The sequence below is a fragment of the Prodigiosinella aquatilis genome (assembly GCA_030388725.1).
GTDB lineage: Bacteria > Pseudomonadota > Gammaproteobacteria > Enterobacterales > Enterobacteriaceae > Prodigiosinella > Prodigiosinella aquatilis.
In genome coordinates this window covers 689,322-746,992 of record CP128857.1, presented here as the reverse complement: position 1 = coordinate 746,992, position 57,671 = coordinate 689,322, and the positions used below count along the sequence as shown (strand labels likewise).

The 57,671-nt window shown below is 50.3% G+C and carries 49 protein-coding genes, 5 tRNA genes and 3 pseudogenes (2 of these 57 cut by a window edge); 18 read left to right on the top strand and 39 right to left on the bottom strand.

Annotated features, from left to right (window positions below):
* The 11 genes from PCO85_03625 to PCO85_03575 form a co-directional block, all read right to left on the bottom strand.
* Positions 1 to 900 carry the 5' portion of a gamma-aminobutyraldehyde dehydrogenase gene (locus PCO85_03625; GenBank protein WJV54553.1) on the bottom strand. Its footprint begins 519 nt before the window's first position, so the window shows 900 of its 1,419 coding nt (coding positions 1–900); it begins with the start codon at positions 898 to 900; its stop codon lies beyond the left edge, outside the window.
* A 13-nt stretch (positions 901 to 913) separates the two neighbouring features.
* Positions 914 to 1,720 carry an ABC transporter permease gene (locus PCO85_03620; protein WJV54552.1) on the bottom strand — a complete coding sequence of 269 codons (807 nt, stop codon included), beginning with the start codon at positions 1,718 to 1,720 and terminating at the stop codon, positions 914 to 916.
* The gene (locus tag PCO85_03615) at positions 1,710 to 2,642 is read right to left on the bottom strand and encodes an ABC transporter permease (GenBank protein WJV54551.1); all 933 of its coding nucleotides are present in this window, start codon (positions 2,640 to 2,642) and stop codon (positions 1,710 to 1,712) included. The genes PCO85_03620 and PCO85_03615 overlap by 11 nt, the downstream gene beginning before the upstream one ends.
* Positions 2,643 to 2,657: 15 nt before the next feature.
* On the bottom strand, positions 2,658 to 3,683 hold the full coding sequence (locus PCO85_03610) for an ABC transporter ATP-binding protein (protein ID WJV54550.1): 1,026 nt from the start codon (positions 3,681 to 3,683) through the stop codon (positions 2,658 to 2,660).
* 157 nt (positions 3,684 to 3,840) lie between these two features.
* Positions 3,841 to 4,998 carry an ABC transporter substrate-binding protein gene (locus PCO85_03605; protein WJV54549.1) on the bottom strand — a complete coding sequence of 386 codons (1,158 nt, stop codon included), beginning with the start codon at positions 4,996 to 4,998 and terminating at the stop codon, positions 3,841 to 3,843.
* 158 nt (positions 4,999 to 5,156) lie between these two features.
* The gene (locus PCO85_03600) at positions 5,157 to 6,620 is read right to left on the bottom strand and encodes a gamma-aminobutyraldehyde dehydrogenase (GenBank protein WJV54548.1); all 1,464 of its coding nucleotides are present in this window, start codon (positions 6,618 to 6,620) and stop codon (positions 5,157 to 5,159) included.
* Between the two features lie 146 nt (positions 6,621 to 6,766).
* Positions 6,767 to 7,675, bottom strand: a complete 909-nt coding sequence (locus PCO85_03595; protein WJV54547.1) for a LysR substrate-binding domain-containing protein — start codon at positions 7,673 to 7,675, stop codon at positions 6,767 to 6,769.
* 215 nt (positions 7,676 to 7,890) lie between these two features.
* A tRNA-Leu gene (locus PCO85_03590) sits at positions 7,891 to 7,977 on the bottom strand.
* A gap of 30 nt (positions 7,978 to 8,007) precedes the next feature.
* Positions 8,008 to 8,094, bottom strand: a tRNA-Leu gene (locus PCO85_03585).
* A 34-nt stretch (positions 8,095 to 8,128) separates the two neighbouring features.
* A tRNA-Leu gene (locus tag PCO85_03580) sits at positions 8,129 to 8,215 on the bottom strand.
* Positions 8,216 to 8,331: 116 nt separating this feature from the next.
* A complete protein-coding gene (locus tag PCO85_03575) occupies positions 8,332 to 9,234 on the bottom strand; it encodes a LysR family transcriptional regulator (GenBank protein WJV54546.1) in 903 nt (300 codons plus the stop codon).
* A 115-nt stretch (positions 9,235 to 9,349) separates the two neighbouring features.
* Between PCO85_03575 and PCO85_03570 the strand changes: the two genes are divergently transcribed.
* On the top strand, positions 9,350 to 10,342 hold the full coding sequence (locus PCO85_03570) for an aldo/keto reductase (protein WJV54545.1): 993 nt from the start codon (positions 9,350 to 9,352) through the stop codon (positions 10,340 to 10,342).
* Between the two features lie 62 nt (positions 10,343 to 10,404).
* Here the strand turns inward: PCO85_03570 and rsmC are convergent, their stop codons facing one another.
* Entirely contained in the window at positions 10,405 to 11,439 is a 1,035-nt protein-coding gene (gene rsmC / locus PCO85_03565; GenBank protein ID WJV54544.1) for a 16S rRNA (guanine(1207)-N(2))-methyltransferase RsmC, read from the bottom strand.
* 111 nt (positions 11,440 to 11,550) lie between these two features.
* Here rsmC and PCO85_03560 point away from each other — a divergent pair, with 111 nt between their 5' ends.
* Together PCO85_03560 and rimI are read left to right on the top strand one after the other, a co-directional pair.
* On the top strand, positions 11,551 to 11,964 hold the full coding sequence (locus tag PCO85_03560; GenBank protein ID WJV54543.1) for a DNA polymerase III subunit psi: 414 nt from the start codon (positions 11,551 to 11,553) through the stop codon (positions 11,962 to 11,964).
* The gene (rimI, locus tag PCO85_03555) at positions 11,933 to 12,376 is read left to right on the top strand and encodes a ribosomal protein S18-alanine N-acetyltransferase (protein WJV54542.1); all 444 of its coding nucleotides are present in this window, start codon (positions 11,933 to 11,935) and stop codon (positions 12,374 to 12,376) included. The genes PCO85_03560 and rimI overlap by 32 nt, the downstream gene beginning before the upstream one ends.
* Positions 12,377 to 12,409: 33 nt before the next feature.
* Here the strand turns inward: rimI and deoD are convergent, their stop codons facing one another.
* From deoD to lsrR, 6 genes are all read right to left on the bottom strand, one after another.
* A complete protein-coding gene (deoD, locus tag PCO85_03550) occupies positions 12,410 to 13,129 on the bottom strand; it encodes a purine-nucleoside phosphorylase (protein ID WJV54541.1) in 720 nt (239 codons plus the stop codon).
* A 56-nt stretch (positions 13,130 to 13,185) separates the two neighbouring features.
* A complete protein-coding gene (gene deoB, locus PCO85_03545) occupies positions 13,186 to 14,409 on the bottom strand; it encodes a phosphopentomutase (GenBank protein ID WJV54540.1) in 1,224 nt (407 codons plus the stop codon).
* A gap of 42 nt (positions 14,410 to 14,451) precedes the next feature.
* On the bottom strand, positions 14,452 to 15,795 hold the full coding sequence (gene deoA, locus PCO85_03540) for a thymidine phosphorylase (protein WJV54539.1): 1,344 nt from the start codon (positions 15,793 to 15,795) through the stop codon (positions 14,452 to 14,454).
* Positions 15,796 to 15,884: 89 nt separating this feature from the next.
* On the bottom strand, positions 15,885 to 16,637 hold the full coding sequence (deoC, locus tag PCO85_03535) for a deoxyribose-phosphate aldolase (GenBank protein ID WJV54538.1): 753 nt from the start codon (positions 16,635 to 16,637) through the stop codon (positions 15,885 to 15,887).
* Between the two features lie 651 nt (positions 16,638 to 17,288).
* Entirely contained in the window at positions 17,289 to 18,884 is a 1,596-nt protein-coding gene (lsrK, locus tag PCO85_03530; protein WJV54537.1) for an autoinducer-2 kinase, read from the bottom strand.
* A gap of 390 nt (positions 18,885 to 19,274) precedes the next feature.
* Positions 19,275 to 20,267, bottom strand: a complete 993-nt coding sequence (gene lsrR / locus PCO85_03525; GenBank protein WJV55982.1) for a transcriptional regulator LsrR — start codon at positions 20,265 to 20,267, stop codon at positions 19,275 to 19,277.
* 250 nt (positions 20,268 to 20,517) lie between these two features.
* On the opposite strand from lsrR, the gene lsrA reads away from it, so the two are divergent.
* The 6 genes and pseudogenes from lsrA (at position 20,518) to lsrG (ending at position 26,604) form a co-directional block, all read left to right on the top strand.
* Positions 20,518 to 22,065, top strand: a complete 1,548-nt coding sequence (gene lsrA / locus PCO85_03520; GenBank protein ID WJV54536.1) for an autoinducer 2 ABC transporter ATP-binding protein LsrA — start codon at positions 20,518 to 20,520, stop codon at positions 22,063 to 22,065.
* A pseudogene (gene lsrC / locus PCO85_03515) lies at positions 22,059 to 23,136 on the top strand (autoinducer 2 ABC transporter permease LsrC). The gene lsrA and the pseudogene lsrC overlap by 7 nt, the downstream one beginning before the upstream one ends.
* A gap of 64 nt (positions 23,137 to 23,200) precedes the next feature.
* Positions 23,201 to 24,202 carry an autoinducer 2 ABC transporter permease LsrD gene (lsrD, locus tag PCO85_03510; GenBank protein ID WJV54535.1) on the top strand — a complete coding sequence of 334 codons (1,002 nt, stop codon included), beginning with the start codon at positions 23,201 to 23,203 and terminating at the stop codon, positions 24,200 to 24,202.
* 67 nt (positions 24,203 to 24,269) lie between these two features.
* Positions 24,270 to 25,289 (top strand): autoinducer 2 ABC transporter substrate-binding protein LsrB, encoded by a 1,020-nt coding sequence (gene lsrB, locus PCO85_03505; protein ID WJV54534.1) that lies wholly within the window; start codon positions 24,270 to 24,272, stop codon positions 25,287 to 25,289.
* A gap of 70 nt (positions 25,290 to 25,359) precedes the next feature.
* Positions 25,360 to 26,235, top strand: coding sequence for a 3-hydroxy-5-phosphonooxypentane-2,4-dione thiolase (lsrF, locus tag PCO85_03500; protein WJV54533.1), 876 nt, complete (start codon positions 25,360 to 25,362; stop codon positions 26,233 to 26,235).
* A gap of 78 nt (positions 26,236 to 26,313) precedes the next feature.
* Entirely contained in the window at positions 26,314 to 26,604 is a 291-nt protein-coding gene (gene lsrG / locus PCO85_03495) for a (4S)-4-hydroxy-5-phosphonooxypentane-2,3-dione isomerase (GenBank protein ID WJV54532.1), read from the top strand.
* Positions 26,605 to 26,920: 316 nt separating this feature from the next.
* Here lsrG and PCO85_03490 read toward each other — a convergent pair whose 3' ends face one another.
* The 3 genes from PCO85_03490 to vapB form a co-directional block, all read right to left on the bottom strand.
* Positions 26,921 to 27,238 carry a hypothetical protein gene (locus PCO85_03490; protein ID WJV54531.1) on the bottom strand — a complete coding sequence of 106 codons (318 nt, stop codon included), beginning with the start codon at positions 27,236 to 27,238 and terminating at the stop codon, positions 26,921 to 26,923.
* A 519-nt stretch (positions 27,239 to 27,757) separates the two neighbouring features.
* Positions 27,758 to 28,174: a type II toxin-antitoxin system VapC family toxin gene (locus PCO85_03485; protein WJV54530.1), complete on the bottom strand. Its 417-nt coding sequence runs from the start codon at positions 28,172 to 28,174 to the stop codon at positions 27,758 to 27,760.
* Entirely contained in the window at positions 28,171 to 28,401 is a 231-nt protein-coding gene (gene vapB / locus PCO85_03480) for a type II toxin-antitoxin system VapB family antitoxin (protein ID WJV54529.1), read from the bottom strand. Before vapB ends, PCO85_03485 begins: the two co-directional genes overlap by 4 nt.
* 345 nt (positions 28,402 to 28,746) lie before the next feature.
* Between vapB and PCO85_03475 the strand changes: the two genes are divergently transcribed.
* Positions 28,747 to 29,043 carry a hypothetical protein gene (locus PCO85_03475; protein ID WJV54528.1) on the top strand — a complete coding sequence of 99 codons (297 nt, stop codon included), beginning with the start codon at positions 28,747 to 28,749 and terminating at the stop codon, positions 29,041 to 29,043.
* A 153-nt stretch (positions 29,044 to 29,196) separates the two neighbouring features.
* Positions 29,197 to 29,517 (top strand): GIY-YIG nuclease family protein, encoded by a 321-nt coding sequence (locus tag PCO85_03470; protein WJV54527.1) that lies wholly within the window; start codon positions 29,197 to 29,199, stop codon positions 29,515 to 29,517.
* On the opposite strand, the gene PCO85_03465 is transcribed toward PCO85_03470, so the two are convergent.
* The gene (locus PCO85_03465; GenBank protein ID WJV54526.1) at positions 29,504 to 30,007 is read right to left on the bottom strand and encodes an N-acetyltransferase; all 504 of its coding nucleotides are present in this window, start codon (positions 30,005 to 30,007) and stop codon (positions 29,504 to 29,506) included. The genes PCO85_03470 and PCO85_03465 overlap by 14 nt on opposite strands.
* Complete coding sequence (locus PCO85_03460; GenBank protein WJV54525.1) at positions 30,001 to 30,525, bottom strand: SCP2 domain-containing protein; 525 nt, start codon at positions 30,523 to 30,525, stop codon at positions 30,001 to 30,003. Before PCO85_03460 ends, PCO85_03465 begins: the two co-directional genes overlap by 7 nt.
* Positions 30,526 to 30,839: 314 nt before the next feature.
* Between PCO85_03460 and PCO85_03455 the strand changes: the two genes are divergently transcribed.
* The 3 genes from PCO85_03455 (at position 30,840) to PCO85_03445 (ending at position 33,883) form a co-directional block, all read left to right on the top strand.
* Positions 30,840 to 31,835 (top strand): peptidase U32 family protein, encoded by a 996-nt coding sequence (locus tag PCO85_03455; protein WJV54524.1) that lies wholly within the window; start codon positions 30,840 to 30,842, stop codon positions 31,833 to 31,835.
* Positions 31,836 to 31,843: 8 nt separating this feature from the next.
* On the top strand, positions 31,844 to 32,722 hold the full coding sequence (locus tag PCO85_03450; protein ID WJV54523.1) for a U32 family peptidase: 879 nt from the start codon (positions 31,844 to 31,846) through the stop codon (positions 32,720 to 32,722).
* 138 nt (positions 32,723 to 32,860) lie between these two features.
* Positions 32,861 to 33,883, top strand: coding sequence for a luciferase-like monooxygenase (locus PCO85_03445; protein ID WJV54522.1), 1,023 nt, complete (start codon positions 32,861 to 32,863; stop codon positions 33,881 to 33,883).
* Between the two features lie 49 nt (positions 33,884 to 33,932).
* Here the strand turns inward: PCO85_03445 and PCO85_03440 are convergent, their stop codons facing one another.
* From PCO85_03440 to PCO85_03395, 10 genes are all read right to left on the bottom strand, one after another.
* On the bottom strand, positions 33,933 to 35,807 hold the full coding sequence (locus tag PCO85_03440; GenBank protein WJV54521.1) for a DEAD/DEAH family ATP-dependent RNA helicase: 1,875 nt from the start codon (positions 35,805 to 35,807) through the stop codon (positions 33,933 to 33,935).
* A gap of 177 nt (positions 35,808 to 35,984) precedes the next feature.
* On the bottom strand, positions 35,985 to 36,869 hold the full coding sequence (nlpI, locus tag PCO85_03435; protein ID WJV54520.1) for a lipoprotein NlpI: 885 nt from the start codon (positions 36,867 to 36,869) through the stop codon (positions 35,985 to 35,987).
* 124 nt (positions 36,870 to 36,993) lie between these two features.
* The gene (gene pnp / locus PCO85_03430) at positions 36,994 to 39,117 is read right to left on the bottom strand and encodes a polyribonucleotide nucleotidyltransferase (protein ID WJV54519.1); all 2,124 of its coding nucleotides are present in this window, start codon (positions 39,115 to 39,117) and stop codon (positions 36,994 to 36,996) included.
* A 254-nt stretch (positions 39,118 to 39,371) separates the two neighbouring features.
* A complete protein-coding gene (gene rpsO / locus PCO85_03425; protein ID WJV54518.1) occupies positions 39,372 to 39,641 on the bottom strand; it encodes a 30S ribosomal protein S15 in 270 nt (89 codons plus the stop codon).
* A 110-nt stretch (positions 39,642 to 39,751) separates the two neighbouring features.
* Positions 39,752 to 40,708 carry a tRNA pseudouridine(55) synthase TruB gene (gene truB / locus PCO85_03420; protein ID WJV54517.1) on the bottom strand — a complete coding sequence of 319 codons (957 nt, stop codon included), beginning with the start codon at positions 40,706 to 40,708 and terminating at the stop codon, positions 39,752 to 39,754.
* Complete coding sequence (gene rbfA, locus PCO85_03415; protein ID WJV54516.1) at positions 40,708 to 41,106, bottom strand: 30S ribosome-binding factor RbfA; 399 nt, start codon at positions 41,104 to 41,106, stop codon at positions 40,708 to 40,710. The genes truB and rbfA overlap by 1 nt, the downstream gene beginning before the upstream one ends.
* A gap of 74 nt (positions 41,107 to 41,180) precedes the next feature.
* Complete coding sequence (infB, locus tag PCO85_03410; GenBank protein ID WJV54515.1) at positions 41,181 to 43,883, bottom strand: translation initiation factor IF-2; 2,703 nt, start codon at positions 43,881 to 43,883, stop codon at positions 41,181 to 41,183.
* Positions 43,884 to 43,908: 25 nt separating this feature from the next.
* Positions 43,909 to 45,399, bottom strand: coding sequence for a transcription termination factor NusA (gene nusA / locus PCO85_03405; protein ID WJV54514.1), 1,491 nt, complete (start codon positions 45,397 to 45,399; stop codon positions 43,909 to 43,911).
* A gap of 21 nt (positions 45,400 to 45,420) precedes the next feature.
* A complete protein-coding gene (gene rimP, locus PCO85_03400; protein ID WJV54513.1) occupies positions 45,421 to 45,873 on the bottom strand; it encodes a ribosome maturation factor RimP in 453 nt (150 codons plus the stop codon).
* A gap of 227 nt (positions 45,874 to 46,100) precedes the next feature.
* Positions 46,101 to 46,177: transfer RNA gene (locus PCO85_03395), tRNA-Met, on the bottom strand.
* Positions 46,178 to 46,912: 735 nt separating this feature from the next.
* Here PCO85_03395 and PCO85_03390 point away from each other — a divergent pair.
* The 4 genes and pseudogenes from PCO85_03390 to PCO85_03375 all read left to right on the top strand — a co-directional run bounded on the left by PCO85_03390 (position 46,913) and on the right by PCO85_03375 (position 51,758).
* A pseudogene (locus PCO85_03390) lies at positions 46,913 to 48,067 on the top strand (aminotransferase class III-fold pyridoxal phosphate-dependent enzyme).
* A gap of 12 nt (positions 48,068 to 48,079) precedes the next feature.
* Positions 48,080 to 49,555 (top strand): aldehyde dehydrogenase family protein, encoded by a 1,476-nt coding sequence (locus tag PCO85_03385; protein WJV54512.1) that lies wholly within the window; start codon positions 48,080 to 48,082, stop codon positions 49,553 to 49,555.
* 49 nt (positions 49,556 to 49,604) lie between these two features.
* Positions 49,605 to 50,528, top strand: a complete 924-nt coding sequence (locus PCO85_03380; protein ID WJV54511.1) for a hypothetical protein — start codon at positions 49,605 to 49,607, stop codon at positions 50,526 to 50,528.
* A 24-nt stretch (positions 50,529 to 50,552) separates the two neighbouring features.
* Positions 50,553 to 51,758: an MFS transporter gene (locus PCO85_03375; GenBank protein WJV54510.1), complete on the top strand. Its 1,206-nt coding sequence runs from the start codon at positions 50,553 to 50,555 to the stop codon at positions 51,756 to 51,758.
* A gap of 244 nt (positions 51,759 to 52,002) precedes the next feature.
* Here PCO85_03375 and vapC read toward each other — a convergent pair.
* The 6 genes and pseudogenes from vapC to ftsH form a co-directional block, all read right to left on the bottom strand.
* A pseudogene (gene vapC / locus PCO85_03370) lies at positions 52,003 to 52,386 on the bottom strand (tRNA(fMet)-specific endonuclease VapC).
* Between the two features lie 651 nt (positions 52,387 to 53,037).
* Positions 53,038 to 53,124 (bottom strand) — tRNA-Leu (locus PCO85_03365).
* Positions 53,125 to 53,206: 82 nt separating this feature from the next.
* A complete protein-coding gene (gene secG, locus PCO85_03360; GenBank protein ID WJV54509.1) occupies positions 53,207 to 53,548 on the bottom strand; it encodes a preprotein translocase subunit SecG in 342 nt (113 codons plus the stop codon).
* Between the two features lie 327 nt (positions 53,549 to 53,875).
* Complete coding sequence (gene glmM / locus PCO85_03355) at positions 53,876 to 55,213, bottom strand: phosphoglucosamine mutase (GenBank protein ID WJV54508.1); 1,338 nt, start codon at positions 55,211 to 55,213, stop codon at positions 53,876 to 53,878.
* Between the two features lie 9 nt (positions 55,214 to 55,222).
* Positions 55,223 to 56,056, bottom strand: a complete 834-nt coding sequence (gene folP, locus PCO85_03350; GenBank protein WJV54507.1) for a dihydropteroate synthase — start codon at positions 56,054 to 56,056, stop codon at positions 55,223 to 55,225.
* 119 nt (positions 56,057 to 56,175) lie between these two features.
* Positions 56,176 to 57,671: the 3' portion of an ATP-dependent zinc metalloprotease FtsH gene (gene ftsH, locus PCO85_03345; GenBank protein WJV55981.1), read on the bottom strand. The gene runs 442 nt beyond the window's last position; the window shows 1,496 of its 1,938 coding nt (coding positions 443–1,938); the start codon falls outside the window, past its right edge; its stop codon occupies positions 56,176 to 56,178.

The following is a 57,671-nucleotide window of genomic DNA, read 5'->3' as shown; positions in this document are numbered from 1 at the left end:
GAGCGCAGATACCAGACGCTCATACACGCCTTTTTGTGCGTAGATACGGCACGCGGCGGTGCAATCCTGGCCGGCGTTATAGAAGCCGAAAGCCCGAATGCCTTCCACTACCTGCTCAATATCCGCATCGTCGAAAACAATGACTGGCGCTTTGCCGCCGAGCTCCATGTGCGTGCGTTTGATGCCGCTGGTGGCCTGCGCCACAATCTTTTCGCCAGTCGCCACTGAGCCGGTCAGCGAAATCATCCGGACTTTATCGTGGTGCGTCAGCGTATTGCCAACTGTTTTTCCATCGCCGAACAGCACATTCAACACGCCCGCAGGAAACAGATCCTGCGCCAGTTCACCCAGTTTCAGCGCGGTCAGCGGCGTGATTTCAGAAGGTTTGATCACCACGCAATTCCCGGCCGCCAGCGCGGGTGCGATTTTCCATGCAACCATCATCAGCGGGTAATTCCACGGCGCGATAGACGCCACCACGCCCAACGGGTCACGGCGGATCATTGATGTGTGCCCGGCCAGATATTCACCGCTGGCTAAACCATTCAGACAACGGCTGGCACCGGCGAAGAAACGAAAAACATCCACTACCGCCGGAATTTCATCGTTTAACGCCAGATGATAAGGTTTCCCGCAGTTCAGAGACTCCAGTTTTGCCAGCGTTTCGGCGTTGGCTTCGAGGCGAGCAGCCAGCGCCAGCAGCAGCTCAGCACGGGTTTTCGGCGTGGTTTGCCCCCAGGCGGTAAACGCCGTATGCGCCTGATCGACCGCCTGTGTGGTTTGCTGTTCGCTAGCCTGCACCAGACGCACAATCTCCTGCCCCGTATGCGGGTTGAAAACTGGCAATGACTCCCCTTCACCGGCAACCAGCTCACCATTAATCAACATGTTAGTTTGCATCGTTGTTTCCTTATTATTTTCCGTCACCGGCCACATCCGACCCGTTTCTTGTGAGATACCATGCCCCCAAAATCGGGAACATGGTCAGTACCATCAGGCACAGCGCCACTACGTTAGTGACCGGCACATCGCGCGGCCGCCCCAGCTGATTGAGCAGCCAGATAGGTAAGGTGCGTTCGTGACCGGCAGTGAACGTCGTGACAATGATTTCATCGAAAGACAGCGCAAACGCCAGCATCCCCCCCGCCAACAGCGCCGTGCTGAGATTGGGCAAAATGATGTAGCGGAAGGTCTGCCAGCCGTCTGCCCCCAAATCCATCGAGGCTTCGATCAGGCTGTGGGTAATACGGCGGAAACGGGCGATGACGTTGTTGTACACAATCACCATGCAAAACGTAGCGTGGCCGATAACAATCGTCAGCATACCCGGCTCGATTTGCGCGGCGTGAAAGGCGTTGAGCAGTGCCAGCCCGGTAATAATTCCAGGCAGGGCAATCGGCAACATGAACAACAGCGTGATACTGTTCTTGCCGTAGAAATCACGACGGTACAGTGCCGCCGCCGCCAGCGTGCCCAGCACCATGGCAATAATTGTGGCGTAACAGGCGATTTGCACCGAAAGCCAGACCGCGTCGAGAATGTCATGGCGCCCGGCCGCCACGCTGAACCAGTGCAGCGTGAAGCCCTTGGGCGGGAAACTGAAAGCCGCATCTTCAGTATTAAAGGCATACACCGCGATGATAAACAGCGGGAAATGCAGGAATACCAGCCCGCCCCACGCGGACAATTTTAATAACCAGGGTGCGCGTTTAGAGTGCATCGAAAGCCCCCAATCGTTTAACCAGCGACAGATAGATGGCAATCAGCACGATGGGCACTAGCGTAAAGGCGGCCGCCATCGGCATATTGCCAATCGACCCCTGTTCCGAATAGACCATATTGCCGATGTAATACCCCGGCGGCCCCACCAGTTGCGGGATAATATAATCCCCCAGCGTCAGCGAAAAGGTGAAGATCGAACCGGCCGCAATACCCGGCACTGCCAGCGGGAAAATCACATAACGCAGCGTCTGCCACGGCCTCGCGCCTAAGTCTTCCGACGCCTGAATCATCGACGGCGGCAGGCGTTCCAGCGCTGCCTGAATTGGCAGGATCATAAACGGCAGCCAGATATAGACGAACACCCAGAAGCGGCCTATTCCGGACGTCGAGAGTGTATTACCGCCAATACCCGGCAAACTCAGCATGGCTGTCAGCAACGGTTCCAACCCCAGATGCTCGAGGAACCATTGCAGCACGCCGCCTTTCGACAACAATAAGGTCCACGCATAGGCTTTGATGATGTAGCTAGCCCACATCGGCATCATGATGGCGATATAGAAAAACGCTTTCTTTTTGCCGGTAATGTAGCGCGCCATGTAATAGGCAATGGGAAATGCCAGCACAGCGCTGAAAAATGACACCAGCAGCGCCATCGTCACCGTGCGAGAAATAATGTCGGCATTGACCGGGTCAAACAGCGCGCGGATATTGGCAAAGGTCAGCGTCGAAGACACCGTCATGGTGAAATCGTCGAAGGTATAAAACCCCTGCCACAACAGCGCGAACAGAGAGCCTAAATAGATTGCGCCGAACCATAACAGCGGCGGCACCAGTAGCAACGCCAGATAAAATCCGGGGCGATGATGCAGAAATGTCACCAGCGCCCGGCCGCGCCGCGATCGCTTCTCATAAGAAGTCATGCTGATATCCATCTTTTAGCCCTCTCGCAACGCCACCATTGCATCCCGATCCCAACGGGCAACCACCGGCTGCCCTTGCTGGAAAACGTATTGTGACGCCGTCGAAAGGTTATTGGGTTCGCTGACAAACAGCCGCTCGCCGCTTTCCAGCGCCAGTTCATAACGCGTCGCCGCCCCCTGAAAATGAATATCCCTCAGCACCGCGTTCACCTGCACGTCGCTACTGTCAGCGACGGATTGTGGCGCAAGACGGATATGTTCCGGACGGATGGAGCGACTGCCGGAAAGGCCGGTGAGTTTCAGCGAGAGATCGGACGTCAGCACATTCGCAGTACCAACAAACTGCGCGACAAACGCAGTGCGCGGGCAGAGATACAACTCACGCGGCGTATCGACCTGCTCGATGCGGCCATTGTTAAACACCGCCACACGGTCGGACATCGACAGCGCTTCGCTCTGATCGTGGGTGACGAAAATAAACGTGATGCCCAGTTCGCGTTGCAGCTTTTTCAGTTCGCCCTGCATCTGTTCGCGCAGTTTGAGATCCAGTGCGCCGAGCGGTTCATCAAGCAATAACACGCTAGGCTGATTGACCAGTGCCCGAGCCAGCGCCACCCGCTGACGCTGGCCACCGGATAAAAACGCCGGTTTACGTGCGGCAACAAAACCCAGCGCCACCCGCTCCAGCGCTTCCATTGCACGCTGAATACGCTCTTTTTTCCCCACACCTTTCACCATCAGCCCATATGCCACATTATCCAGTACGCTCATATGCGGAAACAGCGCGTAATCCTGAAAGACGGTGTTCACATCCCGCTCATACGGCGCGAGCTGCGAGGCCTCCTGGCCATGAATACGAATAGCCCCTGATGTCAGCGTTTCAAAACCGGCAATTAACCGCAGGCAGGTGGTTTTTCCCGAACCCGACGGTCCAAGCATTGAAAAGAATTCGCCGTCCTGAATATCAATCGACACATTATCAACGGCTTTCACCTCCCCAAATGATCGGGAAACATTAATAAACTGTACGGCGGCCATCATATTCTCCCGGATTTTCATTTTAATAAAAAAACCAAACGCAAAATCATTTGAGTTACATCAAGGCGGCAACTGAGTGAATCTCCGGAAGCTTACTGAAGTAAGTGACCGGGGTTCGCGAATGCAGCCAACGCAGAAACGGCTCAAAGGATGAAGCGGATCACCGACCGCCCATGATGGCGATGTAGTCCTGCGTCCAGCGACTATAGGGGACGTATTTCCCACCTTCGGATCGCGGGGTTTTCCAGAATGAAATCGCGGTGAATTTATTGAATCCGTTGGTTTCGCACCCGTTGGTGCCCAACAACGTACTGGCTTTACAGCCAGCCGGAACGCTTGGCACAGAGCCAAACCACGCCGCAACGTCGCCCTGCACTTTCGGTTCAAGTGACCAGTTCATCCACTGGTAAGCACAATTAGGATGTTCGGCATCTGCCGCTAACATGGTGGTATCCGCCCAGCCGGTAACACCTTCTTTCGGGAATACGGTGGCAATCGGCTGCTTCTCGCTTTTCAGCGCGTTAGCCTGATACGGCCAGGAACTGCTGGCTACCACGCCTTCATTTTTGAAATCACTCATCTGAACCGACGCATCGTGCCAGTAACGGTGGATCAGCGGATGCTGGACGCGCAGCAATTTCAGCACCGCCTGATATTGCGTTTCATTAAGCTGATAAGGGTCTTCGATTTTAAGATCCGGCTGGGTACTTTTCAGATACAGCGCGGCGTCAGCAATGGCGATCGGGCCATCGTAGGCCTGAACGCGCCCCTGATTGCTTTTGCCGTCGGGCAGAATTTGTGGAACGAAGATAACTGACCAGCTGCCTGGTGCGGTCGGGAAGGTTTTGGTGTTATACATCAGCAGGTTTGGCCCCCACTGATACGGCGTGCCGTAGACTTTGCCACCAACATTAAACCATGCGCCTTTCATCAAACGCGGGTCGATATTCTGCCAGTTGGGGATCAGTGCCGGGTTGATTGGCTGAACACGTTTGCCGTAGATCAGACGCAATGACGCATCACCGGAAGCGGTCACCAGGTCATAACCGCCCTTCGCCATCAGGCTGACCATTTCATCAGACGTCGCGGCGGTTTTAACATTCACCTTACAGCTGGTTTGTTTTTCAAACGGAGTGACCCAGTCGTAATTCTTGTCACTTTCGCCGCGCTCGATGTAACCCGGCCACGCAATAATATTTAATTGCCCTTCGCCTTTACCAATGCTTGTCGGCATTTCAGCAGCCAACGCGGTACTTAGAAAACTTAGCAGGCCCAAACAAATAGCAGATAGGGTGTAATTACCGTTAATCTTGTTCATCGCTTACTCCTGTCGTCGTATTACCCGTTGTCCTTCGCGCTGTCTCTGCGTTGGCCGCCTTTATTCACCCCGACTACTTACTTCAGTAAGCTCCCGTGGATTCACTCAGTCGCCGCCTTACGGCAACGCCAATGACGTTAGGTAATTATTTTCTGTTTTTAGAATTGAGGTTTGAATTTCGCCATGATGTGTCTGACTACGCTGTAGTCCTGTAGTGAATAACTGGAAAGATCATTGCCGTAACCGGATCGCTTTAATCCACCGTGCGGCATTTCACTGACCAATGAAAAGTGGGTATTAATCCACGTGGTGCCATATTGCATGTGACTGGAAATCTGCATCGCCAGATCGATGTTTTGTGTCCAGACCGACGACGCCAGCCCGTATTCTGATTCGTTCGCCCAGTTCACCACCTGTTCAATGGTGTCAAAACGCGTCACGCTAACCACCGGCCCGAAAACTTCACGCTGCACGATTTCATCGCTTTGCAAACAGCCCGCCAGCAACGTCGGCTGGTAATAAAAACCGGGGCCGGAATGCGATGCCGCGCCGGTAACCCGCTCGATATGCGGCTGACTGAGCGCCCGTTCAACAAAGCTCGACACACGGTCACGCTGCCGGCTGCTGATCAGCGGCCCCATAACGTTTTCACTGTCGTTCTTTTTGGCGAAGGGCAATTGCGAAACCGCATCTCCCATCTTTTCCACCAGACGCTCATAAATACCGGCCTGTGCATAAACGCGGCAGGCGGAAGTACAATCCTGCCCGGCGTTGTAATAACCCCAGGCACTGACCGCCTGAACCACGTCATCAATATCGGCGTCGTTGCAGACAATCACCGGCGCTTTACCGCCAAGTTCAAGATGAGTACGTTTCACCGTTTTAACTGCCGCCTGCAAAATGCGTTGGCCGGTGATGATATCGCCGGTCAGCGAAATCAGACGGACGTGAGAATGGCTGACCAGCGCACTACCGACGCCTTCACCGCTGCCGGTGATCACATTCAGCACCCCGGGCGGCAAGATTTCCTGCAAGGCCGGCAACAACGCCAGAATAGTCAGCGGTGTATGTTCGGATGGTTTGAAGACCACGGTATTCCCGGCCGCCAGCGCGGGGGCGATTTTCCACGCAGCCATCATCAGCGGGTAATTCCACGGCGCAATCGACGCTACCACGCCAAGCGGGTCACGACGCACCATAGAGGTATGGCCAGGAAGATATTCGCCTGAAAGCTGCCCCTGCTGGCAACGCACGGCACCAGCGAAGAACCGGAAAACGTCAATCGCGGCGGGCAGATCGTCGTTCAGCGCCTGATGCAGTGGTTTGCCGCAGTTAATGGCTTCAAGCCGCGCCAAAGCGTGCGCCTGTTTTTCAATTGCATCGGCAATGCGTAAGAGTATCGTGGCACGTTCAGCGGGTGTAGTGCGTGACCAGCGGTAAAACGCATTATTGGCCGCGCGAACCGCCTGATCGACCTGTGTCAGAGAGGTTTCTGCCACTTCGGCGATAATATCACCCGTGGCGGGATTGAAAATGCTTTGCGTCGCGCCCTCGCCGTGTAGAAGGTCGCCATTGATCACATGTTTTTCAGAGAAACTGGCAACAAATTCTGCATCCGACATTGCACTACCCTCAAAGCAGAGAATTATCGTAAATTAACAAAAATGTTATATATCGGTAACAAATTGCCAATTCATATTAAGTAATTTCCCTGAGGGCAACAAATAGCAATTATTGAAGGCTACATTCGGTTTAACCGAATGCTCTGTTACAACGGCTTGCGCTTGGTACTGTTCTCCCGCGCAATGGTCAGGAATGGCGTCACCAGTTCCGGTCGCGCACTGCCGCGCCGCCACGCCAATCCAATATCCAGCGGTTCGATGGAATCCTCCAGTTTGCTGGCCTCGATCATATTACCTTCCAGCGACCAGGCGCGGTATGCCATGTCCGGTTGCACTGAAACGCCAAGCCCGGCGGCCACCAGACTGCGCACGGCTTCAGTCGAAGCCGTTTTCATCGCTATATTCGGTTTCAGCCCCGCCCGTGCCCACAGGCGCTGCGCGTGTTTTTCCATTTCGTCGACATTGAGCTGGATCAGCGGCTCATTTGCGATATCTGCCAGCGAAATACTTTCGCGCTCCAGCAACGGATGCAGTGGCGGCAACCACAAGCGATAAGAGGAATGGGTCAACACTTCGGTTTGCAGCGCGTCGCGGTCTTCGAGGTTTGAGAGGATCAGCACGCCGATATCAATTTCACCGCTGACCAGTAAATGCTCAATGTACTGGCGCTCATCCTCGACGACTTTGACTTCCACTTTCGGATAATAGGCGTTGAATTGCTTGAGTAAATCCACCAGAAAATAGCCGGCGACCAGACTGGTTACGCCCAGAGTGAGGTGCCCGGTGACACTTTCTGTGCCCATTTGCAGGCTGCGTTTAGCATTGTCGACCGTCGCGAGGATCAGATACGACTGCCGTAAAAACTGATGCCCTTGATGCGTCAGTGTCATGCCCTTGGCGTGGCGGTCAAACAACCGTGCTTCGATTTCTGTCTCAAGCTGTTGAATCGCCTGTGTCAGGGAAGACTGAGAAACAAAATAAGCCTGAGCCGCCGCGGAGATCGAACCGGTTTCAGCAACAGCAATAAAATGGCGAATCTGGCGTAATGTCAGCATAGCGGGAGCCTTACCTGGACATAAAACCGAATTCAGGTGGTAAGTATTCGGTTTAAGTGAATGTTCAAATAATGACAGGCATAGGATCTTTGTCAAACAGGTAAACAAGCAGATGTGAAAGAGTTGAAACCAAACACAAAAGCCATGTCAATGATCATGACTTAAGGAAGGGAAATTGCTGTGTGGGAAGTCAAAAAATAACCAATAATGGAGAGTGGTGCGAAGAGAGGGACTTGAACCCTCACGCCCGTTAGGGCACTAACACCTGAAGCTAGCGCGTCTACCAATTCCGCCACCTTCGCACGGTTTACAGCATCAATTTGTATCACCAGTGGTGCGAAGAGAGGGACTTGAACCCTCACGTCCGTTAAGACACTAACACCTGAAGCTAGCGCGTCTACCAATTCCGCCACCTTCGCAGGTACTGTGCAATACAAATCGGTGTGGTGATATTGGTGCGAAGAGAGGGACTTGAACCCTCACGCCCGTTAAGGCACTAACACCTGAAGCTAGCGCGTCTACCAATTCCGCCACCTTCGCTGACCTGCAACATAACGTCACATCATGTCACCACGGAGGCGAATTCTAGAGATTTTCCCGTTAAGGTCAATGATTATTTCCGTTGTATGCCGCGGTTTGATGCAAAAAAAGTGACATCAGTCAGTCAGTTGTTGATGAAAGAGTTCATGCAGCCATTCGATCACCACCCGGATGCGCGGTGCCAGAAAACGGCCCGGTTGATACATCGCATAAAGTGGCATATCCGGCGGAGGTGTTTGCGGCAAAATTTCCACCAGTTCCCCGCTTTCCAGCAACGGCGTCAAACCGTAACGTGGAGCCTGAATGATCCCCAATCCCGCACAACAGGCGGCGATATACGCATCCGCGCCGCTGACATCCAGACGGGAGGGAAGCATCCGGGTCACGAGTTGCTCCGCTTGCATAAATTCCAGCGGATAGCGCTGTGATGTTTGCAGGGAAAAGTACCCTATCATCTGGTGAGCAGCCAGATCGGACAGGCTTTCGGGCACACCATGGATTGCACAATAGTCAGCCGAGGCACAGGTAAGCTGACGAAGTGAAGGAAAATGACGTGCCACCAGAGAATCATCATCTGTCTGCCAGGCACGCAGGACACAATCAACACCTTCACGCATCATGTTAATGGTAGAGTCATTGGCGCTCAACACCAACGTAATCTGCGGATAACGTTGGTAAAATTCGGGTAAGGCAGGGAGCACTATTTGTCGTGCCAGTGAATGCGGCATATCGATTCTCACCCGTCCACTGGGTTGCTGACGCTGGTGGGAGAACAGCGCATCAGTCTCATCAATTTCTGCCAGTAATTGTATACAACGTTGATAATAAATCCGTCCCTCATCCGTTATCTGCACTTGTCGGGTGGTACGCAGTAACAGACGCACCCCCAACCGCAGTTCAAGCCGCTTCAATGTCTGACTCACCGTTGCTCGCGGCAATCCCAGATTTTCCGCCGCACGGCTGAAACTTTCGGCTTCCACAATGCGGACAAACACCCGCATGGCTTGTATCTGATCCATCTTTCCACCACACATTGTTTGCTTTTTTCAAACAGTGTTGCACAAATAACGTGATTTATCTTTTATTTCCCAACAACCATACTGAGCATCTCATTCGTATGACAGGGGTAACATAATGCAACAACGTAAACTGGGTCCGCAGGGCCCGATCGTCTCCGCCATCGGTCTGGGATGTATGGGAATGAGCGATTTTTACTCTACGGCGATGGATGAAAAAGAGGCTATCGCCACACTGCATCGGGCACTGGAGCTGGGGGTCACATTACTGGATACCGCTGATATGTATGGTCCTCATACCAATGAACAGTTAGTGGGTAAAGCCATTAAAGGCAAACGTGACCAGGTCTTTCTGGCTACCAAGTTTGGTATTCTGCGCAATCCAGCGAATCTGCAAGAGCGTGGTGTGTGTGGCAAACCCGACTATATCCGCCAATCGGTGGAAGGCAGTCTGCAACGGCTGGGGGTAGACGTCATCGACCTCTACTATCAGCACCGCATTGATCCAGCCGTGCCGATTGAAGAGAGCGTAGGCGCCATGGCCGATCTGGTAAAAGAGGGGAAAATCCGCTATCTCGGACTAAGTGAAGCTTCAGCCAGCACGCTGGAACGCGCTCACAAGGTCCACCCGATTACCGCGTTACAAAGTGAATACTCATTGTGGACACGCGACGTTGAAGAAACCATTCTGCCCACCTGCAAACGACTGGGGATCGGCTTTGTCCCCTATAGCCCATTGGGTCGCGGTTTCCTGACCGGCGCTATTCGCAGCATCGATGATTTATCCGCTGATGATTTCCGCCGCGCCAATCCCCGTTTCAGCGGCGAAAACTTTGCTAAAAACCTGCAATTGGTGGATAAGATCAAACAGTTGGCGCAAGAGAAAGGTGTCACTCCCTCACAGTTGGCTCTGGCCTGGGTGTTGGCGCAAGGCGAAAATATTGTGCCGATTCCCGGCACCAAACGCCGCCGTTATCTGGAAGAGAATGTCGCTGCGCTGGATGTGACGCTGACGGCAGCCGAACTGGCGGCTATCGAAGCCATATGTCCGTTCCAGGCGTTTGCCGGTGAACGTTATACCCAGGAAGGTATGGACACGATTAACGTGTAACGTGGAATAATCGTCACAATAAGGCCAGCAAGGGGAATTATCACACCATTGCTGGCCTGCTATTAACGCCTTGCTTTCGCTGCGCGCGACAATACCGAACGGTATACCTTAAAGCGTCCGTTCTGGGCGATAACTTCATGATTGCCAAAGGTGTCACTCAGCAATGCAGGGTAAGGCAGGAAGGCATTGGCCACAATGCGTAGCTCACCACCGATGTTCAGATGTAACGCCGCACCGCGAATCAGCGTTTCTGCTGCATGCAGGCTGGTCTTCATACCCTCATGGAACGGTGGGTTAGAGATGATCATATCGAAGCGACCCACAATGTCGGAATACACATTGCTGGCAACCACATTGCCCTCCAGCTGATTCAGTGTCAGCGTAGCTTTACTGGATTCCAACGCCGCCGCGCTGACATCACTGAGTGTCAGACGTATCTTCGGCGAACGCTTGGCGAACACCGCCGCCAGCACACCCGCGCCGCTGGCAATATCCAGCACTTTGCCCTTCTGATGAGCCTCCAGTGTGGAAAGCAACAGTTGGCTGCCCGAATCCAGACCATCACGACTGAAAACACCGGGTAACGTGCGGACCGGAACACCATCCACATCATAATCCAGCCACCAGTCATCCAAAGCAAACGAGGTATTCGCATCCAAACGACCGTGATACAACCCACAACGCCGGGCGCTATCAATTTTATTCAGGCTGGCGATACCCTCGAGAATATTCTCCGCGCTGCGCACGCCACTACGGTTTTCTCCTACCACGAAGATTTCACATCCCACCGGCAACAGAGACAGCAGGTTGGCAAGCTGAAACTGCGCTTCCGATTTACTCTTCGGCCAGTAGTAAATCAGAGTGTCGCATCCCTCTACCACACTGGCATCCGCCAACAGAGAAAAGTGAACGAGCTCTCCCAACGTCGGGTGCAACTGCTGCCAGTGATGGTACTGCGTGGTATGCACGCGCACCTCTATCGCATCAAACTGGGCTGGCAGGCTATCCTGCAAATCGCCAGCAAACAGCACCCGGCGGGAGGTAAATTCATCACTATGGCGCAGTATCACTTCACTGGCGGGGGTAAAAGCGGACATCAGTCTCTGGCTCCTTAATTAACTAAGCGGCGATTATAGAGGTTTGTTGGCGCATGTACGATGGGTTTGCTAGCATAGCGCAGCATAATCACGCTCCAGACAGGGGATGGCATGACATCAAGACGGGACGAGCTGCTACAACAACTGGGGATCACGCAGTGGACATTGCGGCGTCCGACGGTGTTGCAGGGAGAAATTGCCGTCAGCCTGCCACCTGGCACTCGACTGCTGATCGTGGCGAATCCGCTGCCCGCCAGCGATGATCCGCTGCTACAGGATGTAATACACAGCCTGAAACTTTCACCTGACGAAACCTATGGCCTGACACCGCAGCAAGTGGTGATGCTCCCCGAACACACTCGCTGTCACTGCTGGCGGCTGGGCATCGAATCACCACTGCATCTGGAAGGTATTCAACTCACCAGCCCGGCGTTAGCCGAGCTTTACCACAATGCCGGAGCCAAACGCGCTCTATGGCAGCAGATTTGTCAACATGAACACAATTTCTCCCCTGCTCCCGGCTGATTTGGCGTCAGCCTTTCAGATTGAACATTTAAGCCACGCCTTTCCGTGGACGGAACAAACCTTTGTCAGTAATCAGGGTGAACGCTACCTCAACCTGAAGTTATGTCATGACCAGCAACTGGTCGCTTACACGATCACTCAGGTGATACTGGATGAGGCCACATTATTTAATATCGCCGTGCATCCGGCGCATCAGCGCCACGGCTATGGCCGCCAATTGCTGGAGTACCTGATTGATACACTGGAAAAGAAAGGTATTCTGACGCTATGGTTGGAAGTCCGCGCTTCCAACCACCGAGCGATGGCCCTTTATCAAAGCCTGGGATTCAATGAGGTTTCTGTCCGACGGGATTATTACCCCACGGCACAAGGCCGGGAAGACGCCATTATCATGGCGCTGCCGCTGGGATAAAAACACTGCCAGCAACAGCACGCCCTTGCCGGATTAATCTTTATCGCCCAGCAGAACGGACGCCAGCGCTATCTCAATCATTTCGTTGAAGGTGGTCTGGCGTTCTGCCGCCGTAGTCTGTTCCTGAGTACGGATATGGTCAGACACCGTGCAGATCGCCAGCGCTTTGGCGCCGAACTCCGCCGCCACACCGTAAATCCCGGCGGCTTCCATTTCCACACCGAGGATGCCATATTTTTCCATCACGTCGAACATGTGCGGATCTGGCGTGTAGAACAGATCGGCAGAGAACAGGTTGCCGACGCGCACATTGGCGCCACGGGCGTTAGCGGCATCCACTGCATGGCGCAGCAAATCGAAATCGGCAATCGCGGCGAAATCATGATCTTTAAAACGCATACGATTAACCTTGGAATCGGTACAGGCCCCCATGCCAATCACCACGTCACGTAGTTTCACGTCGTGGCGTACTGCGCCGCAGGAGCCGACACGGATAATTTTTTTCACGCCGAATTCCGTGATCAGCTCTTTGGTATAGATAGAGCAAGAAGGGATCCCCATACCGTGGCCCATCACAGAAATACGGCGACCTTTATATGTTCCGGTAAACCCCAGCATGCCGCGAACGTTATTGACTTCAATGGCATTTTCCAGAAAGGTTTCGGCGATATATTTGGCGCGCAACGGATCGCCAGGCATCAGCACGACATCCGCGAAATCACCCCTTTCTGCATTAATATGTGGCGTAGCCATCCTTCTCTTCCCTCTTCATCAACGTAAAAATAATATCGCGCATACTCCAACCTGGGTCAGAGCATCGATTTACCGTAATCCATCGGTGACAAGCCAAAATAACATGCGACCGTTTGTCCGATATCCGCAAACGTGGTGCGATGCCCCCGGGAACCCGGCAGTACCCGTGGACCGTACATCAGCACCGGCACATGCTCGCGGGTATGCTCAGTACCCGGCCAGGTGGGGTCGCAACCGTGATCGGCGCTCAGGATCAAGATATCTTCCCCAGTGACTTTCGCCAGCATTTCCGGCAGGCGACGGTCAAATAACTCCAGCGCAGCCGCATAACCAGCCACATCACGACGGTGACCATAGGAGGAATCAAAATCCACAAAATTAGTGAACACAATGGTGTTATCACCTGCCCGATCCATCTGTGCCAAAGTCGCGTCAAACAACGCATCAAGACCGGTGGCCTTCACTTTTTGGGTAATCCCTACATTGGCATAAATATCAGCGATTTTACCCACCGAGACCACTTCTCCGCCTTTTTCTTCCACCAGCTTTTTCAGCACAGTCGGCGCCGGAGGCTCAACCGCCAGATCGTGACGGTTACCGGTTCGCTGGAAATTTCCCGCTTTGTCGCCCACAAATGGACGAGCAATCACGCGGCCAATATTGTAGTTGCCTGCATCCAATTCTTCGCGTGCTATCTCACACAGCGCGTACAGTTTTTCCAGCCCAAAGGTCTCTTCATGACAGGCGATCTGAAACACCGAATCTGCTGAAGTGTAGAAAATCGGCTTGCCGGTTTTCATGTGTTCTTCGCCGAGTTTATCCAGAATTACCGTACCGGAAGCATGGCAGTTACCGAGATAACCTGGCAGTTCGGCGCGTTGTACCAGCTTGTCCAACAGGGTCGGTGGAAAGCTGTTCTGTTCATCAAGAAAATAATCCCAGTCAAACAGCACCGGCACGCCAGCTATTTCCCAATGACCCGACGGTGTATCTTTACCAGAGGAGATTTCGCTGGCGTAAGCGTAAGCGCCGACGATTTCTGCTTGTGCATCCAGTCCTGCCGGGAAATGTCCGGTAGATTCTTCCGCCGCTTTACCCAATCCGAGACGGCTCAGATTTGGCAAATACAACGGGCCTTTACGACCCTGATCGGCTTTGCCCGCCGCACAAACTTGCGCAATATGGCCTAGTGTATCTGAGCCAGCATCACCAAACTTTGCGGCATCGGCAGCACTACCGATGCCAAATGAGTCGAGCACCATAATAAATGCACGTTTCATGTTGTTATCTCCTGTGTTCTTTATCGGCGATTTGCGCCGCTTTCAATCGGAAAGCGAGACGTCCTCTGCGCTTAACCGACGATAAATTATCGGCAGTGGCTCTGGAGCGCAGTCACTGACAACAATTGCTGCCCGGACTTCCTGCTCTGCCTGTCGCCATTGCGCTTCTGTATTGGCATGAATAATCGCCAGCGGACGCTGCGAATCCACACGGTCTCCCAGACTGACCATGTCGCTCAGCCCAACACGATGATCAATACTAGCACCCGCCTGACGGCGACCACCACCCAGCGCTACCACCGCCATCCCCAGCGCACGGGTGTCCATCGTGCTGACGATCCCATCATGTTCGGCAAACACCGGTTTGCTCAGCGTAGCGGAAGAGAGATAACGATCATGATGCTCGACGAAATCCACCGGTCCACGCTGTGCGGCTACCATGCGGCCAAATACCTCCGCCGCCTTACCATTATCCAGCACTGCCTGCAAACGCGACCGGGCATCCGCACGGTTGTTCGACAGATGTCCCGCCAGCAGCATGTCTTCACACAGCGCCATAGTGACTTCATACAATCGCGGATTACGGTGTTCTCCCGTCAGAAAACGCACCGCCTCCCGGACCTCCAGCGCATTCCCCGCGCTGGATGCCAACACCTGATTCATATCCGTTAACAACGCACTGGTACAGCATCCAGCGCTATTGGCCACGCCGACAATCGCCAGCGCCAGTTGCTCAGACTGTTCATAGGTCGGCATAAACGCGCCCGACCCCACTTTTACATCCATTACCAGCGCGTCCAGTCCTTCCGCCAGTTTTTTCGCCAGAATGGAGGCGGTAATCAGCGGGATGGAGTCCACCGTGGCGGTGATATCCCGCGTGGCATAGAACCGCTTATCCGCGGGTGCCAGTGAATTCGTCTGGCCGATAATCGCCACACCCACCTGTTGGATAATCCGACGGAATTCGTCATTGTCGGGAAAAATGTCCAGACCAGGAATCGACTCCAGCTTATCCAGTGTTCCTCCGGTATGTCCCAGACCCCGCCCGGAAATCATCGGCACATAGCCACCGCAGGCAGCTATCATCGGCCCCAGCATCAACGAGGTCACATCACCGACACCGCCGGTGGAGTGTTTATCCACCAGCGGTCCGTTAAGATTGAGGCTTTTCCAGTCAAGAACCGTACCGGAATCACGCATTGCCAGTGTTAGCGCGACGCGCTCCTCCATGGTCATATCATGGAAATAGATGGTCATGGCCAGTGCCGCAATTTGCCCTTCCGATACCGTGTTGTCACAGATACCGTTAACGAAAAAGCGGATTTCTTCCGCACTAAGCGGCTGCCCATCACGCTTTTTACGAATGATCTCCTGAATCAGAAACAAGGTGTTTTCTCCAGCATAAGGGACGGTTGATCAATACCGTAGCATCGGGATTTACGGGATCATCAGTAACCACGATGCACAGCGACAGTTTAGTGTCCCAGCGTATTTAACAGGCTACCCAGTAAGCTGGAAGCGCCAAAACGGAAATGACGCGCATCAGCCCAACTGGTACCCATAATCGTATCGGCAAGTCGCAAATACTGAGCCGCATCCTCAGCAGTACGCACACCGCCCGCCGCTTTAAAACCGACCCGCTCACCAACACCCTTATCACGGATGACGCTCAGCATCACCTCCGCGCTATGCAGAGTCGCGTTGACCGGCACTTTACCGGTGGAGGTTTTAATAAAATCGGCACCAGCATCAATGGCTATCTCGCTGGCCTGGCGGATCAACGCATCCTCTTTCAGCTCGCCGGTTTCGATAATCACTTTCAGCAACACACTGGCAGCATCACACGCGTCTTTGCATGCCTGCACCAGTTTAAAACCCACGTGGGCATCTCCCGCTATCAACGCACGATACGGGAACACCACATCCACTTCATCTGCGCCATAGGCGATAGCAGCGTTGGTTTCCGCCACAGCAATGGCAATATCATCATTACCGTGTGGGAAGTTGGTCACCGTCGCAATGCGGATGTCCGGCGTGCCCTGCTCACGCAACGTCTTGCGGGCCAGCGGAATAAAGCGGGGATAAATGCAGATGGCGGCCGTCTTGCCGGCCGGGCTATTGGCCTGATGGCAAAGTGCGGTCACTTTTTCATCGGTATCGTCATCATTCAGGGTGGTTAAATCCATCAAACCCAATGCACGCTGCGCCGCAGCGGTTAACTCGGTCATACAATACTCCAACGCTTCAGTCAGTTTCATCGGTAAATACAAAAGCAGGGCCAGCGATATTTAAGTAATACACGGTATTCGGATTCACTGAGAATAGCACTCAGCAGGGGACTCGTGTCGAGTAACCAAACCCACCGCCATTACCATCATTCATCACTAACAGGTGCGTATTCACCCGTTCCCTGATATTTGGACCTACATCGACACGTTTGTTTGTAATTTTATTCACATAAATGGGTAAATAAAGGCAAATAAATCACATTAGATGTAATTATTATCACATCAAAACAAATAACAAACCATGCGCTGCTGATTTTACTGTTTGTCTATTTCGTCTGTGACGGCGCCAAAATAACGCATGGCACAGAATCCTTGAACTTGTATCAATTCGATTCCATGGTACACACGAGGTGAGTTCACAACTGAAAGGGAAACGAATCGGGATGATTATCAGCGGTGGTAACGTCGATATCAGCCGTTACGCGGCACTGTTAGCCGGTTAAACATCACTTATTGGGCCGCAAATCCCCGCGCTCGCGCGGGGATTTCACCAAACGTTTACGTTACCCGTGCCATTGACGTCATACCAGAGGCATCAGGCATTCATCAGATGGCAGTGATGCATACAACCCGACATTCGATCGGACAATTTCACAGGCCAGGCGCCTTCCAGAGCGAGGTCGTCAACCCACTGTCCACCAGCGTCAGTTGATCGGTATACACCGCTTGCCAGTTGGTTTTTGCTGCCTGATATAGCGCCTGATGTGCTGTGTTCGGGATAAATTCCCGCTCCCAGCGCACCAGCCGCTCACCGGTTTTATCCAGGGCATCATACAACCCGACGCCCACGCCGGCGGCAATGGCACAGCCTAACGCGGTGGCTTCTTTTACCACCGGCACCTGTACCGGGATACCGGTCACATCCGCCAGAATCTGGCTCCACAGCTTACCTTTCGATCCCCCGCCGGCAAAGACGACAGACGAGGCTTTCACGCCGGAGAATTTAGCGATTTCGGCCAGATTGCAAGCGGAGACGATAGCCGCATTCTCTTCCAGCGCACGGAATAACGTGGCTTTGTTGCATTTTTCAGGATCAATGGAGAGGTTGATAAAAGAAGGGGCGGCGTGATACCACGACTTAAACCGCATCACATCAGAGAAAATCGGCATTACCCCGTAAGCGCCAGCCGGCACTCTGGCCGCCATATCCTCCAACAAACTGTAGGTATCCACCCCCAACCGCTGGGCCAGCAGTTTCTCTTCGGCACAAAACGCATCACGGAACCAACGCATGGTCAAACCGGTAAAGAAGCTGATGGACTCCGCTTGCACCATGCCGGGAATGACATGGGGGTTAATTCGGGTATTCATATTGGGATCGGTAATCGGCTTTGGCAAGTTAACGACCTGCTGCCAGAATGTCCCTCCCAATACCGCCGTCTGCCCCGGTTGTACCACACCCAATCCCAGGCAACCCAATTGTACATCACCACCGCCCATGACTACCGGCGTTCCCGCCAGTAAACCACAGGCGTCGGCAGCCTGTGCCGTGACATGCCCCAGCAAGGTTCCAGTCTCTTTTACCGGCGATAAAATGTCAGCCCGCAGCCCAGCCATTTCCAGCAACGTCGGTTGCCAGTCGCGAGTGGACAAATCCAGCATGCCAGTCGTCCCGGCATTCGAAGGATCGACGGCCAGCTCGCCACTGAGCATATTGGCCAGCCAATCACTTATCATCGTTAACGTACCCGCCTGGCGGTAAATATCCGGACGATGATGAGCCAACCATAACAACCGGGGCATCGCGCTCAATGCCAGCGTCTGACCGGAACACTGATAGACCTCCAATTCAAACCCATCATTGTGCAACTCTTTTAGCTCACTGACTTCATGGCTGGCGCGTGCGTCCACATTGGCACAAGCCCAGATCGGCGTACCACTGCGATCATAGAGCACAATCCCTTCGCGCATTGAGCAGGCGGCTACCGCGCGGATAGCACTGGACGGCAGATTAGCCAGATGCAGTGCCTGACGAATACACTGGCACGTCAATTGCCAGTTAGTCGTCAAATCAAACTCCATCGATCCTGGTACATCAGGCACCGGTAAATGTATCCACTCAGCCTGTCCGGCCGCTATCTGATTGCCGTTAAGATCAAATATCACGGCCCGGACACTGCCAGTACCGGCATCCAACGCCATCAGGTAATCACCCGATGCGGTAGTTGTTGTACAGAGCTGACTCATTACGCGTTCCTCTGTTTTAAGTGATTTTTATATCAATTCGCGAATAATTCTGTCTCCCACGGGGAAATCCCCCACTACTCACATCAAAAGTTAAATCCATCTCAAGCTGGCAAGAGAAATAGCCTGCAACTGACACTTAATTGGCGTTATTGTCGCCGTCAGATTGAGTGCGGACTGCGCGCAGGGACCGGAGCATACACGTAGTATGTGACGGTAACGAGCACAGCCCAATCTCAAGCTGGCAAGAGAAATAGCCTGCAACTGACACTTAATTGGCGTTATTGTCGCCGTCAGATTGAGTGCGGACTGCGCGCAGGGACCGGAGCATACACGTAGTATGTGACGGTAACGAGCACAGTCCAATCTCAAGCTGACAAGAGAAATAGCCAATTAAATCAAATTAATTACTGACCGAGCCGTTGCCTCATCCGTCACCAACGCATTCACATACTTCCCCTGCAATGCGGCGACAATGACGTCTGATTTTTCCACACCACCTGCCACGCCGATAACGGTCGGGATAGTGGTGAGATCTGTCAACGAAATACCAATCAATTCCTGATGAATCTGCATGTCCGGAACCAGGGAGCCATCGGCCTGCATAAAGTAGCCAAGGATGTCACCAACCGCGCCTTTACGGCTGAACATCAATTGCTCGCCTTCACTGATATAGCCGGAGCGCAAAATGGTGGCCTCTTTTTTCTGATTGACTGAACCGATGCCAACTACCGCCACATCGGCTGCACACGCAGCCAGCATCACATCACGAACACTGTTTTCCTGACGGAATGTGTCGGCAACGCTGGCACTGGATGCTCGCAGCGGCGCAGGAATAATGCTGACCTGGCAGGCGGCATCCAACTGACCGATTCCCGTCATATAAGAACCGACACCACCAGATAACGTTACCAGGCGAACTTGCTGCGACGCGATAAAACCACTCAGATGTTGCAAGGCAGACATGGTGGTTTCACCGAAACCCACAGCCAGTAGTTGTTGCGGCTGTACCAACGCCATCAATAAATGCGCGGCACCGATACCCAGCCGACTGCTGATGCCAGGATCAGCCAGAGAAGGCAAGATACGAATATGCTTAAGGCCAAAGCGCTGTTGCAGTATGTTTTCCAGTTCCAGACAGCCTTCGTAGCGTGAATTAATCTGTACCCGAATCACACCAGACTGCCGACCCTTTTCCAGTAACCTGGAAACTTTTAATCGGGCCAACCCCAGCAGTTCGCCAATATCCCCTTGTGTTAAGCCATCGTGATAATAAAACCACGCAATGCGAGCGAGCAGTTCCTCTTCACTCATGCTATTACCCGGATATTTGTATTCATCGTTGGACGACATGTTTTTTTCTTTGCTCACCGACTTTTCTTTCATGGTTGGTTTTTCTTTCATCATTACTGACTGTTTTCTTATCCCCAGACTGAAACTGTGCGTCATGGTCATATTCCACTGGATAGTCACGCTAACAGTTTACTCAACATATTTGAACACATTTTAATTTAAATATTTTTATTCACAAAAATGTGACATTGATTACGCCAATTAAGGGATTATCAAGCTATCTTTTTTTGAACATTTTTATTTTTAAATTATTTTTGTTCATTTCGATCACCAGGAGCCACTGATGCCATACACCGTCTCCCCTTCGCCACCGCTGCTCCAGGTTCGAGGTATCAGCAAGCAGTTTTCTGGCGTTGTGGTATTGAAAAGTATCGATTTCACTTTACGGTCTGGTCAGGTCCATGCACTGCTCGGGGGGAATGGTGCGGGTAAATCCACACTGATGAAAATCATTGCCGGAGTCTTACCGCCGGATAGTGGCATCATCGAGATTAATGGGCAGCCATGCTCCGACCTCACGCCGGCGAAAGCGCATCAGTTAGGTATTTATCTGGTTCCGCAAGAGCCGATGTTGTTTGCCAATCTTTCGGTGCAGGAAAATATCCTGTTCCGTTTGCCAAAACATCAAGCTGATAAAAAGAAAATGGCCCAGTTGCTGGAAAGTCTGGGTTGCCGTCTGGATCTGTCTGTCAGCGCCGGTTCGCTCAATGTTGCCGATCAACAGTTAGTGGAAATTATGCGCGGCCTGATGCGCGACTCGCGTATTTTAATCCTTGATGAACCAACCGCCTCATTAACGCCCGCCGAAGCCAATCGTTTATTCAGCCAGATCAAAATATTGCTGCAACAGGGCGTCGGTGTCGTCTTTATTTCTCATAAATTGCCTGAAATCCGCCAACTGGCTGACTGGGTCAGTGTCATGCGTGATGGCGGCATTGCGTTGAGCGGCGCCACCGCGGATTTTTCTACCGAAACCATTATTCAGGCCATTACGCCACAGAGTAAAAACGGGGCGTTAAGTGATACACAAAAATTATGGCTGGAGCTGCCGGGCAACCGCCGCACTCATCAACCAGTAATGCAAGTGGCAGACCTGAGTGGTGAAGGATTCATGCATATCTCCTTTGAAATCCGGGCCGGTGAAATTCTCGGATTAGCGGGCGTAGTTGGCGCAGGCAGAACGGAGCTGGCCGAGACATTATATGGCCTACGTCCTGCCAGCAGCGGCCGTATTACACTGGAAGACGTTGATATCACTACGATGAAAATCGTCGATCGCTTAACGACCGGGTTGGTTTATCTGCCTGAAGACCGTCAGGCTTCCGGTCTCTACCTTGATGCCCCGCTGAGCTGGAATGTGTGTTCCCTGACGCATGACCGTCAGGGAGTGTGGACCCATCCGGCACAGGAAGCCGCGACACTGGAGCGCTACCGCCGGGCACTCAACATTAAATTTAACCATCTCGAACAGCCTGTTCGAACCTTGTCCGGCGGTAATCAACAAAAATTGCTGATTGCCAAATGTCTGGAGGCTAATCCCCTGCTGTTGATCATCGATGAACCCACCCGTGGTGTGGATGTATCAGCCCGCAGTGATATCTATCAATTGATTCGCAGTATTGCCGCACAGCATGTGGCGATTATTTTTATCTCTTCGGATTTGGAAGAAGTGGTGCAGATGGCTGACCGCGTGCTGGTCATGCATCAAGGAGAAATCAGTGGCGCACTGAGCGGCGATGAAATGACCGTCGATACGATTATGCATATCGCCTTTGGTGAACAGCATACCGACACTCATCAACCGGCCGAAAATGAGGGTGTAGCATGTTGAAATTTATTCAGAATAACCGTGAAGGCACCGCATTGCTGGCTATCCTGGCCTTATTTGCGTTGCTGGCGGCCATCGACAGCAGCTATTTCAGTCTGCAAACCTTCACGATGATTTTCAGTAGTGCCCATATCCTGATTTTACTGGCGATCGGCGCCACGATGGTGATGTTGACTCGCAATATAGATGTCTCCGTCGGCTCTATCACCGGCTTATGTGCCGTTACCGTCGGTATGGCGCTCAATGCCGGTTTCAGTCTGGCGATCTCCTGCCTGTTGACCTTACTGGTGGGCATGGTGGCTGGCTGCTTTAACGGCATATTGGTGGCCTGGCTGCGCATCCCGGCGATTGTCGCCACACTGGGTACATTGGGACTATATCGTGGCCTGATGCTGCTGTTGACGGGCGGGAAATGGATTGAAGGGTTACCAGAGGATCTGAAAAGTCTATCAACGCCAATTCTGTTTTCCATCTCTCCCATTGGCTGGCTGATTATATTGCTTATTCTGGCCATGGCCTGGCTACTGGGTAAAACCGCTTTTGGCCGCAGTTTCTACGCAACGGGCGATAACTTACAAGGTGCCCGCCAACTGGGCATTCGGACTGACAGTATTCGTATTTTTGCTTTTTCCATGAATGGCGTAATGGCGGCATTGGCCGGAATAGTCTTTGCCTCACAAATTGGTTTTATCCCCAATCAAACCGGTAGCGGGCTGGAAATGAAAGCCATTGCCGCCTGCGTATTGGGCGGTATCAGTCTGCTGGGCGGAACCGGGACAATTATTGGCGCCATTCTTGGCGCCTATCTACTGACACAAATCGACAGCGTGCTGGTGCTGTTACGTCTACCTGCCTGGTGGAATGATTTTATTGCCGGACTGGTTCTGCTGGGTGTGCTGGTGTTTGACGGCCGCCTGCGTTGTGCTATCGAACGCAATATCCGCCAGCAGAAATATGCCCGATTCACCGCCAACACGAATGCTACCGATAAAAAAAATCCACCGACAGAACATCCGTCAAAACCAGGTAACCATAAGCCATCGAACAGTAAATCTTTCGGCAGCCGTCCCGTGAATGACAACCAATCCTTCAGTGATAGCAAGCCTTTTAACCACCAGATTAAAAAAGAGGTAGTGCGATGAGTATCTATCGACGTTACGGATGGGAACTGTCTCTGGGCGCACTGCTGGTGTTGGAGATATTGCTGTTCGGTTTCTCAAATCCGCGCATGTTGGACATCAATGTGTTGCTGTTCAGCACCAGCGATTTTATCTGCATCGGGATTGTGGCCCTGCCACTGACAATGGTGATTGTCAGTGGCGGCATTGATATCTCATTCGGCTCCACCATCGGATTATGCGCCATATTCCTTGGCGTGATGTTTAAGGCTGGCGTGCCGATGAGTATGGCGATCCCATTAACCCTGATCGTCGGCGCGCTATGCGGTTTAATTAATGCCGGATTGATTCTGTATACCGGTGTCAACCCGTTGGTTATTACACTCGGAACAATGTATCTGTTTGGTGGCAGCGCATTATTACTGTCCGGTTTTTCCGGCGCGACCGGTTATGAAGGTATTGGCGGTTTCCCGACTGCATTCACGGACTTCGCTAACCAAACACTGTTCGGCCTGCCAGTGCCACTGGTGATATTTATGGTGTGTGTGCTGCTGTTCTGGCTGCTGATGCACCGTACTCACAGTGGCCGCAACATTTTTCTTATCGGACAAAACAGCCGGGTAGCCCGTTACAGTGCGCTCCCCGTCGCCCGCACCTTATACCTGCTGTATGCCTTGACTGGCATGGCCTCCGCCATTGCCGCCGTCCTGCTGGTGTCTTACTTCGGCTCCGCACGCTCTGACCTGGGAGCCTCTTTTCTGATGCCAGCCATCACCGCCGTGGTGCTGGGCGGTGCCAACATCTACGGCGGTTCAGGCTCTATCCTCGGTACCGCACTGGCAATACTACTGGTCGGTTACTTACAACAGGGTTTGCAGATGATTGGCACGCCGAACCAGATATCCAGTGCGCTGTCCGGCGCACTACTGATTCTGGTAGTGGTCGGGCGTTCTATCAGTCTGCACAGACAGTTGATTAATGAATGGTGGCAACGCCGCCGCACCAGACGGTCGGTAATCTAATGACCTTTTTTCGTATTGAAATCGCCAACACCTCTACCCCTAACAAGACAGTGATTCGGAGATAGCAATGAAACCACAAAGATTAAAAAAGCTGGCACTGGTTTGTGCCCTCGGATTTGCCTGCATCACGACTGCACAGGCGACAGAACGCATCGCCTTTATCCCGAAGCTGGTCGGGGTGGGTTTCTTCACCAGTGGCGGGAACGGTGCTATCGCGGCCGGTAAGTCGCTAGGAGTGGATGTCACCTACGATGGGCCGACGGAACCCAGCGTATCCGGTCAGGTTCAATTGATCAATAACTTTGTTAATCAAGGTTATAACGCCATCGTGGTTTCAGCAGTATCACCCGATGGCTTATGCCCGGCACTAAAACGCGCCATGCAACGGGGCGTAAAAATTCTGACCTGGGATTCTGACACCAAGCCGGAATGCCGCTCCATTTATATTGATCAGGGAACACCTAATCAATTGGGGTCGATGCTGGTCGATATGGCCGCTCATCAGGTGAAGAAAGAGAAGGCGAAAGTGGCGTTCTTCTATTCCAGCCCGACAGTGACCGACCAGAATCAGTGGGTAAATGAAGCGAAGAAGAAAATTCAGCAAGAGCATCCCGGCTGGCAAGTGGTGACCACGCAGTTCGGCTATAACGACGCGACCAAATCGCTGCAAACCGCCGAGGGCATTTTAAAAGCCTACAGTGATTTGGATGCCATTATTGCCCCGGATGCGAACGCCCTGCCAGCGGCAGCACAGGCGGCAGAGAACCTGAAACGCACCAATGTGGCCATTGTCGGATTCAGTACCCCGAATGTGATGCGCCCCTATGTCGAGCGCGGTACGGTCAAGGAGTTCGGTCTGTGGGATGTGGTTGATCAAGGCAAAATCTCAGTCTATGTCGCCAATGAGATGCTGAAAAAAGGCACGCTGAATGTCGGGGACAAGATTGATATTCCGAATGTTGGCACCGTTGAAGTATCCGCGAACAGTATTCAGGGCTACACCTACGAGGCAAAAGGCAGCGGTATCGTCTTACTGCCACAGCGGGTCATTTTCACCAAAGACAATATCAATAAGTACGACTTTTAATCTCGGTAGCCCGCGGCTTCCGGTCGTGGGCTGAAATGATACCTTTCACCTCCGGTTGGAGTAATTCAAGATGGCTGATTTAGACGATATCAAAGACGGTAAAGATTTCGGTATTGGTGTACCACAGAAGAACCCTGAATTTGCGCTTAAAGGTTCAGGCTCACTGGATTGGGGCATGCAATCCCGTCTGGCACGCATTTTTAATCCCAAAACCAACCGTACTGTGATGCTGGCATTCGACCATGGCTATTTTCAAGGGCCGACCACCGGTCTGGAACGTATTGATATCAATATCGCGCCACTGTTTGAGTATGCCGACGTATTAATGTGCACCCGCGGCATTTTACGCAGCATTGTGCCAGCAGCAGCCAATCGCCCGGTCGTGTTGCGCGCCTCCGGCGCGAATTCAATTCTGACCGAGTTATCCAATGAAGCGGTTGCTGTCGCCACGGAAGATGCTTTACGTCTCAACGCCTGCGCGGCGGCCGCCCAGGTTTATATCGGTACAGAACACGAACACCAGTCGATTAAAAACATCATCCAACTGGTTGATCAGGGAATGCGTTATGGCATGCCAACCATGGCAGTGACTGGCGTAGGCAAAGATATGGCTCGCGATCAACGCTACTTCTCGCTGGCAACCCGTATTGCTGCCGAAATGGGGGCGCAGATCATCAAGACGTATTATGTCGACAGCGGATTTGAGCGCATTACCGCCGGTTGCCCAGTACCTATCGTGATTGCTGGCGGGAAAAAACTGCCAGAACGCGATGCATTGGAAATGTGTTATCAGGCCATTGATCAAGGTGCTTCCGGGGTTGATATGGGCCGCAATATTTTCCAGTCAGAAGCCCCGATTGCCATGTTGAAAGCTGTTCATGCCATTGTGCATGAAAATGAAAATGCAGAAGCGGCTTACCAACTGTTCTTACATGAAAAAGGTTAACCGGGAACACTAAAACAACCGGTTGGTAAAGCGTGACAGTCTGGCAGCTGATGGCACGCTAACTACAAGGAGAAAAGCATGCACGTTACCCTCGTCGAGATTAATGTGAAAGAAGACAAAATTGATCAATTCATGACTGTTTTTACTGCCAATCATCAAGGTTCTATTAAAGAAGCCGGCAATTTACGCTTTGACGTACTCAGGGATGAGCATATCCCATCCCGCTTTTATATCTATGAAGCGTATGTCGATGAACAGGCCGTCGCCGCCCATAAGCAAACGCCACACTACCTGAAATGTGTCGAGCAACTGGAGGAACTGATGACCGGCCCACGCAAGAAAACCGTATTTATCGGCCTGTTGCCTTAACACGGGCAGTAACGCCGGTTCGGCTCTCGCCACCATTCAGGGAAAGCGCTTATTCTCTAAGCCTTTCCCTGCCCAGTGGCTGACACGTTTTCTATGTCGGGGTAATCTCTCCACGGCCCAGCACATGTACTGTTGCACGTCAGCTTATGTCATTCATGGTCATATCAATGCTTTTTTGATGAACGCCAGGCTTCGATCGCATGCTGGATATGGTCTGAAATTACCAGACGGCTTTTCATTTACACACGTTGAACGGATCGGGAAACCGCCATAACGCTTATCATAACGTCCGCAGGCAAATGCAGGCTTTTTCTCTCTAATTCATAGCGTAACACTTAGACGTTGCCACGTTCTGATCGGAGCCGGTTCCCGCACCTTTGAGAATGCAAATGATATAGTGCTTGTTGCTTTTGATGGTAACAACCGGCCCATATTGACCAACATAAGAAGACACGACCTCTGCTCCTCTATTAAGCATTGTTTCCAGAGAAGAATTGACCGGCTCCAGCTTGGTCGGGAACTCCATTGCATTCCCAGGTACTTTCGCCCCGGTTACCGGCGGCCAGCCTGCCGCTGATACAGTAAAAGCACTCAAAAACAGCAGCAGATAAACGAACGTAAGTGACTTTTTCACAGATATTCTCCACTATATGATTCCACGCTGATAACCAAACCTTACTTCGAGATGATAGAAATCATCCCAACCATAGAAGATGGGTTTAAGAAATTCGAAGAAAAATCTCATATAGGCACTTAATTTCAATTTATCATCACATCAGTTACACGCCACTTCAGCATCTATTTGTCCTCGCCTCGATACCCCGGCCCCGATGTCACATCACGCGGAGAACTCTCGGCCCGGCTCATCGCCGCCTCTCGTGGCGGCCTGCGCCCAATAGATATTGACTGAATCGTCCGATTCGGGCCACCAGACTTATGCTAGTGTTGTGCTACACAGGGCAGCACCAAAGGTCGGCTTGTCATCATAAGTACCATCTGCACTGATTGAGTGGTTTATTCCCGCGGGCGCGGGGGAACATGCCTGTGACCTCCAACCTTTCTGGATCCATTCTGACCACTCACATCCTGAACCGCTTTAATGGAATATCAATTCAGGGTGACCACACAGCGTCACTAGCGACCCTGACTGATATTATTTCGCCCAGTCTTCCAGTGTTAGTGTAGGAACACGCTCAAACTCTCTCGTATTGTTTGTCACCAAAATAGCATCGGCCGCAATAGCATGGCCAGCAATGGCCGTGTCGTTTAGCCCGATCGGCGTGCCGGCAGCGGCCAGCGCCATTTTGATTTCTGTGGTGGCATCAACAGCAGCGCGATCCCAGGGAAGCACCGCATCAAGACGCTGACAGAACGCCTCGACCAGCTGTGTATGCCGCGGTGAAGCCTTCTTGCCGATAGCACCGAAGCGCATTTCCGCATAGGTGATAGCGGAAACCACAATGCGGTGTTTTCTCATAACGGCCTGCTGCAGGCGGTTAATGACCGTTTCTGGTTGCTCACGCATGATGAATGAGCAGATGTTGGTGTCCAGCATGTAGGTCTTGCTCATAACTCAAAACGTCCCTCATCGCTGACAATCTCTGGGCGATCCGCCATAAAGTCCGCGTCCGCCTTTTCTTCCTGCAGAAAAGTGCTCCAGCTAGGCTTTGCCGGTCGGAGGATAATCATGTCTCCCTCACGGATGATTTCCAGCTCATTGACGCCCACAAAATCAAGATCGCGGGGCAGACGGATAGCCCGGTTATTGCCGTTTTTAAACACTGATACAGTTCGCATGGTTTTTTCCTCATAGGCTGAGTCGGTACAGAGGGAATCCCTGCACATATCCTTAGTATATGCATATGCAGAGGATATGTATAGGTGTTATACATTTTTTGCCTTTTTAACGAACAGATCCGATTTATGCAGTTTCTGATTTTGAGCCCATTTTGTCTGTTTTTAAAAAAATCAAAAAATATGGTCTCATATACAGGGAGTTAACGAATTCTTCCTTTCTGCAATTTTCCAATTTAACTTCCTTTCTCTGATTAAGTATCATGGCTCGATTATGAAAACTTCCCATACAGAGAAAATCGGAACGGCATTTTTCGAGGTTCGTAATTACATATGGATATATTGATTATGAGTAATATAATAAAAAAGAAAATTAAACTTGGTCAGTTAGATGCGGGCCTTAGGTGTTTTGGTCACAAACGACTCTGGCTATGCAAAACGAGGGATCAGAATGGCCAGACGCTTTACGTAATTATTACCTACGATGAGCGGGAAGTCGCTTGGTGGAATGATGAAGAAGAGACTTGGATAATAACCATGGAGGCCAGCGTCATTATGACTAATCCTAAAAAGAGCACGCCAAACAATTACCAAGATGAACTAAATAAAGAATCTATCTTCACCTATTCAGTCAAAGGAATGTGAACTTGCCGGGTATCAGATAGCTATATAGGAAACAGGTATTGGCAGATTCTACATTCTGCCAATTTATACCAGGATTTTAGTTTATATCGTTGCTTCCCTCAGAAGTATAACGCCGTAGAATAAACACTCTTCTCTTTGCTGCGCTGGTTGAGCATGTTAAATCAGGTGATAACTGAAAATCCCGTACCGTGCTGGTCTCTCTATATGCTGCGTACCGCCAGCGGACTACTCTATACCGGTATTACTACCGATGTACCACGCCGTCTGACACAGCATCAAACCGGGAAAGGTGCCAAAGCGTTACGGGGAAAAGGTGAACTGGTGCTGGTTTATCAGTGTGTTGCAGGGAATCGATCTACCGCACTGAAATGGGAATATCGCATCAAACAGCTCAGCAAAGCGCAAAAAGAAAGGCTGGTACAAGACCAGCCCGAGACAGTAACCGCATTTCTTTCCGCATTCACAAATGGCTAAATGGCTCCGCATACTCCACCAAACCGCTGGTACCTTCAAAATGATTATCCGACAGCGGATAAACCTGAAACGATTTCTCTGTACCTGGCCAACGGCAACGTAACTGTTGTTCAATTGCCAGAACAAAGCCAAAACGGGCATAGTAAGCCGGGTTACCTAATACCACCACTGCGGTATAACCAAATTCGTTGAGTGCATCCAGCCCTTCATATACCAGTTGCTCCCCCAATCCCTGACACCGAAAGCGTTCATCTACTGCCAGCGGTGCCAACCCCACCCACTGCCGGTCTTCATTTTCAATCGTTACGGGACTGAACGCAGCATAGCCAATCACACCACCTTCATCATCAGTCGCTACAATGCCTAAGGTCAGTTGCCCATTTTCACGCAATTGACGCACCAACTCAGCCTCGGCACCAGTCGGAAATGCCTGCCGCAACAAACTGTCAATGCCGGGTGCATCGACCGGAATTTCAACCCGAACTAGCATGACGCCGATGCGTGTACCGTTGATTGATCCACGCCCTCCTGCAAGCCTGCTGCAATAAATTCAGCCAGTTGTAACAGTGTGACGCGCAACGGTGCCGGCATATTTTCCAGTTCAACAGCATCCATGAGGTTCTTCACATACAACCCCAGCTCAGTATCACCTTCAATACGCAGGCGACGCTGGAAAAACAGGGTATCTGGATCTTCCTTTCGGGCAGCGATCAGGATCAAATCATTGGCATCGGCACTAAAACAGACATCAGCCATTTCGTTATGACTCACCACCAGATGATTATCCCGTAGCGTCATAAACCAGTGTAAATCCACATCACGGACGTCTATTTTCAGCCAGCGGCCTTCCAGAAACGCCAGTTCACCATCCTCCAGCGCTTGCCGAAACTGCCACGTTAGCAGTTGTTCCAGTACCCGATGCTGCAAGGCAAAAGGCGTGAACTTCAGTGGTTTGCCCAATAACCTCGGCCCTTGACGCACAATTTGTGCCCGTAGTTTTTCCAACACTGGCGTACTCCTATAAAGCGATGCTGACCTACTTGATAATCTGCCATCATTCTGCCACATCACACAAATGCAGCAGAGGCCTATGTCAATAATTTAACCTGTTATCGTGGAAATCACGACACATAGACGACATCAATCTTGTTTTCATCGCACATATGCTGGTTTAAATCAAAGTCCGGTGCCAGCGGGTTAACTAATATTCTGTTTCGTTAAAAACATTCATTGACTGATAACAACCTTCATCAGTCCGCCAACGTTATTGATCGCATCTGGGGGAATCCGATCGGGGAACCTTGATGTGTGAAGGAATTTGTATGGAACTGCTTTGCCCCGCTGGCAATCTGCCAGCATTGAAAGCTGCTATCGATAATGGTGCAGACGCGGTCTACATCGGGCTGAAAGACGATACGAATGCCCGACATTTTGCTGGCCTCAACTTTACCGATAAAAAACTTCAGGAAGCCTGCGAGTATGTACGCCATCACCGACGCAAGCTACATATCGCCATTAACACCTTTGCTCATCCCGATGGGTATCAACGTTGGCAGCGAGCAGTAGATATGGCCGCGCAAACCGGTGCGGATGCATTGATTCTGGCCGACCTGGCGATGCTGGAATATGCGGCAGAACGCTATCCACACATTGAACGACACGTTTCCGTACAGGCATCAGCCACCAATGAAGAAGCCATCCGCTTTTATCAACGTCATTTCGACGTTTCTCGCGTGGTACTGCCGCGCGTGCTATCAATTCATCAAGTGAAGCAACTGGCACGTACCAGCCCGGTTCCGCTAGAAGTATTCGCTTTCGGTAGCCTGTGTATCATGGCCGAAGGACGCTGCTATTTGTCATCCTATCTGACCGGTGAGTCGCCCAATACCGTTGGTGCCTGCTCACCGGCACGTTTCGTGCGCTGGCAGCAAACCGATCACGGTATGGAATCCCGTCTCAATAACGTCTTGATTGACCGCTATCAGGATGATGAAAACGCCGGTTACCCTACCTTGTGTAAAGGTCGATATCTGGTGGATGGTCAGCGCTATCACGCGCTGGAAGAACCCACCAGCCTGAATACACTGGAACTGTTACCGGAACTGATGGCGTCCAATATTGCCTCGGTAAAAATTGAAGGCCGTCAGCGCAGCCCAGCTTATGTCAGCCAGATAACCCGCGTATGGCGAGAAGCGATTGATCGTTGTCAGGCTGCGCCGGAGAGTTTCGTACCGACGCAGGAATGGATGGATTCGCTGGGTGCGGTAGCCGAAGGGACACAAACCACTCTCGGTGCTTATCACCGTAAATGGCAGTAGGAGAAGATATGAAATACGCATTGGGACCCATTCTCTACTACTGGCCCAAAGCCGATATTGAGGCGTTCTATCAGGCAGCGATATCCAGCAGTGCGGATATTATCTACCTCGGCGAAACCGTGTGCAGTAAACGCCGTGGCATGAAAGTGAACGATTGGCTCGACCTGGCTCGTCAGGTTGCCACCTGTGGCAAACAGGTAGTGATTTCCACCCTGGCACTGTTACAGGCGCCTTCTGAACTGAACGAACTGAAGCGCTATGTCGAAAATGGTGATTTCTTGTTGGAAGCGAATGACCTTGGCGCAGTCAATATGGCGGCAGAGCATCAGTTGCCTTTTGTCGCTGGTCACGCACTGAACTGCTACAACGCCTATACCCTGCGACTGCTGCACAAACAGGGAATGGTACGCTGGTGCATGCCGGTAGAATTATCCCGTGACTGGCTGCAACATCTGTTGAATCAGTGTGATGAACTGGGATTCCGTCATCAGTTCGAAGTGGAAGTCCTGAGCTACGGTCATCTCCCACTGGCCTACTCCGCCCGCTGTTTCACTGCCCGATCGGAAAATCGCGCCAAAGACGAGTGCGAAACCTGCTGTATCAACTACCCGCAGGGCCGTGATGTATTATCGCAGGAAAACCAGCAGGTATTTGTGCTGAACGGTATCCAGACCCAAAGCGGTTACTGTTATAACCTTGGCAATGAGCTGACATCAATGCAAGGACTGGTGGATATCGTCCGCCTCTCACCACAAAGCACGGAAACGCTGACGATGTTGGATAAATTCCGCGCCAACGAACAAGGATTGCACCCACTCACGCTGGAAAACCAGGTGGAGTGCAACGGTTACTGGAAACGGGTAGCCGGGTTAGAATTGGTTCAATAATATCAATCACATTGCGGGGGATAGCCCTCTCCCGCACACTTCATCCTGCGTCATCTCCTGAATATTGAGTAATATTAATTACTCTCATTCATTGACTGATCGCTGTCAGGTCAGCACGTAATCAGGCGAGCCATGCTTATGCCATCACATACTGTTCCCTTTTCCGTTCTTGATTTGGCTCCCATTCCGCAGGGCGCTACACCACGCGATGCTTTCCATCATTCGCTGGATCTGGCTCAACACGTGGAACAATGGGGCTACCATCGCTATTGGCTGGCTGAACACCATAACATGACGGGGATCGCCAGCGCCGCCACCTCGGTATTGATTGGCTACCTTGCTGGTGGAACGCACCGTATCCGGCTCGGTTCCGGTGGCGTAATGCTGCCCAATCACTCGCCACTGGTGATTGCAGAACAGTTCGGCACGCTGGAATCCCTGTATCCCGGTCGTATCGATTTGGGGCTGGGACGGGCTCCCGGTACTGATCAGCGCACCATGCTGGCGTTGCGTCGTCACCTAAATGCCGAGATGGACGATTTTCCCCGTGACGTGCAGGAACTTCAGCGCTATTTCACCGCCACGCAACCCGATCAACCAGTACAGGCAGTTCCCGGCCAAGGATTAAATGTCCCCATCTGGTTGCTCGGTTCCAGTTTGTATAGCGCCCAACTAGCTGCCTCAATGGGATTACCTTTTGCATTCGCAGCGCATTTTGCACCCGATATGCTGTTGCAAGCTTTGCAAATCTATCGCAGCACTTTTCGTCCATCAGACCGTTTCCCCGAACCCTATGCGATGGTCTGCGTGAATGTGGTAGCCGCCAATAGCGATCGTGATGCCCGTTTCCTGTTTACGTCCATGCAGCAGCAGTTTATCAACCTGAGACGAGGTAACCCTGGCCCATTGCCTGCACCAGTAGAGGATATGTCCGCACTCTGGACAGCAGCCGAACAGTTTATGGTAGAGCAGACATTGCGGCTGTCGATAGTGGGAGATCGCAATAAAGTTCGTCATGGTTTGCAAACGTTGCTGAGGGAAACACAGGTCAATGAAATCATGATTAATGGCCAGATCTTTGATCATCAGGCTCGATTACATTCATTTGAAATGATCGCGGGATTGCGGGAAGAAGTCATTCAGGAAAACCAGATAAGCTGACAATAAAAAACCAGCCCGAAGGCTGGTTTCAATTCACTGCATTATTGCATTATGCTTCGCTGCGACGCGGTGCGCGTTGACCATCACGGCCACCACCGCGACGTTCGCCACCACCTTCACGGCGTTCGCCACTAAAAGGACGGCCAGCGCCTGCGGGGCGATCACTAAAAGAACGACCACCGCGAGCCGGTGTTGCACCTGCACCACCACGTTCGCGACGTTCATGTGGCTGAGCATCACCCATCAGTTGCATATTCATTGGCTTGTTCAGGATGCGTGTACGGGTAAAGTGCGACAACAGGTCACCCGGCATTCCTTTCGGCAGCTCAATAGTGGAATGGGTAGCAAACAACTTGATATTACCGATGTAGCGGCTACTGATATCGCCTTCATTAGCAATGGCACCCACGATGTGACGTACTTCAACACCATCATCACGACCCACTTCAATGCGGTACAACTCCATGTCACCCACATCACGGCGTTCACGACGCGGAGGACGTTCCCCGTCACGTGCTTCGCCACGGCCATCACGACGACGCTCACCACGTGATGATTCATCGCGATCACGAAATTCACGGCGTGGACGACGATCAACCACCGGATCCGGCGGCAGAATCAGCGGACGCTCACCTTGCGCCATTTTCAGTAACGCCGCAGCCAGCGTTTCCATATCAAACTCATCCTGCGGCTGCAACTTGGCCAACAGCGCACGGTACATATCCAGATCACTGCTTTCCAACTGCTGTTGTACTTTAGAAGCAAACTTGGCCAAACGACGCTGCCCCAGCAGCTCTGCATTCGGTAATTCCACTTCCGGGATAGTCAGCTTCATGGTGCGCTCAATATTGCGCAGCAGGCGGCGTTCACGATTCTCTACAAACAACAGCGCACGGCCCGCACGGCCCGCACGACCAGTACGACCAATACGGTGAACGTAAGATTCTTCATCCATCGGGATGTCGTAGTTGACGACCAGACTAATACGATCCACATCAAGACCACGAGCCGCCACATCCGTTGCAATCAAAAGATTCAAGCGACCATCTTTAAGACGTTCCAGCGTTTGTTCACGCAATGCCTGATTCATGTCACCGTTCAGTGCGGCGCTATTGTAACCGCTGCGCTCTAGCGCTTCTGCCACTTCCAGCGTTGCGTTTTTGGTACGGACAAAAATAATCGCCGCATCAAAATCTTCTGCTTCCAGGAAACGGATCAATGCTTCGTTTTTGCGCGCACCATGCACCGTCCAGTAACTCTGGCTAATGTCTGGGCGAGTAGTAACGCTGGACTGAATACGGACTTCTTGTGGATCCTTCATGAACCGACGAGTAATGCGACGGATCGCTTCCGGCATCGTTGCAGAGAACAGCGCCGTCTGATGCTCGGCCGGGATCTGCGCCATGATGTTTTCTACATCTTCAATAAAGCCCATACGCAGCATTTCATCAGCTTCATCCAGTACCAATCCACTAAGATTGGACAAACTCAGCGTACCGCGCTTCAGATGATCCAGCAGACGTCCGGGTGTACCCACGACAATCTGAGGCCCCTGACGCAACGCACGCAGCTGTACGTCATAACGTTGACCGCCATATAACGCTACTACGTTGACGCCATGCATATGCTTGGCAAAATCACTACAGGCTTCAGCCACCTGCACCGCCAACTCACGGGTTGGGGCCAGCACCAGCATCTGCGGTGCTTTTAAATCTACGTTAATATTCTGTAATAACGGCAAGGCGAATGCCGCTGTTTTACCACTCCCGGTCTGTGCCATACCCAACACATCACGGCCGTTGAGCAGATGAGGAATACATTCTGCCTGAATGGGTGATGGTTTTTCGTAACCCAGATCTGACAGGGCATTAATAATTGGAGCGGATAGCCCCAAGCTAGCAAAAGAAATTTCAAACTCAGCCATGTAAACGTGCCTCATTTCATAATGGCGGCCAGTCTACATAACTTGTCGAGAAAATATTCAATCATTTTCATTGAAAAGTGTGAACCGGCTCAAATTGGATTAAAAAGCGAACAAAAAAGCCTCGCCCGTAAAGGCGATAGAAATCATCATGATTTCAGGCTGATAGATGTTCGTCAGCTATTGCTGGTCCGATCCTGATAGGTCGTCTTGCTCTTGGCCTAACTGCGCCAATTCCAACAACGCATAGCGGTGCTCAACAAAGTTATGAACGTTGTTAGCAACCGTCAGCTTGAACAGCGCCAAAGCGGTGTTCTTGTCCCCCAGACTTAGGTAATGCTTACCTAAATAGAAGTCAGTTTCACTGAGATGCTCAGCGAGCGAAGTGTTATCCGTAGCTTCTTCCTGTACACGCTGCATCAACGTTTTTTCGCTGATGTTGCCCAGGTAGAATTCGACAATATCCCATCCCCACACACCTTTCTTCGCTTCCTCATAGCGCGCTTTTAACGCTTGCATGGCCTTCTCGGGATTAATTTCTCTCTCCACAAGATACAGCCACAAGGAACGAAAAGGATCATTAGGATCGTCTCGATAAAACGCCAGCAGATCATCCTGCGCTAACAGGTAACGACCACCATAGTATAAGGCGATCCCCCGATTCAAACGCGCATAATTGTAAGTTGGATCAAGCTCTAATACAGAATCAAACGCTTCATAGGCAGCATCAAAATTGCCTGCCTGCGTTAAGTAAATACCCAAATAATTAAATACTTCAGGCATATCGGGACGGATAGAGAGCGCTTGTGAAAAATCATTTCGCGCCAATGCCCGTAACCCCAGGCTATCATACAGCACTCCGCGCTCATATAATAGCTGCGCTCGCTCATCGGGGGTAAGAGCCCGGCTAGCCAGGATCTGTTCCATGCGAGCCAGAATCACTTCCTGTTGCAAAGTGGGTTGTAATGGAACTGCCAATACTACATCTTTGCGCCAATCTGTGTTGCTGCATCCTGCCAGCATGATTGCTGTCGCAACATAACACCAGCGCAAGAAAGGCTTCATTTCCTACTCCCGAAGACAAACATTGTATGAACATCCTGTCCCCGACTGCTCAGTATAAGGATATCCATTCCTTATAATACACGCAGCTCCTTCATACTGTAAGGAGCTGCACACTGATTAGCTGTTATTCTTCTTCCCCGGAAGCGGAAACCGATTCCTGAGGCTGGGCATTGGCTTCTTTAATGCTCAGACGAACTCGTCCCTGGCGATCAACTTCCAGTACTTTAACCGGAACTTCCTGACCCATTTGTAGATAATCAGTCACTTTCTCGACACGCTTATCAGCGATTTGAGAAATATGTACCAAACCTTCTTTACCACCACCGATAGCTACGAAAGCACCAAAGTCTACAATGCGGGTCACTTTACCTTGATAAATCCGACCGACTTCAATCTCAGCGGTAATCTCTTCGATACGACGAATGGCATGTTTTGCCTTCTCGCCATCCGTTGACGCGATTTTCACTGTACCGTCATCTTCAATTTCGATGGTAGTGCCAGTCTCTTCGGTCAATGCACGGATAACAGAACCGCCTTTACCAATAACATCCTTGATCTTGTCAGTACTGATCTTGATCGTATGAATACGCGGTGCGAACTCAGAAATTTCACCACGCGGTATGCTGATTGCTTGCTCCATCACACCCAGAATATGCAAACGGGCACCTTTTGCCTGATTCAGCGCAACTTGCATGATTTCACGGGTAATACCTTCAATCTTGATGTCCATCTGCAGCGCGGTTACACCATCACGGCTACCAGCCACTTTAAAGTCCATATCACCCAAGTGGTCTTCGTCACCAAGGATATCGGACAAGACAACATAGCTGTCGCCTTCTTTTACCAATCCCATAGCGATACCCGCTACAGCGGCTTTAATCGGTACACCAGCATCCATCAATGCCAAAGAGGCACCACAAACAGACGCCATAGAAGAGGAGCCATTAGATTCGGTAATTTCGGATACCACACGCACGGTATACGGGAATTCACTCGCTTTCGGCATAACAGCCAGAACACCACGTTTTGCCAGACGACCATGACCGATCTCACGGCGCTTCGGTGACCCGACCATACCAGTCTCACCTACGGAATACGGAGGGAAATTATAGTGCAACATGAAACGATCAGTGCGTTCACCGGTCAGTTCATCAATATTCTGAGCATCACGCTCAGTACCCAATGTGGCGGTCACCAGCGCTTGTGTCTCACCGCGGGTAAACAGAGCAGAACCATGAGTACGCGGCAACACACCGGTGCGCACATCCAGACCACGGATCATGTCTTTTTCACGACCATCAATACGCGGTTCACCACGTAACACTCGACTACGAACCACATTTTTCTCAATGCTGCCCAAAATGTCGCGGATTTCATCTTCATCCAGCGTAGCATCTTCTGCCAATAGCATCGCAGTAACTTCAGCTTTGATAGCATCAACCTGCGTGTAACGCTCTTGCTTTTCAATAATGCGATAAGCATCACCTAAACGGGCTTCAGACAGCGCCTGCACACGACTCTGCAATGCAGCATTCACTTTCGGAGACGACCAGTCCCATTTCGGTTTACCTGCTTCAGCAACCAGCGCCTTGATGTTCTCAATAACTACCTGCTGCTGATCATGACCAAACACGACAGCACCCAACATCTGATCTTCACTTAACAGGTCAGCCTCGGATTCAACCATCAGCACAGCCCCCTGGGTACCGGCCACAACCAGATCCAGACGACTTTCTTTCAGTTCATCAATAGTCGGGTTCAGCACATACTGGTCGTTGATATAACCCACACGAGCGACACCGATAGGACCATTGAACGGAATACCAGACAGGCTCAACGCAGCGGAAGCACCGATCATGGCAACGATATCCGGGCTTACTTGCGGATTCACCGACACCACTGTGGCAATAACCTGAACTTCGTTCACAAAACCATCTGGGAACAGCGGACGAATAGGACGGTCAATCAGGCGGGAGATCAGAGTTTCGCCTTCACTCGGACGACCTTCTCGACGGAAAAAACCACCCGGGATACGACCAGCAGCGTAAGTACGCTCCTGATAGTTGACAGTTAGCGGGAAAAAGTCCTGACCAGGTTTAGCGTGTTTAGCGCCCACTACCGTCACAAATACTGCCGTGTCATCCATACTAACCATAACAGCAGCAGTAGCCTGACGCGCCATCATCCCTGTTTCCAGAGTGACAGTATGTTGACCATATTGGAATTTACGTACGATCGGATTCAGCAAAATTATATCCTTCACCATATGCTATATGCGTGATTAGGGGACGAATTCACGCCAAGTTAACACCCGATCCAGTCACTACATCCTCGCGACTAATGACAACCTTCAGTCTGCCTTTGCAGATAAAGCCTCTCATTAGCCGCGCGAATCGCTGTAATAACGGATCCTGTTTAAAACACAATACATTACTCTGTTTTGCTAGACCTTCCTAGAAGAAAGGGGCCGCAAGAGGCCCCTTCCCACTGAAACTCGCCAGATTAGCGACGCAGGCCCAGACGTTCAATCAAGCTGGTATAACGCGCTACATCTTTACGCTTCAGATAATCCAGCAGCTTACGACGCTGCGAAACCATGCGCAGCAGACCGCGACGACTGTGGTGATCTTTTTTATGCTCAGCAAAATGGCCTTGCAGATGATTAATCTGCGCAGTCAACAAAGCAACCTGAACTTCAGTAGAACCACTGTCATTAGTATCACGACCGAATTCCGAAACGATTTTAGCTTTAGCTTCAACGCTTAGAGACATAGTAAACTCCAGAACATTATAAATAAAAAACAAGGCGCCGATCTCTAATTCAGCCACCCAAGATTTAAGCCGGGTTATTCTACTCGTAGCGCCTTACGATAGCAAGATGCTCACTGGATAGCCGGCTCTGCGTGTTCGACCACCAAACGCCGTGGTGCCACACGTCCTTCAACGTCCATCTCACCCATGCCGATAAATTTATGCTCTTCACCTTCAGTAATGCGCACCATACCTGATAGTGGCGCCCCGGCAGTCCGAACAGCCTGGCCCAGCTTCAAATATCCTGCCATCACTAAAGAAAGATTCACTTCAGGAAACGCTTGTACCGGACTATCCATAGGCAATAACTGCGCATCCAGTGCCGACATCAGTGAAGATGCATCCACCTGATCCTGGTCCAGCAATCCGTTAAGCTGCTCCAGCGTTATCATTCGCTCGATAGGGTAATTTGCTACCTGTAAACGACGCAGGTAAATGACATGTGCACCACAACCAAGTTTTTCACCTAAATCGTCAATAATGGTACGAATATAAGTGCCTTTGGAGCAATGAATTTCCAGCTCCAGCTCATCCCCTTCCCAGCGGATAAACAACAACTCATAGACAGTGATTTCCCGTGCTTCACGCGGAACCACCAGCCCTTGACGGGCATACTCATATAACGGTCGCCCCTGATACTTGAGTGCAGAATACATGGATGGAATCTGCTGGATAGTGCCGCGAAATCCATCTAGTGCATGTGCCAGTTCATCACCAGTGAACGTAACCGGGCGTTCTTCGATCACATTACCGTCAGCATCAGAAGTATCAGTGCGCTGTCCCAACCGGGCAATAACACGATAACGTTTATCTGAATCCAACAGATACTGGGAAAACTTGGTCGCTTCTCCCAGACAAATCGGCAGCATTCCTGTTGCCAGCGGATCTAACGCCCCCGTATGGCCTGCTCTGTTGGCATTGAAGATACGCTTTACTTTTTGTAGTACATCATTAGACGATATATTCTGCGGCTTATCTAGCAATAACACACCGTTTATATCTCGGCCGCGACGACGAGGACGCCCCATTAATCCTCCTGATCATCGTCGGAAGAGGAGCGACGCTCAATATCCTTTCTAACAACATTGGTCACCAGATTGGACATACGCATCCCTTCTACCAGTGAATTGTCATAAGCAAAAGTCAATTCCGGAACCACACGTAAACGCATAGCCTTACCCAACAACATCCGAATAAAACCAGAAGCATCCTGTAATGCCTTCAGGCCTGTTTTAACCTGTTCTGGTTCATTATCATTTAAAAAAGTCACAAAAATCTTGGCATAAGCCAAATCACGCGAGACCTCGACACCAGAAACTGTGGCCATTCCCACACGCGGATCTTTTACTTCACGCTGAATGATAATGGCGATTTCTTTTTGCATTTCCTGCGCCACACGCTGCGTGCGACTGAATTCTTTTGCCATGATGAATCCTCAGGGAAAAATCAGGGGGCACTAAGCCCCCTGAACGGAAAAATGAAATTACGTTATCGGAAAAATTAAGCGATAGTGCGTTTAATTTCAATAGTTTCAAACACTTCGATCATGTCGCCTGGGCGAACGTCGTTATAGTTCTTAACACCGATACCACATTCCATACCGTTACGGACTTCGTTAACGTCATCTTTGAAGCGGCGCAGAGACTCCAGCTCACCTTCATAGATCACCACATTGTCGCGCAGGACGCGAATCTTGTTGTGACGCTTAACAACACCTTCGGTCACCATACAGCCAGCAATCGCACCAAACTTCGGTGACTTGAAGACATCACGCACTTCGGCCATACCGATGATTTCTTGCTTATACTCTGGCGCCAGCATACCGCTCATCGCCTGTTTCACTTCGTCGATCAAATCATAAATGACGGAGTAATAGCGCAAATCCACGCTTTCTGACTCAACGACACGACGCGCAGAAGCATCAGCACGAACGTTAAAACCAAGAATAATCGCGTTCGACGCAGCAGCCAATGTTGCATCAGTTTCTGTGATACCGCCTACACCAGAACCCACGATTTTGACTTTCACTTCGTCAGTAGACAGTTTCAACAAAGAATCAGAAATCGCTTCACAAGACCCCTGGACATCAGATTTCAGAACAATATTTAGCTCAGAAACCTCACCTTCGGTCATGTTAGCGAACATATTTTCCAATTTGGATTTCTGCTGACGAGCCAGTTTAACGTCACGGAATTTACCCTGACGATAGAGAGCCACTTCACGCGCTTTCTTCTCATCACGCACGACCGTCGCTTCATCACCGGCCGCAGGTACACCTGACAGACCGAGAATTTCAACTGGAATAGACGGACCAGCTTCTGTAATTTCATGCCCTAGTTCGTCACGCATTGCACGTACTCGGCCATATTCAAAGCCACACAGAACAATATCACCTTTATTCAGTGTGCCTTCTCGTACCAGAACAGTTGCAACCGGACCACGCCCCTTATCCAGGAAGGACTCAATCACGACACCACTGGCCATACCGCTACGGATCGCCTTCAGTTCCAGAACTTCAGACTGTAACAGGATTGCATCCAACAGCTCATCAATACCAGTACCGGCTTTTGCCGACACATGTACAAACTGAGACTCACCGCCCCACTCTTCCGGCATAACACCGTACTGGGACAATTCATTTTTCACACGGTCTGGATCAGCTTCTGGTTTATCAATTTTGTTAACAGCAACAACGACCGGAACTTTAGCTGCTTTGGCATGCTGGATTGCTTCAATAGTCTGAGGCATAACGCCATCGTCAGCTGCAACCACGAGAACCACGATATCTGTTGCCTGAGCACCACGTGCACGCATAGCGGTAAACGCGGCATGTCCAGGAGTATCCAGGAAAGTAATCATCCCGTTTCCGGTTTCTACGTGATAAGCACCTATATGCTGAGTAATCCCACCCGCTTCGCCAGCTGCGACTTTAGTAGAGCGAATATAATCCAGCAGTGAAGTTTTACCGTGGTCAACATGTCCCATGATAGTCACTACCGGTGCACGAGATTCGGGTGCAACGCCAGTATCACGGTCACTCATTACCGCTTCTTCCAACTCGTTTTCACGGCGAAGAATCACTTTGTGACCCATTTCTTCCGCAACCAGTTGTGCTGTTTCCTGATCGATAACCTGGTTAATAGTCGCCATAGCGCCAAGTTTCATCATGGTTTTGATGACCTGAGAGCCTTTCACCGCCATTTTATTGGCCAATTCGGCAACCGTAACGGTTTCACCGATGACCACATCACGGTTGACAGCCTGCGCTGGTTTATTGAACCCCTGCTGCAATGTGCTTGGTTTACGTTTGCCCTTACCACCACGAACGGCACGAGCCTCTTCACGATCAGCCTTGGACTCAGACAGACGATTACCTTTTTTCTGTTTGGTCACCTTACGGCTACGGCTACGACGTTCACCTTCAACCTTGCGGTCATTCTCATCTTCAGCTTCACGCGCATGATGAGATGTTGTTACGTGGTAGTCAGCATCTTCGGTAACAACTGGTGTGCTTTGCGCTTCCCAAAGTCCGGCGTTCTCTGTCGCCATGCGACGGGCTTCTTCAGCAATACGCCGGGCTTCTTCTTCAACTTTCATCTGTGCCGCTTCTTCTGCTTTGCGCTTGAGTTCAGCCGCTTCAGCTTCACGTCGAGCTTTCTCAGACTGGGCTGGTTTGGTCGTACTGTCATTCTGTTGATTGATCACTTTTTCTTTTTCCGCTACATCACGCTTAGCTTTTTCGGCGGCTTCACGTTTGGCTTGCTCTTCAGCAGCGCGTTTTGCCTTCTCAGCGGCTTCACGTTTAGCTTTTTCTTCAGCTTCACGTTTAGCTTGCTCTTCAGCAATGCGTTGTGCCTGTTCTTCCGCTTCACGCCGTGCCAGCTCTTCCTCTTCAGCCTGTTGGGCATCCAGTGGATCGCGTTTTACATAAGTGCGTTTCTTGCGGACTTCAATCTGCACCGATTTACTCTTACCGCCGGTGCTCGGAATATTTAATGTGCTACGTGTTTTACGTTGTAATGTCAATTTGCTTGATGCACTACCGCGTTCACGGTTCAGGTACGTCAGCAGTGCTTCTTTCTCGTGCTGCGCCACAGAGTCTGAAGCAGACTTGGTAATTCCCGCATCAGCAAATTGCTGTATCAGGCGGTCAACCGAAGTCTGAATCTCTGCGGCCAGCGATTTTATGGTTACATCTGTCATGCTGTTCCTTTCCTGCTACAGTTTGTTATTCGTTGTCGTCACCAAACCAACAGATATTACGTGCAGCCATAATTAGCTCACCGGCTCTTTTTTCATCAAGCCCTTCAACATCTGCCAGGTCGTCGACGCCCTGCTCAGCAAGATCTTCCAACGTACATACACCACATGCAGCCAGTTTGAATGCCATTTCACGGGACAAACCAGGCAAACTGAGCAAATCATCGGCAGGTTGAACATCACCACGGCTTTCTTCACGCGCCAACGCCAACGTGGTCAATGCGGCTTTTGCACGCTCACGCAGAGATTCAACGATTTCTTCATCCAGATCGTCAATTTCTTGCAACTCTTTGATCGGTACATAAGCCAGCTCCTCCAGAGAAGAAAAACCCTCTTCCACTAAAAGTGTGGCGAAATTTTCATCAATATCCAGATATTTAGTGAAGATATCGATTGCTGCATGAGCTTCAGCCTGATGTTTCTCCTGAAGATCTTCTATGGTCATCACGTTCAATTCCCAGCCACTGAGCTGAGAAGCCAAGCGCACGTTTTGTCCGTTACGGCCGATAGCCTGAGCCAGGTTGCCAGCTTCAACAGCGATATCCATGGTATGGTTGTCTTCATCTACCACGATAGATGCCACATCTGCCGGAGCCATTGCATTAATAACAAACTGTGCCGGGTTATCATCCCATAGCACGATATCAACACGCTCACCACCCAGTTCACTAGACACTGCCTGTACGCGTGCACCACGCATACCTACGCAGGCACCTACCGGATCGATACGCTTATCATTGGTTTTAACTGCGATTTTCGCACGAGATCCTGGATCACGTGCCGCAGCTTTGATTTCAATGAGTTCCTCACCAATTTCCGGTACTTCAATGCGGAAAAGCTCAACCAGCATTTCCGGGCGAGAACGGCTGACAAACAACTGCGCTCCACGGGCTTCTGGGCGAACGGAATAAAGCACGCCTCGCACACGGTCACCTGGGCGAAAATTCTCGCGGGGAAGCATATCTTCACGGCCAATAACTGCTTCGGCGTTATTCCCCAGATCCAGGGAAATATTATCACGGCTTACTTTCTTGATTACACCGGTTACGATTTCACCTTCCTGTTCACGGAACTGTTCGACAACCATCGCCCGTTCAGCCTCACGAACCTTCTGAACAATAACCTGTTTGGCTGTTTGAGTAGTGATCCGATCGAAGGTGACAGATTCAATCTGATCTTCAATATAACCACCCAGTCCGACAGTAGGATCATCAAACTGTGCCGCTTCCAGGGTGATCTCACGTGTTGGTAAAGTGACTTCATTCACTACCAGCCAGCGACGAAATGTATCAAAGTCCCCTGTTTTACGGTCAATACAGACACGGACTTCAATTTCCTGTTCGTACTTTTTCTTAGTTGCTGTTGCTAATGCTGTTTCCAGCGCTTCAAAAATTTTCTCGCGCGGAACGGCTTTTTCGTTTGAAACCGCTTCAACAACAGCCAGAATCTCTTTATTCATCCTAGTTGCCTCATCCAAACTTTAAAAGTGGGGTACCAGATTCGCTTTCTGGATGTTGCTCAGTGCGAACACTTCGTCTTTGCCTTCCACTGTTACAGAGATCATCTCACCTTCTACGGATTTAATTATTCCCTGCCACTTACGGCGATTCTGGACTGCCATACGCAGCACGACTATCACTTCTTCGCCAATAAAATGTACATAATGATCAGCAGTGAATAAAGGGCGATCCAGCCCTGGAGACGACACTTCCAAGTTATAGGCGACGGATATGGGATCTTCAACATCCAATACTGCACTGACCTGATGACTAACATCAGCACAATCATCAACAGTGATCCCATCGTCACTATCAATATAGATACGCAGCGTCGATTGGCGACCCCGGATGAATTCAATACCCACCAGTTCATAACCTAATGCTTCAACAGGTGCTGAAATCATCTCTGTTAATTTTTGCTCTAATGTGGACAAGTCCACCCCCAAGACATAAAAAAAGGGCTTAATAGCCCAGTAATTCTGCTGTCAAATAACAAAAAACCCCGATATATCGAGGCTTTTAGTAACTGGACCCTATATACCGCCTATACAACGCGGTGTAGTTTTCCGTTAAGGATTTTTTCAAAACTTACTGTGGAAGTGATACACAGACACGCTAGAACAGTTTATTTGTGAAAAAAAACTTTATTGGGAAAATCAAATGGTTGCGGGGGCCGGATTTGAACCGACGACCTTCGGGTTATGAGCCCGACGAGCTACCAAGCTGCTCCACCCCGCGTCCGAAAACGTGGAAAATAATACGCTGACAACCGCAAAAACGCAAGTTATCTCTAGAATTGCTACAAGGACGATACTTGAAGGTTTAGCCTATCGTATTGAAACACAAGGAGACCTGTCAAGACCTTATCGTAATTAGTCCTCATCCATATACTTATCCCTGATTGCGCCCTTCATCATCTACTTTTAGTAAAGTCAATAACAGCGGCGATAAATTACAACACAGGGTTTCTGATGCGGTGGGCATCATACCCACAACCTCACTCAATGTCTATGAAAGACGATAAGGAAAACAGGCAATCATCTCGCAGCCGACATTCACCGATAATGTTTGGGATAATATTGTTCATTACTGCATTGATGGACAGTGACCGTCTGCATCTGCGGTGGAAACACGAGTGGGACCCATAAAGAAGGCTACCCGCCTGACCAGACGTGCAACTTCGAGGTGTAGACCTTCACCGCACAATCTTTCTTTCACCAGTCCACGCACCAATGCCCGATAAATAAACGCTGGTCCATGCAGCAAACCAATTATCTATAACGCATAAACCAATATGTAGAACACCAGTAAGTTCGTCAGAACCGAGACAACCATCTGGCGGACAAAAAAAGCGATCACAACAGCGCAGATCGCTTCCCAAAGATAAGGGTTATCAGTAAATACCCTTACGACGTTGTTTTCCATAAGAATGATTGGGCCACAAATGGCGCTTATAAGTGAGATGTTGATGGTCGACAATACACGAACTTTTGGATGGGCCATGGTGCGTTAATCGTTGGTCACAATCATCCCGCTGTTACCCAGGCGCTTACAGCGCAACTTAATAATGGTACACACCTTTCTGGAAATCATACTCTGTTGGTGCAATGGGCAGAAAAGATAACACAACTGGTACCGGGTGCTGAGCAGGCCCGGTTCAGTGCTTCAGGTACTGAAGCCACGTTGTTGGCTATACGGCTGGTCCGAGCTTATACCCGACGACCCAATATTGTACGGGTCGATGGGCATTTTCACGGTTGGCATGATGAGGCACTTTCCGGGATCGACGATGATTGGCCAACCGGTTCGCATCCAGAAGCGGCCAGACACTTGCAATTAGTACCGCCATACGATCCGGATGCGATAGAAACAGCATTGGCCGCAGAGGAAACGGCTGCGGTGATCCTTGAACCGGGGGGCGGTAGCAGCGGCACATTACCCTACGATGCACACTATCTGCAGATGTTGAGGGATATCACCCTGCGTCATGGTACCTTGCTGATTTTTGATGAAGTAATGAGTGGGTTTCGTTACGCGCCCGGCGGAGTGCAGCAGTTGTCTGCCGTTATGCCGGATATCACCACGTTGTCCAAAGTACTGTGCGGTGGTTTGCCCGGTGCGGCTGTGGCAGGGAGTCGTGCGGTTATGGCCTGCTTTGAAGCAGACCATAGCACCAAGGTGCTCCATACCGGTACGTTCAACGGTAACCCGCTGTCCGCTTGCGCGGGGTTGACCACATTGGCACTGGTGGCTGATGGAACGATTCAAAAAACATTGGACAGAAACACCGCACTATTTGTAGACATGGTGAATGATAAGGCCAATCAGGTCGGTATTGATGTGCAGTTATTCCATCAATCTTCAATCTTTCACATATTGATTGGCGCGCAAAAGGCAGGGGTTGAGATTGCGCCCTCTGAAGATGCAATCTGGATGGCGCAAAAAAACGCGGCTATATATAGCGAGCTGAAAGCGATTCTTACCTGCCAAGGTATTGATATGCACAAGTCCCATGGTTGGCTTAGTGCCTGCCATACGCATGACGTACTTGAAGATGCGGCAGGCAGGTTCCATACAGCATTCACCATGTTATTAAACCAAAACAGTTCTACAGGTTTAGCGGACTAAGCGGAGGGAGCCATGATCGAGATCGTCAACTTCATCAACGGCAGGCATATTAGGGCAACGGGAGAAGGCAACCTGTTTTCGGTAAATCCGGCAACCGAAGAACGCATTGCCCACGTAAATATTTCATCACCAGTGGATGTTGATACCGCCGTGCAGGCAGCCAGAGCGGCATATACACAAGGGCCTTGGCCACGCATGGCGGTAGAGGAAAGGGCTGCTTACCTACATATGATCGCAGACGTACTGGAAGACAACCTGGTGTTATTTGCACAGCATGAATGTGAAGATACCGGTTTTTTATCGAAAATGTGTCTGCATGGACATCTTCCGCGAGCCGTAGAGCACTTTCACTTTTTTGCGGAAGAGGGGAAACGTTTTTTTGGCGATGCCATCCCGGTTGGGGATGCCTACATCAACTTTACTCACCACGCACCTCTTGGCGTCGTTGCCATCATGACGCCGTGGAATGGTCCCCTTGCCGTTTCATCGATCAATCTGGCTGCAGCATTGATTGCGGGCAATACCGTGGTGTTGAAGCCTTCTGAACTGGCCCCGATCACGGTTTCTCTGTTGGGCCAAATCTTTGAGGAAGTCGGCCTACCAGAAGGCGTAGTCAATTTGGTACATGGCGCAGGGCAGCCAACTGGCCAGGCATTGATACAGCATCCCGGTATCGATCTGTTGTGTTTTATCGGCGGTACTCAGGTAGGTAAAGAGGTTTTAAGGTATTCGGCGAATACGGTGCGACGCTCGTTACTTGAATTGGGCGGAAAATCCCCGACTGTGGTACTGGCTGACGCAGATATTGATACTGCGCTGGACGGTGCATTGGTGTCTGCTTTCAGTAGCAACGGGCAGGTATGCACGGCGGGTTCGCGCATCATTGTCGAGCAACCCATTGCCGAGGCGTTTAGCCGCAGATTTATTGAACGAACTCAGCATATTCGCGTTGGTGATCCGTTTGATGAAACCAGCGAGATAGGCCCGATGATCAGTGCCGTGCATCGGGAAAGGATGCTGAAAGCCATTGCGCAAGCCCAGCAAGCAGGAGCAAGCCGGAGAACCGGTGGGCATATACCGGCAGAACACCAGCAGGGTTTTTACATTGAGCCTACTGTATTCACGGGGATTCATCCTCAGAGCGATTTGGCCACACAAGAAATATTCGGTCCCATTATCGGAATTTTTACTGCGGACAATGAAGTTCACGCCCTTGCTTTGGCCAATGATACCCGATTTGGGTTAGCAGGATCAGTATGGAGTGCGGATCAATCCAAAGCATTGTCTTTTGCCCGACAAATGCAGGCGGGAAATGTTGGAATAAATACGCCATACATTCGGGATATTCGTTGCCCATTTGGCGGTTTTAAAGAGAGTGGCATTGGTGCCGTTGGGGGACGCTGGAGTCTGGACCAGTATACCCAAACGCAAACCCTGTGTTTGCCCCTCAACAAATATACTCTGCCTAAATATGGCGCACTGAAATAACGCCACCTGCCGACCAAAATTTATATCAATAATTACTGTGAGCGTGAACATGAATGAAACAATTAATAATCACTTCAGCCTAACCGATTATGACGTGTCACAATTCAAGAAGAATGGCTTTGTTGTTTTACGATCATTTCTGTCAACTTCACTGATTTCACATATTAAGAACTCCATCACTGAACACCTGCGGTTGTTGGATGAAAACCAAACTGGTTTCAAGCGCGTCGGATACGATATTTTTGAAAACGATTTAGTTATCAAGGCGCTACTGGCCCATGACTGCTTCTCCGGCACATTGACCACGCTGGCTAATCGCAGCCTGTTCTATACCCAGGGGCTGGGTTTCCAGATAGAAAAAGAAAAGCACACGGGTTTTCCTTGGCACATTGGGACACAAAGCTTTGGTTATCAACATGGTGAGGATTTTGGCTGTTCGATGTGGGTGCCGTTAGTAAAAATTGATACCGATAATCAGGGAGGCGGTATGAGCTATGTGCCGGAACATATTATTTCGGGCAAGTTTATGTATATGGATATCGATCCGTCTATCGATCAAATGATGCGTGAGCTTGCTGAGGTGGACAGAGATTCCCTTGAGTTGGGCAATTACATCGAGTTACGGCACAGTATTCTCAATTCACCCGCGCTCAGTACGTTACTAGAATATTACAAGCATACTGATTCGTTTAACCTCGGTGATGTATTGATTTTTAACAAAAATCTGATCCACGTCAGTGAACCGTTATTAGAAGGAGAGATCGCAACACGTACCGCTTTTGTGATGCGTTTTATCGACATCGATAGCCGCTACGATGAAACCCGTTCCCGCGGACTAGACTTCTCAATGATCTATTTTGGCCATCCCCCTTCCTCCGATTTTCACACCAAAGTCAGTGAGAACGATGGCGACCTGATCCGGGAAAGCAAGCTATTCAAGGATGGCAATAGCCGGATTTTGGCGAAGTCATAAGTAGAAATAGATGGAGGAGGAAACGTGGAAAAGGTGGAAGAATACTCTATATGGAAAAACAGCCAGTTCCGCATTCTGTTCTCTGGGGCGCTGTTTTGTAATCTGGGCGGCAAGGTTTATGAACTGGCACTTCCGCTGTTGATCTATGACATTACTCGTTCATCAGAAATTATGGGCTGGGTGCGTGCCGTCGAGTTTCTGCCTTATATTCTGCTGGCGTCGGTAATTGGGGCGTGGATCGACCGAGTGGATCGCAGAGTGTGGTCGCAATGGATGGTTGCTGGGCAGGTTGTGTGTCTACTGACGGGATGGTTGGCCATTCAGTTTTTACCCAACCCGCTGTGGGTGCTGTTCCCTTGTGCTTTCTTTATGATGGCGTTCAATTTTGGTTATCTTAATGCCAGAATGGGCATGTTGAAGCACATACTCCCCTTATCGTTGCAAAGTGCCGCGACTTCCAGCATGAGTTCGCTAAACAGCCTGTTTCAGGCCATGGGGCCATTGCTATCAGGCGTGGTGATTTTATTCTCCTCTGTGCATATTATTTTTCTGTGGATCGCCTTGTTCCTGTTTATCGCTTGGTGTTACCTGATAAAAATGCCGTATGAGAGAGAGGTATTCAGGACCACCGGATCAATAGGAAAAGCAATTATTGAAGGGTGGAGAATCCTGCGGGCCAACCCCCCTCTTTATCATATGGCATTGGCAATTGCGGTGTTAAATACCAGCTCGGTAGTCTTTTCATTACAGTCAATCTATTACGCCAAAACCGTGTTGGCCATGAATGCCGTGGATATCGGTTATATGGCGTCTGCGGGCGGGATCGGTGGGATACTCGGATCGCTGTTGACGGTGCGTTTGCGCAACAAATTTGGTCTGGGAAAAGTGTTGATTACCACGACAATAACTCAGGCACTGGGCTATCTATTTATTTTGTTTTCTAACCATTCATTAGTACTAGTTTCTGCTTTCTTCTGGGTAAGTTTCTTCGAAGTCATTACGGCTATTCTCGTTTATACCTACCGGCAGGAAAGTATCAAAACCGAAAATCTGGGCAAGGTTATGGGGATCACTGGTACGCTGTTTAAAATGGGTTTGCCGTTTGGCCTCGCCATTTCTGGATACATTGTGTCGGGCTATGGCATTGGCACATTATTTACCGCCTGTGCTGTCGTTCAAATTTCCATGGGAATTTTATGCACGCTAAGCCCAATAGCGAAAGTGTCTTAGTCCTATAGAGATTAGAACTGACCACATATTGATTCTTGATTTAAAAGGATTTTCACCAGTTCGAAAATGTAGTTGCTCCCAAACATTTAGGGCTGGATTATTTACGGGTTAATCGCAGAAGACAATAGACTATACCCTGTTTTCTATCGGTGACTTATGGAGTCAAGAATAATGTTTTTATCCCCTTTATATTTTGAATAAATCCTGTCTCTCAGAAAGTCCCTAACGCGTTCGACTTATTTATTTACCCAATTTCTACTCGTAGTCCCGGCACTCGCTCAAACTCACGGACATTATTGGTTACCAGTATCAGTCCAGATGAGCAGGCATGGCATCATAGGGACCTGATAGGCGTTCCTTTTCTTGTCAGTTCTGCGTGAATCTGACCGGTATGAACAGCGGTATCAAAGCCATATGTCAGCACTTCCATACGGGTGGCAAAACCTTCAATCACCGCCAGCTTCTTTTCAGGATTAATCGATTTTTCCGCACCGTAAATCAGCTCCATTAGCGTGACAGAACTGATGCCGAATTGAACGTAATAGCGATAAAAAGCCTCTCAGGCTTCCTGTGCTTTATTTTTGATGGTGTAAATACAAATATTGGTATCAAGCAGATAGTTGAGCATCGGAAATCTTCCCTGATTTGTTCATTGGGTTGTCCTCGGTTACTCATAAAATCAGACGTTACGTCTGATCCTTCAAACTCGTTTCGATACCTTCCGGTGGATAAAGCCGCAATTTCAAATATTCCATGATCCAATCCGCCGACGGTTGTCACAGATCAATCGGTACATCAGCACGGACTCCATGTATCCAGACAGTGATGATTTGCCAGCAGCATAATCACTTGAGCCATAAAACTGTAGGAATGACTATATGTCTGACACCGGTCGTGGTTTAAGGTTTGGCGCGAACGACATAGCAATTACGCTAACATTGCCATTTTATCTGAAAGACCAATTGCGCCTTCTTGATGAATATTGCCAAGAGGCCTGTTGACGCCGTTTTCTATTATGAGAACAGAGGTCACGTGCCACCAATATCAGGCATGACAAGCATGGGAGGGGGCGAAAATGAGTGATGGTTGTAACGGCACTGCTGGCCACCAAAAAAAAAGACGACTGTCAGCATTCTGTCACTAATATCTCCTGGTGGGATGCGGTCATTTTCACCAATACATTAAGTGCCCGGCCCAGCACAACTTACAACTCTGCAGTAAAACCACGAGATTCAGATAAAAAAAAATAGACACCTATTGGTGTCTATTAATTCTGTATTGGTACCGAGGACGGGACTTGAACCCGTAAGCCCAATCGGGCACTACCACCTCAAGGTAGCGTGTCTACCAATTCCACCACCTCGGCATCAAAATCTTATTTTACAACCCGATAACATATTCACTTGTCATCGATAAACCTTATCCGGCTCGCCTCAAGCTATCCGCAATTATTTAGGGATATCGCTAGATGGTGCGGCAGGAGTCGCAGGAGTCGTACTCTGCTCAACTTTGGCTGGAGCTGGCTGACTCAAGCTTTCCCACTCACTCCCTTTCTGGCTATGGTTGGAGCTCATGTTACCTAAAAGCAAGCTGATAATGAAAAACAGCGTCGCCAATATAGCCGTCGTACGGGTCATGAAATTACCAGAACCGCTCGAACCAAATAAAGTAGCGGAAGCGCCTGCTCCGAACGACGCGCCCATATCAGCACCTTTACCTTGTTGCAGCATAATCAGCCCCACAAGGCTAATCGATACCAACAAGAAAATGACCAAAAGAGCTTCGTACATAATTGTACCTGTTACTGTTTCCCCACGAAGTGAGGATTGCTGAATTCTTGCGGTTAACCCGCCTGCTGTAACCCGCAGTAGGATGTTGTTTCATCCCCTACAAAGCGGGTCTGAATACTAACCAAAGCATGCACCGTAAGCAAGGGTAATTTAGTGCTGCCTGGCCGATTGGGGAAAAAAACAGCGGACAGCCACCCCCATACCAAAGGCTACATTATCCAATTGATTATTCAGTTTTAAATCAACTACGATATGCTTATGTCATCTCATCTGGGTAAGCGAGATAGTTGATCAATTATCAGCCAGACAGGTGGTGTCATATATATATTATCCAACGGCTTTTACAGCCTCGGCGATACGGTCAGCCAAAAGTGTAACCATCTCGCCATCCTTGCCTTCAACCATGACCCTAATCAACGGTTCAGTACCGGACTTACGTAGTAACACTCTCCCGCGACCGGCCAGTTGATTTTCAACATCCTGAGTAACTTGCTTAACTGATTCATCTTCCAATGGATTATGTTCACCAGTGAAACAGACATTAACCAGAACCTGGGGAAACAGCGTCATGCCACTACATAAATCATGCAGACTCATATGATTACGAACTATAGCTGTCAGGACTTGCAACCCCGCAATCACACCATCTCCGGTAGTCGTTTTATCAAGCAGAATAACGTGGCCAGAATTTTCTGCACCAATCCGCCATCCTTTCTCCTGCATCAACTCCAGTACATATCTGTCGCCCACTTTAGCCCGCGCAAAAGGGATGCCTAACTGCTTAAGTGCCAGTTCCAACCCCATGTTACTCATCAGGGTACCGACAGCCCCTCCGCGGAGTTGCCCTTGACGCAAGCCTTCACGGGCAATGATGTACAGGATCTGGTCACCGTCAACTTTGTTGCCCAGATGGTCAACCATTATCAAACGATCACCATCGCCATCAAAGGCAAGACCAACATCGGCTTTTTCAGCTAAAACCCGTGCCTGCAACTGGCTGACATCCGTAGCACCACAGTGTTCATTTATATTCATCCCATCAGGCTCGCAGCCAATGGTTATCACACTGGCACCCAGCTCACGCAGTACACTGGGAGCGATGTGATATGTCGCGCCATTGGCACAATCCACAACGATCTTCAGGCCATTAAGGTTCAATTCGCTCGGGAAGGTTCCTTTGCAGAACTCTATATAGCGGCCCGCCGCATCTACTATCCGGTTGGCTTTACCCAACTCGGAAGATTCAACACAGGTAATCGGCTTTTCCATTTCTGCTTCAATAGCCTCCTCGACTTCATCCGGCAATTTAATGCCATCGATCGAGAAGAATTTAATGCCATTATCGTAGTAAGGATTGTGAGAAGCCGATATAACAATACCGGCTTCCGCTCTAAAAGTACGTGTCAGGTAAGCCACCGCGGGTGTCGGCATCGGGCCGGTAAAGGAAGCGGAAAGTCCCGCTGCAGCCAATCCGGCCTCAAGCGCAGATTCAAGCATGTAACCGGAAATACGGGTATCTTTACCAATGATGATCTTTTTAGAACCATGGCGAGCCAGAACCTTCCCTGCTGCCCAGCCAAGTTTTAATACGAAGTCAGGCGTAATCGGTGTATCTCCAACTTTGCCCCGAATACCGTCAGTTCCAAAATATTTACGGCCGCTCATAAATTTTTTTTATTCCTTAGCTGAAAGTGTGGCTTCTACAATGCGCATGGCATCAACCGTTTCTTTTACATCATGAACGCGAATAATGTGAGCGCCCTGCATAGCAGCTATAACCGCGCAGGCAACGCTGCCATGCACTCGGTCAAGAGGCGGAACATTAAGTACCTGACCAATCATGGATTTTCTCGACATACCAACCAGCAATGGCAAACCAAAGCGATGCATCTCCTTCAGATGAGCAAGTATCTGATAATTATGCGCTAGACTTTTGCCAAATCCGAACCCCGGATCCAACAAAAGCCTGTCTTTCTGGAGATCGGCATTCACACAACGTGCAATATGATGCTCAAAAAAAGCGAAAACTTCATCCAACAGATTGTCATAATGCGGGGCGTGTTGCATGGTTTCTGGTAATCCCTGCATATGCATCAGACATACTGGTAATCCGGTAGCTGAAGCGGCTTCCAGAGCGCCAGGCTCCTGTAATGACCTAATATCATTAATCAAATGAGCACCGGCCAATGCCGATGCAGTGATCACTTCTGGCTTTGACGTATCTACGGAAATCCAGGTATCAAAACGCTGGGATAGTGCCTCTACAACGGGGATTACTCGTGATAACTCTTCTTCCACACTTACTGCATTAGCTCCAGGTCTGGTTGACTCACCACCTACGTCGATCAATGTTGCTCCTGCCGCGATCATCTCCTGTGCATGGAACAGCGCGGCATCTAATGTGGCGTGCTTCCCTCCATCGGAGAAAGAATCCGGGGTAACATTTAAAATACCCATCACCTGTGGACAGGAGAGATCCAAAATCGCTCCTCTGGCAGTCAGCTTCATATTCATTCCTCAAAACCACGACCATTTTTATACTGCTAGAACCATTAAACTCCAGTAAAAAACCCCGGCAAGCCGGGGTTTACAAATCACAGAGATCAACAATACAGGTTGCTATACCATTATTTATCGTTTAGCTGTTCTGATACCGTATTACCCTGGTTGGGTGTACTTGGCTCATCGCCGCCTTGCGTTGGCATATTGGGAGCGCCACCATTATCAGAATGACTATTCGATGCTGATTCCTCCCAATCCGCTGGAGGACGGACTTCTTTTCGTGCCATCAGATCGTCAATTTGCGGAGCATCAATGGTTTCATATTTCATCAATGCATCTTTCATTGAATGCAGGATATCCATATTTGCCATCAACAATTCACGGGCACGCTGATAATTACGCTCGATCAGTACCTTAACTTCCTGATCAATAATTCTGGCAGTTTCATCAGACATATGTTTCGTCTTGGCTACAGAACGACCCAGAAATACTTCTCCATCTTCTTCCGCGTACAACAAAGGACCCAGTTTTTCCGAAAACCCCCACTGAGTCACCATATTGCGGGCAATAGATGTAGCCACTTTAATATCGTTTGAAGCCCCTGTAGATACGTGCTCAGAACCGAAAATAATTTCCTCGGCTAAACGACCGCCATAAAGCGTAGAAATCTGGCTCTCCAGTTTTTGGCGACTGGCGCTGATAGCATCCCCCTCGGGCAGGAAGAACGTTACCCCTAATGCACGTCCACGCGGAATAATCGTCACTTTATGCACGGGGTCATGTTCTGGAACCAGGCGACCAATAATGGCATGGCCCGCTTCATGATACGCAGTGGATTCTTTCTGTGCCTCAGTCATGACCATAGAACGTCGCTCCGCTCCCATCATGATCTTATCTTTAGACTTTTCAAACTCAGCCATAGAAACAACACGTTTGTTGCCACGGGCCGCAAATAAGGCAGCCTCGTTAACCAAGTTAGCCAAATCAGCCCCAGAGAAACCCGGTGTACCACGTGCGATCACTGAAGCATCAACATCCGGAGATAAAGGAACGCGGCGCATATGAACCTTCAAAATCTGCTCACGGCCACGTACATCCGGTAATCCCACCACCACCTGTCGGTCGAAACGACCTGGTCGTAACAACGCGGGATCCAGTACATCAGGACGGTTGGTTGCCGCGATAACAATGATACCTTCGTTACCTTCAAAACCATCCATTTCGACCAGCATCTGATTCAGTGTTTGTTCACGTTCATCATGCCCGCCGCCCAGACCTGCCCCACGCTGACGCCCTACAGCGTCAATTTCATCAATAAAAATGATACAAGGAGCAGCTTTCTTGGCTTGTTCGAACATGTCACGCACACGAGACGCACCGACGCCAACAAACATCTCTACAAAATCGGACCCGGAAATAGTAAAGAAAGGCACTTTCGCTTCACCGGCAATTGCTTTAGCCAGCAGCGTCTTACCCGTCCCGGGAGGACCTACCATCAGAATACCTTTCGGGATTTTACCGCCAAGCTTCTGAAAACGGCTAGGTTCACGCAGGTACTCTACCAGTTCACTGACTTCTTCTTTAGCTTCATCGCAACCAGCAACATCAGCAAATGTCGTCT

Coding starts and splice junctions, on each gene's coding strand:
- PCO85_03615 (WJV54551.1), bottom strand. CDS start 2,642: ATGACTTCTTATGAGAAGCGATCGCGGCGCGGCCGGGCGCTGGTGACA.
- folP (WJV54507.1), bottom strand. CDS start 56,056: ATGAAGCTGACTGCCAGAGGAGCGATTTTGGATCTCTCCTGTCCACAG.
- lsrD (WJV54535.1), top strand. CDS start 23,201: ATGAGTATCTATCGACGTTACGGATGGGAACTGTCTCTGGGCGCACTG.
- lsrK (WJV54537.1), bottom strand. CDS start 18,884: ATGAGTCAGCTCTGTACAACAACTACCGCATCGGGTGATTACCTGATG.
- deoB (WJV54540.1), bottom strand. CDS start 14,409: ATGAAACGTGCATTTATTATGGTGCTCGACTCATTTGGCATCGGTAGT.
- lsrF (WJV54533.1), top strand. CDS start 25,360: ATGGCTGATTTAGACGATATCAAAGACGGTAAAGATTTCGGTATTGGT.
- PCO85_03610 (WJV54550.1), bottom strand. CDS start 3,683: ATGATGGCCGCCGTACAGTTTATTAATGTTTCCCGATCATTTGGGGAG.
- rsmC (WJV54544.1), bottom strand. CDS start 11,439: ATGTCCGCTTTTACCCCCGCCAGTGAAGTGATACTGCGCCATAGTGAT.
- lsrB (WJV54534.1), top strand. CDS start 24,270: ATGAAACCACAAAGATTAAAAAAGCTGGCACTGGTTTGTGCCCTCGGA.
- lsrR (WJV55982.1), bottom strand. CDS start 20,267: ATGAAAGAAAAGTCGGTGAGCAAAGAAAAAAACATGTCGTCCAACGAT.
- PCO85_03450 (WJV54523.1), top strand. CDS start 31,844: ATGAAATACGCATTGGGACCCATTCTCTACTACTGGCCCAAAGCCGAT.
- PCO85_03600 (WJV54548.1), bottom strand. CDS start 6,620: ATGTCGGATGCAGAATTTGTTGCCAGTTTCTCTGAAAAACATGTGATC.
- truB (WJV54517.1), bottom strand. CDS start 40,708: ATGGGGCGTCCTCGTCGTCGCGGCCGAGATATAAACGGTGTGTTATTG.
- rpsO (WJV54518.1), bottom strand. CDS start 39,641: ATGTCTCTAAGCGTTGAAGCTAAAGCTAAAATCGTTTCGGAATTCGGT.
- lsrG (WJV54532.1), top strand. CDS start 26,314: ATGCACGTTACCCTCGTCGAGATTAATGTGAAAGAAGACAAAATTGAT.
- deoD (WJV54541.1), bottom strand. CDS start 13,129: ATGGCTACGCCACATATTAATGCAGAAAGGGGTGATTTCGCGGATGTC.
- infB (WJV54515.1), bottom strand. CDS start 43,883: ATGACAGATGTAACCATAAAATCGCTGGCCGCAGAGATTCAGACTTCG.
- PCO85_03570 (WJV54545.1), top strand. CDS start 9,350: ATGCAACAACGTAAACTGGGTCCGCAGGGCCCGATCGTCTCCGCCATC.
- PCO85_03470 (WJV54527.1), top strand. CDS start 29,197: ATGTTAAATCAGGTGATAACTGAAAATCCCGTACCGTGCTGGTCTCTC.
- PCO85_03385 (WJV54512.1), top strand. CDS start 48,080: ATGATCGAGATCGTCAACTTCATCAACGGCAGGCATATTAGGGCAACG.
- PCO85_03605 (WJV54549.1), bottom strand. CDS start 4,998: ATGAACAAGATTAACGGTAATTACACCCTATCTGCTATTTGTTTGGGC.
- lsrA (WJV54536.1), top strand. CDS start 20,518: ATGCCATACACCGTCTCCCCTTCGCCACCGCTGCTCCAGGTTCGAGGT.
- PCO85_03620 (WJV54552.1), bottom strand. CDS start 1,720: ATGCACTCTAAACGCGCACCCTGGTTATTAAAATTGTCCGCGTGGGGC.
- PCO85_03380 (WJV54511.1), top strand. CDS start 49,605: ATGAATGAAACAATTAATAATCACTTCAGCCTAACCGATTATGACGTG.
- nusA (WJV54514.1), bottom strand. CDS start 45,399: ATGAATAAAGAGATTCTGGCTGTTGTTGAAGCGGTTTCAAACGAAAAA.
- glmM (WJV54508.1), bottom strand. CDS start 55,213: ATGAGCGGCCGTAAATATTTTGGAACTGACGGTATTCGGGGCAAAGTT.
- secG (WJV54509.1), bottom strand. CDS start 53,548: ATGTACGAAGCTCTTTTGGTCATTTTCTTGTTGGTATCGATTAGCCTT.
- PCO85_03560 (WJV54543.1), top strand. CDS start 11,551: ATGACATCAAGACGGGACGAGCTGCTACAACAACTGGGGATCACGCAG.
- vapB (WJV54529.1), bottom strand. CDS start 28,401: ATGCGAACTGTATCAGTGTTTAAAAACGGCAATAACCGGGCTATCCGT.
- PCO85_03445 (WJV54522.1), top strand. CDS start 32,861: ATGCCATCACATACTGTTCCCTTTTCCGTTCTTGATTTGGCTCCCATT.
- PCO85_03485 (WJV54530.1), bottom strand. CDS start 28,174: ATGAGCAAGACCTACATGCTGGACACCAACATCTGCTCATTCATCATG.
- nlpI (WJV54520.1), bottom strand. CDS start 36,869: ATGAAGCCTTTCTTGCGCTGGTGTTATGTTGCGACAGCAATCATGCTG.
- PCO85_03440 (WJV54521.1), bottom strand. CDS start 35,807: ATGGCTGAGTTTGAAATTTCTTTTGCTAGCTTGGGGCTATCCGCTCCA.
- PCO85_03475 (WJV54528.1), top strand. CDS start 28,747: ATGAGTAATATAATAAAAAAGAAAATTAAACTTGGTCAGTTAGATGCG.
- PCO85_03465 (WJV54526.1), bottom strand. CDS start 30,007: ATGCTAGTTCGGGTTGAAATTCCGGTCGATGCACCCGGCATTGACAGT.
- deoC (WJV54538.1), bottom strand. CDS start 16,637: ATGACCGAGTTAACCGCTGCGGCGCAGCGTGCATTGGGTTTGATGGAT.
- rbfA (WJV54516.1), bottom strand. CDS start 41,106: ATGGCAAAAGAATTCAGTCGCACGCAGCGTGTGGCGCAGGAAATGCAA.
- PCO85_03455 (WJV54524.1), top strand. CDS start 30,840: ATGGAACTGCTTTGCCCCGCTGGCAATCTGCCAGCATTGAAAGCTGCT.
- PCO85_03575 (WJV54546.1), bottom strand. CDS start 9,234: ATGGATCAGATACAAGCCATGCGGGTGTTTGTCCGCATTGTGGAAGCC.
- rimI (WJV54542.1), top strand. CDS start 11,933: ATGAACACAATTTCTCCCCTGCTCCCGGCTGATTTGGCGTCAGCCTTT.
- PCO85_03595 (WJV54547.1), bottom strand. CDS start 7,675: ATGCTGACATTACGCCAGATTCGCCATTTTATTGCTGTTGCTGAAACC.